This is a genomic window from Sporosarcina sp. SG10008 (assembly GCF_044569405.1).
Lineage (GTDB): Bacteria > Bacillota > Bacilli > Bacillales_A > Planococcaceae > Sporosarcina > Sporosarcina psychrophila.
In genome coordinates this window covers 2,753,136-2,810,806 of record NZ_CP172607.1, presented here as the reverse complement: position 1 = coordinate 2,810,806, position 57,671 = coordinate 2,753,136, and the positions used below count along the sequence as shown (strand labels likewise).

Annotated in this window: 49 protein-coding genes and 1 tRNA gene (2 of these 50 cut by a window edge); 37 read left to right on the top strand and 13 right to left on the bottom strand. The window is 41.3% G+C overall.

Features of this window, described 5'->3' with window-relative positions; genetic code table 11:
- From ACGLYD_RS13520 to ACGLYD_RS13505, 4 genes are all read left to right on the top strand, one after another.
- Positions 1–470 carry the 3' portion of a zf-HC2 domain-containing protein gene (locus tag ACGLYD_RS13520; protein ID WP_342538822.1) on the top strand. The gene continues 79 nt to the left of window position 1, outside the view, so the window shows 470 of its 549 coding nt (coding positions 80–549); its start codon lies off the left edge, out of view; the stop codon is at positions 468–470.
- A gap of 2 nt (positions 471–472) precedes the next feature.
- Entirely contained in the window at positions 473–1,156 is a 684-nt protein-coding gene (locus tag ACGLYD_RS13515; protein ID WP_342538821.1) for a hypothetical protein, read from the top strand.
- A gap of 239 nt (positions 1,157–1,395) precedes the next feature.
- Entirely contained in the window at positions 1,396–1,788 is a 393-nt protein-coding gene (locus ACGLYD_RS13510) for an RDD family protein (RefSeq protein ID WP_187045498.1), read from the top strand.
- 180 nt (positions 1,789–1,968) lie between these two features.
- On the top strand, positions 1,969–2,961 hold the full coding sequence (locus tag ACGLYD_RS13505; RefSeq protein ID WP_399628425.1) for an S-layer homology domain-containing protein: 993 nt from the start codon (positions 1,969–1,971) through the stop codon (positions 2,959–2,961).
- Between the two features lie 507 nt (positions 2,962–3,468).
- On the opposite strand, the gene ACGLYD_RS13500 is transcribed toward ACGLYD_RS13505, so the two are convergent.
- Positions 3,469–3,541 (bottom strand) — tRNA-Val (locus tag ACGLYD_RS13500).
- Positions 3,542–3,680: 139 nt separating this feature from the next.
- On the opposite strand from ACGLYD_RS13500, the gene ACGLYD_RS13495 reads away from it, so the two are divergent.
- On the top strand, positions 3,681–4,526 hold the full coding sequence (locus ACGLYD_RS13495; RefSeq protein ID WP_399633231.1) for a DNA-3-methyladenine glycosylase family protein: 846 nt from the start codon (positions 3,681–3,683) through the stop codon (positions 4,524–4,526).
- A gap of 193 nt (positions 4,527–4,719) precedes the next feature.
- Here ACGLYD_RS13495 and ACGLYD_RS13490 read toward each other — a convergent pair whose 3' ends face one another.
- Positions 4,720–4,863 carry a hypothetical protein gene (locus tag ACGLYD_RS13490; RefSeq protein ID WP_187045496.1) on the bottom strand — a complete coding sequence of 48 codons (144 nt, stop codon included), beginning with the start codon at positions 4,861–4,863 and terminating at the stop codon, positions 4,720–4,722.
- 144 nt (positions 4,864–5,007) lie between these two features.
- Here ACGLYD_RS13490 and ACGLYD_RS13485 point away from each other — a divergent pair, with 144 nt between their 5' ends.
- Both ACGLYD_RS13485 and ACGLYD_RS13480 read left to right on the top strand, forming a co-directional pair.
- Complete coding sequence (locus ACGLYD_RS13485) at positions 5,008–5,946, top strand: Gfo/Idh/MocA family protein (RefSeq protein ID WP_187045495.1); 939 nt, start codon at positions 5,008–5,010, stop codon at positions 5,944–5,946.
- 80 nt (positions 5,947–6,026) lie between these two features.
- Positions 6,027–7,415: an aldehyde dehydrogenase gene (locus tag ACGLYD_RS13480; RefSeq protein WP_340740475.1), complete on the top strand. Its 1,389-nt coding sequence runs from the start codon at positions 6,027–6,029 to the stop codon at positions 7,413–7,415.
- Positions 7,416–7,437: 22 nt separating this feature from the next.
- Here ACGLYD_RS13480 and ACGLYD_RS13475 read toward each other — a convergent pair whose 3' ends face one another.
- Positions 7,438–9,006: a nitrogen regulation protein NR(II) gene (locus tag ACGLYD_RS13475; protein WP_067211709.1), complete on the bottom strand. Its 1,569-nt coding sequence runs from the start codon at positions 9,004–9,006 to the stop codon at positions 7,438–7,440.
- 94 nt (positions 9,007–9,100) lie between these two features.
- On the opposite strand from ACGLYD_RS13475, the gene ACGLYD_RS13470 reads away from it, so the two are divergent.
- The 7 genes from ACGLYD_RS13470 to ACGLYD_RS13440 all read left to right on the top strand — a co-directional run bounded on the left by ACGLYD_RS13470 (position 9,101) and on the right by ACGLYD_RS13440 (position 21,219).
- Positions 9,101–10,153 (top strand): M42 family metallopeptidase, encoded by a 1,053-nt coding sequence (locus tag ACGLYD_RS13470; RefSeq protein WP_338655682.1) that lies wholly within the window; start codon positions 9,101–9,103, stop codon positions 10,151–10,153.
- 13 nt (positions 10,154–10,166) lie between these two features.
- Entirely contained in the window at positions 10,167–11,657 is a 1,491-nt protein-coding gene (locus tag ACGLYD_RS13465) for a UDP-N-acetylmuramoyl-L-alanyl-D-glutamate--2,6-diaminopimelate ligase (RefSeq protein ID WP_340740473.1), read from the top strand.
- 198 nt (positions 11,658–11,855) lie between these two features.
- Complete coding sequence (locus ACGLYD_RS13460) at positions 11,856–13,430, top strand: peptide chain release factor 3 (protein ID WP_067211702.1); 1,575 nt, start codon at positions 11,856–11,858, stop codon at positions 13,428–13,430.
- A 384-nt stretch (positions 13,431–13,814) separates the two neighbouring features.
- A complete protein-coding gene (locus ACGLYD_RS13455) occupies positions 13,815–16,880 on the top strand; it encodes an efflux RND transporter permease subunit (protein ID WP_338655690.1) in 3,066 nt (1,021 codons plus the stop codon).
- A gap of 772 nt (positions 16,881–17,652) precedes the next feature.
- Entirely contained in the window at positions 17,653–18,741 is a 1,089-nt protein-coding gene (locus ACGLYD_RS13450) for an SDR family oxidoreductase (protein ID WP_399628417.1), read from the top strand.
- Positions 18,742–18,985: 244 nt separating this feature from the next.
- The gene (locus tag ACGLYD_RS13445) at positions 18,986–19,741 is read left to right on the top strand and encodes a TerC family protein (protein WP_338655694.1); all 756 of its coding nucleotides are present in this window, start codon (positions 18,986–18,988) and stop codon (positions 19,739–19,741) included.
- Between the two features lie 128 nt (positions 19,742–19,869).
- Complete coding sequence (locus ACGLYD_RS13440) at positions 19,870–21,219, top strand: TrkH family potassium uptake protein (RefSeq protein WP_067214027.1); 1,350 nt, start codon at positions 19,870–19,872, stop codon at positions 21,217–21,219.
- A gap of 171 nt (positions 21,220–21,390) precedes the next feature.
- On the opposite strand, the gene ACGLYD_RS13435 is transcribed toward ACGLYD_RS13440, so the two are convergent.
- A complete protein-coding gene (locus ACGLYD_RS13435; protein ID WP_340740470.1) occupies positions 21,391–23,151 on the bottom strand; it encodes a B12-binding domain-containing radical SAM protein in 1,761 nt (586 codons plus the stop codon).
- A gap of 192 nt (positions 23,152–23,343) precedes the next feature.
- On the opposite strand from ACGLYD_RS13435, the gene ACGLYD_RS13430 reads away from it, so the two are divergent.
- Together ACGLYD_RS13430 and ACGLYD_RS13425 are read left to right on the top strand one after the other, a co-directional pair.
- Positions 23,344–24,777, top strand: a complete 1,434-nt coding sequence (locus ACGLYD_RS13430) for an ATP-binding protein (RefSeq protein ID WP_399628414.1) — start codon at positions 23,344–23,346, stop codon at positions 24,775–24,777.
- A 98-nt stretch (positions 24,778–24,875) separates the two neighbouring features.
- Positions 24,876–25,319, top strand: coding sequence for a MarR family winged helix-turn-helix transcriptional regulator (locus tag ACGLYD_RS13425; protein WP_067211682.1), 444 nt, complete (start codon positions 24,876–24,878; stop codon positions 25,317–25,319).
- A gap of 177 nt (positions 25,320–25,496) precedes the next feature.
- Here ACGLYD_RS13425 and ACGLYD_RS13420 read toward each other — a convergent pair whose 3' ends face one another.
- On the bottom strand, positions 25,497–26,132 hold the full coding sequence (locus ACGLYD_RS13420) for a hypothetical protein (protein ID WP_399628411.1): 636 nt from the start codon (positions 26,130–26,132) through the stop codon (positions 25,497–25,499).
- Positions 26,133–26,468: 336 nt separating this feature from the next.
- On the opposite strand from ACGLYD_RS13420, the gene ACGLYD_RS13415 reads away from it, so the two are divergent.
- From ACGLYD_RS13415 to ACGLYD_RS13405, 3 genes are all read left to right on the top strand, one after another.
- Entirely contained in the window at positions 26,469–26,621 is a 153-nt protein-coding gene (locus ACGLYD_RS13415; protein WP_082786654.1) for an aspartyl-phosphate phosphatase Spo0E family protein, read from the top strand.
- A 357-nt stretch (positions 26,622–26,978) separates the two neighbouring features.
- A complete protein-coding gene (locus ACGLYD_RS13410) occupies positions 26,979–27,842 on the top strand; it encodes an NAD(P)-dependent oxidoreductase (RefSeq protein WP_399628408.1) in 864 nt (287 codons plus the stop codon).
- A gap of 186 nt (positions 27,843–28,028) precedes the next feature.
- Complete coding sequence (locus ACGLYD_RS13405) at positions 28,029–28,487, top strand: chemotaxis protein CheW (protein WP_399628406.1); 459 nt, start codon at positions 28,029–28,031, stop codon at positions 28,485–28,487.
- A 159-nt stretch (positions 28,488–28,646) separates the two neighbouring features.
- On the opposite strand, the gene ACGLYD_RS13400 is transcribed toward ACGLYD_RS13405, so the two are convergent.
- Positions 28,647–29,111 carry a YkyB family protein gene (locus ACGLYD_RS13400; protein ID WP_399628403.1) on the bottom strand — a complete coding sequence of 155 codons (465 nt, stop codon included), beginning with the start codon at positions 29,109–29,111 and terminating at the stop codon, positions 28,647–28,649.
- A 284-nt stretch (positions 29,112–29,395) separates the two neighbouring features.
- Here ACGLYD_RS13400 and ACGLYD_RS13395 point away from each other — a divergent pair, with 284 nt between their 5' ends.
- The 14 genes from ACGLYD_RS13395 to ACGLYD_RS13330 all read left to right on the top strand — a co-directional run bounded on the left by ACGLYD_RS13395 (position 29,396) and on the right by ACGLYD_RS13330 (position 47,562).
- Positions 29,396–31,438, top strand: coding sequence for a putative bifunctional diguanylate cyclase/phosphodiesterase (locus ACGLYD_RS13395; protein WP_399628400.1), 2,043 nt, complete (start codon positions 29,396–29,398; stop codon positions 31,436–31,438).
- Positions 31,439–31,620: 182 nt separating this feature from the next.
- Positions 31,621–32,334 (top strand): 2,4-dienoyl-CoA reductase, encoded by a 714-nt coding sequence (gene fadH / locus ACGLYD_RS13390; RefSeq protein WP_370570008.1) that lies wholly within the window; start codon positions 31,621–31,623, stop codon positions 32,332–32,334.
- A 50-nt stretch (positions 32,335–32,384) separates the two neighbouring features.
- On the top strand, positions 32,385–32,615 hold the full coding sequence (locus ACGLYD_RS13385; RefSeq protein ID WP_067211663.1) for a hypothetical protein: 231 nt from the start codon (positions 32,385–32,387) through the stop codon (positions 32,613–32,615).
- A 107-nt stretch (positions 32,616–32,722) separates the two neighbouring features.
- The gene (gene cbpB, locus ACGLYD_RS13380) at positions 32,723–33,163 is read left to right on the top strand and encodes a cyclic-di-AMP-binding protein CbpB (protein ID WP_187045481.1); all 441 of its coding nucleotides are present in this window, start codon (positions 32,723–32,725) and stop codon (positions 33,161–33,163) included.
- A gap of 112 nt (positions 33,164–33,275) precedes the next feature.
- The gene (locus tag ACGLYD_RS13375) at positions 33,276–34,721 is read left to right on the top strand and encodes an MDR family MFS transporter (protein ID WP_082786834.1); all 1,446 of its coding nucleotides are present in this window, start codon (positions 33,276–33,278) and stop codon (positions 34,719–34,721) included.
- Positions 34,702–35,595, top strand: a complete 894-nt coding sequence (locus tag ACGLYD_RS13370; protein WP_067211655.1) for a LysR family transcriptional regulator — start codon at positions 34,702–34,704, stop codon at positions 35,593–35,595. The genes ACGLYD_RS13375 and ACGLYD_RS13370 overlap by 20 nt, the downstream gene beginning before the upstream one ends.
- A gap of 97 nt (positions 35,596–35,692) precedes the next feature.
- Positions 35,693–38,101 (top strand): hypothetical protein, encoded by a 2,409-nt coding sequence (locus ACGLYD_RS13365; protein WP_399628396.1) that lies wholly within the window; start codon positions 35,693–35,695, stop codon positions 38,099–38,101.
- The gene (locus tag ACGLYD_RS13360) at positions 38,098–39,027 is read left to right on the top strand and encodes an ABC transporter ATP-binding protein (RefSeq protein ID WP_067211650.1); all 930 of its coding nucleotides are present in this window, start codon (positions 38,098–38,100) and stop codon (positions 39,025–39,027) included. The genes ACGLYD_RS13365 and ACGLYD_RS13360 overlap by 4 nt, the downstream gene beginning before the upstream one ends.
- 1 nt (position 39,028) lies before the next feature.
- On the top strand, positions 39,029–39,880 hold the full coding sequence (locus ACGLYD_RS13355) for an ABC transporter permease (protein ID WP_067211648.1): 852 nt from the start codon (positions 39,029–39,031) through the stop codon (positions 39,878–39,880).
- 15 nt (positions 39,881–39,895) lie between these two features.
- Complete coding sequence (locus ACGLYD_RS13350; protein ID WP_399628393.1) at positions 39,896–41,317, top strand: hypothetical protein; 1,422 nt, start codon at positions 39,896–39,898, stop codon at positions 41,315–41,317.
- Positions 41,318–41,338: 21 nt separating this feature from the next.
- Complete coding sequence (locus ACGLYD_RS13345; protein ID WP_399628391.1) at positions 41,339–42,337, top strand: AAA family ATPase; 999 nt, start codon at positions 41,339–41,341, stop codon at positions 42,335–42,337.
- Positions 42,334–43,206, top strand: a complete 873-nt coding sequence (locus tag ACGLYD_RS13340) for a DUF58 domain-containing protein (protein WP_399628388.1) — start codon at positions 42,334–42,336, stop codon at positions 43,204–43,206. Before ACGLYD_RS13345 ends, ACGLYD_RS13340 begins: the two co-directional genes overlap by 4 nt.
- Before the next feature lie 14 nt (positions 43,207–43,220).
- Entirely contained in the window at positions 43,221–44,981 is a 1,761-nt protein-coding gene (locus ACGLYD_RS13335) for a BatA and WFA domain-containing protein (RefSeq protein WP_399628385.1), read from the top strand.
- Entirely contained in the window at positions 44,965–47,562 is a 2,598-nt protein-coding gene (locus tag ACGLYD_RS13330; RefSeq protein ID WP_399628382.1) for a VWA domain-containing protein, read from the top strand. The genes ACGLYD_RS13335 and ACGLYD_RS13330 overlap by 17 nt, the downstream gene beginning before the upstream one ends.
- A gap of 207 nt (positions 47,563–47,769) precedes the next feature.
- On the opposite strand, the gene ACGLYD_RS13325 is transcribed toward ACGLYD_RS13330, so the two are convergent.
- The 7 genes from ACGLYD_RS13325 to ACGLYD_RS13295 all read right to left on the bottom strand — a co-directional run bounded on the left by ACGLYD_RS13325 (position 47,770) and on the right by ACGLYD_RS13295 (position 55,617).
- Complete coding sequence (locus ACGLYD_RS13325; protein ID WP_187045474.1) at positions 47,770–48,963, bottom strand: MFS transporter; 1,194 nt, start codon at positions 48,961–48,963, stop codon at positions 47,770–47,772.
- A 524-nt stretch (positions 48,964–49,487) separates the two neighbouring features.
- Positions 49,488–50,561 carry an ABC transporter substrate-binding protein gene (locus ACGLYD_RS13320; RefSeq protein WP_338655728.1) on the bottom strand — a complete coding sequence of 358 codons (1,074 nt, stop codon included), beginning with the start codon at positions 50,559–50,561 and terminating at the stop codon, positions 49,488–49,490.
- Positions 50,558–51,358 carry an ABC transporter permease gene (locus tag ACGLYD_RS13315; RefSeq protein WP_067211630.1) on the bottom strand — a complete coding sequence of 267 codons (801 nt, stop codon included), beginning with the start codon at positions 51,356–51,358 and terminating at the stop codon, positions 50,558–50,560. Before ACGLYD_RS13315 ends, ACGLYD_RS13320 begins: the two co-directional genes overlap by 4 nt.
- Positions 51,342–52,166 carry an ABC transporter permease gene (locus ACGLYD_RS13310; RefSeq protein ID WP_067211627.1) on the bottom strand — a complete coding sequence of 275 codons (825 nt, stop codon included), beginning with the start codon at positions 52,164–52,166 and terminating at the stop codon, positions 51,342–51,344. Before ACGLYD_RS13310 ends, ACGLYD_RS13315 begins: the two co-directional genes overlap by 17 nt.
- Entirely contained in the window at positions 52,156–53,262 is a 1,107-nt protein-coding gene (locus ACGLYD_RS13305; RefSeq protein WP_067211626.1) for an ABC transporter ATP-binding protein, read from the bottom strand. Before ACGLYD_RS13305 ends, ACGLYD_RS13310 begins: the two co-directional genes overlap by 11 nt.
- Before the next feature lie 17 nt (positions 53,263–53,279).
- A complete protein-coding gene (locus ACGLYD_RS13300) occupies positions 53,280–53,822 on the bottom strand; it encodes a helix-turn-helix domain-containing protein (protein WP_067211624.1) in 543 nt (180 codons plus the stop codon).
- 337 nt (positions 53,823–54,159) lie between these two features.
- The gene (locus ACGLYD_RS13295; RefSeq protein ID WP_399628375.1) at positions 54,160–55,617 is read right to left on the bottom strand and encodes a hypothetical protein; all 1,458 of its coding nucleotides are present in this window, start codon (positions 55,615–55,617) and stop codon (positions 54,160–54,162) included.
- Positions 55,618–55,689: 72 nt separating this feature from the next.
- Here ACGLYD_RS13295 and ACGLYD_RS13290 point away from each other — a divergent pair, with 72 nt between their 5' ends.
- The 4 genes from ACGLYD_RS13290 to ACGLYD_RS13275 form a co-directional block, all read left to right on the top strand.
- A complete protein-coding gene (locus ACGLYD_RS13290; RefSeq protein ID WP_067211620.1) occupies positions 55,690–56,013 on the top strand; it encodes a hypothetical protein in 324 nt (107 codons plus the stop codon).
- A 198-nt stretch (positions 56,014–56,211) separates the two neighbouring features.
- Complete coding sequence (locus ACGLYD_RS13285) at positions 56,212–56,754, top strand: peroxiredoxin (RefSeq protein ID WP_067211617.1); 543 nt, start codon at positions 56,212–56,214, stop codon at positions 56,752–56,754.
- 84 nt (positions 56,755–56,838) lie between these two features.
- Positions 56,839–57,291, top strand: a complete 453-nt coding sequence (locus ACGLYD_RS13280) for a TlpA disulfide reductase family protein (RefSeq protein WP_187045470.1) — start codon at positions 56,839–56,841, stop codon at positions 57,289–57,291.
- A 305-nt stretch (positions 57,292–57,596) separates the two neighbouring features.
- Positions 57,597–57,671: the beginning of a TrkA family potassium uptake protein gene (locus ACGLYD_RS13275; RefSeq protein WP_067211613.1), read on the top strand. It continues 585 nt past the right edge of the window; 75 of the gene's 660 nt are visible here — the first part of the coding sequence; its start codon is at positions 57,597–57,599; the stop codon falls past the right edge of the window.

Sequence of the window (57,671 nt, the reverse complement as noted above, 5' to 3'; positions counted from 1 at the left end):
TTGTTGAAGAGCATCTGCAAAGCTGCCCAAAATGCCGCCATATCGCAGAACAGTCACAAATTCCGCTGCCTGTACAAGTAAAGCCGGGGAGTTCTTCTAAAAAAATGATCCGGAAAATAACCGTGCGTTTGACAACGATACAGATTTTCTTTGTGGCCATTGCCTTTATATTAGCAATGAGCACCACCATTATGAATGACAACAAGACCTTTATCCTGACCTATGCCATTTTAGGGGCCGTCACCTACCTGTTTTATCGTTCAGTCCTCGTTGCTGTATTGCTCGCTGGTGTACCGAACTTCATTTGGAATTGCCTGCTATATATGACAGATTGGTTCGGCGAATTTTATGCTGAAAGTTTTTCTGAAGCTCTTCAATTATCGTTGTTTTCCTTAATTGTCCACCTGCTGTTTACATTTATCGGAATCGTCATCGGCTTTTGCATTCTTAAAATAATGGAGGAAAATTAATCATGAAAAAGAAAATAATATACAGTGTAATTGCAATTTTATTAATTGCCGCCGTCGTGTTCGCTTACATACAAATGAGCGGAAATCCAATTGAGAAAAACAGGGCAAAAGAGAGCCTGGAAGCGTTTTTAGAACAAACTTATCCGGACATGGACTATGAGATCAAGCGGTCGGCAGAGTATGGATGGATCGATGGCACTTTTCGTTTTAAAGTAGTGGAAAAGGAACCGATAGGAGTTGAAACCACCTATATGTTCGATGTCTCCGCTTTTGAACCGTACGAAATTCTTGGCGATACAATCCACGTATCCAAAATCGACAAAGCGGCCTCAAAAAAATTAAATGCAGAGGCGGAGCAATATATTCTAGCGCTTCTACAGAAAAGAGTTCCAGAAATCAATGGAGTGTCCACAGATGTAGAAGTATACAGCAACGAAGTCGCGGAATGGACGCCCCAGCTGAAAACACCAAAGCCCATGCTCATTATGACGGAAATTGAAAAAGGCGACTTGACCAAAGAGCAAATGCTGCAGCAGAGCAAGGCGATCCAACAGCAGCTGAACGGCGAATCCATTGATTATTATATGGCTGAAGTCGGATACCACAGCATTGTAGACGGGGAAGAAATTTATGATTATGTGAGTTTTACGCCAAAACAAGAACTGACGATAGATGATGTGAATTAAAAATGAAGATACTTTATACAGTTTTATTTTGAATAGTTGAGAAAGAAAGATTTTCCGCTTCGGAGCAAAACCAATAAAAAAGAGCCTTTGAGGATCTTGAATAAAAATAAACCAGCAAGGTTGTATGCTACATCACTTTGGTAGACATAACACCCGATATTTCCCACTTATCTATGAAACTCTTCTCGTTTCCATTCGTATATGTATCATTAAGAAAAAATAGAAAAGAGGGAATATTAATGAAATCCATTACGAAAAAACGTACAAAAGCGATTCTGATTGACCTTGCAATTTCAAAGGCTGTAACAGCATGTGTTGAGTATTTCTTGCGGAAAAAGGTGAAAAATGAAGCTTTTCATGCTCTAGTGACACCAACTCTCGTCGTCATGTGGTCATTGGAATATGCACAGCTGCGTAAATATGGTCAGACAATCGGTTATAAAACAATGGGGCTAACCCTAGAAAATCAAGATGGCTCAGAACTAACATCTAATCAAATCATTAAACGGTTGGCTTATCGAGATACTTTGAGTACGCTTGATTACTTAAAAAATCGGCAAGCGTTTGAAGTACAAGATGGGGCAATTCTTCCTCATGACCAGGTTTCGGGTACGGTTGTTAGAGAGGTTTAACATGAAGTAAAAGGATGGTTTACAAGAGCAGGGCACCTAAGGAATTTCAATTCACATCGAAATCCCGATTGTTAAACTAAAGCACCCATTAGTTTAAGTGAGATTTTTCAGAACACTTTATGTTCATACCCAATTATTAATGTTACGATAAATTATGGAAATATATTTAGGAGGATTATCATGAGAAAAGTATTATCTATTTTGTTGACATTCGTATTATTGCTTTCACTAGCTCCGCAGACGAAGGCTAACAATGTTGGTTTTAAAGACGTGCCTAAAAGCCATCCGAATTACACAGAAATTATGTATCTACTGGAAAAGGGGGTTATTGAGCCTGCTGAAAAGTTTGGGGTTAATCAAAAAGTCACACGAGAAGAAGTTGCAATAACGGTTGCTAAGGCAATTGGACTTGATGGAAAGAAAACCAAAACGAAGTTTAAAGACGTACCGGAGAGTAGGCATTCTTCGGGTTATATTAATTCAGCAGTCAGGGCTGGAATTATTAATGGATATCCAGACGGTACATTTAAACCGACACAACAAGTAACAAGAGGTCATATGGCAGCCTTTATAGCAAATGCCTTTAAATTGACCAATCAAGCAGATATAAAATTTAAAGATGTTCCTAAAAGATCAACTTCATATGTTGCTGTCAGGAAGTTAGCAGCAGCCAATATAACCTCGGGCTATCCGGATGGTACATTTAAACCGAATGAGGGTCTATCTAGAGCACATATATCTGCATTTCTTGCGAGAGCGATGAATCCGGCTTTTCGCCGTGCTTCAGAGTCGTACTATGGTGAGTGGATTATTAATCAAGTTCAAGCTTATGGAGTAGGTACTTATAGTAGTGAGGATGCAGAAAGTTTATTAGGGAAAAGTTTAACTTTTACAGCTAATAAAGCAAGTTGTTTTGGAGATAAACCTTCAGATATAGTAAAGGTGGCTACCAATCCTATTTACACCGAAACGATTATTCCAGCAAGTGATTTCGTAGAAAAACATCGTATCCCTTTTGATCTTTTAGGTCTTAAAGCACCTATTACAGAAATTAATGTTTCAGATTCAAAAGGCCATGTTTCTACATTCTTCATAAAAGATGATAATACATTAATTATATCCGGTGGTGGCACATATTTTGAGCTTATTAGGAAAGTCTCAAAGAATAAGTAGGTAATGTGGTAGATTCTAAGACAAAACAATTACAATAGATTAGGTAGAACTGTTTTTCTCAACAGATGAAAAGAGACTCAATGAGATAGGCATGAAAAGTGAAGATTTAACAACAGGTTTTTATATTTATAACGAAGACGAAATTGTGAAATTCTAGCTTATGATGATGCTATGCCTATGACACACTGCGAAGCAGTCGGAATCATGGCAATTTGGAATGAAGAGTTATGTGCAGAGTGTATGTGGCAACACAAGAGTTGTTGGTGGGTTTAATTAAAAATAGCTCGGTTCCTATTTTAGTGGAACCGAGCCTATTTTACTCATTAATCTTTTACTGTTGCTTATTTACTAATGGAAAGGATTGAGAATCTTCCTGAAGCTGCGGACAAATGGCGGACATTAGGTGTAAAAATCCAAAGAAAAAAAGACCTCCAAGCACAAGGCCTGAACGTCTTTTTTATGGAAAAACCTTTGTTCCTAAAGGTTTTCTTCGGGTTTGGCACCCAATGGTCCCGACTGGGCTCGAACCAGCGACCCCTACCTTGTCGAGGTAGTGCTCTCCCAGCTGAGCTACGGAACCGGGAATTAAATTGTGTTTCTGCTTACTGCACATTTATTATTATAGCGGGTCTGTAATAGAAGTCAACACCTTTAGGAAAAGTTTTTTAAAAAAGAGTATAATAGACACTAGAATGCTGTGAAAAAAGGGGGTGTTTCTTATCGACGTTCAATTTTCATTGCCTTATGTCTATGATTTCGATCGGGCAATTATTCGGTTGGCAGGGGACCCGGTGAATTCTGTGGATTTGCAAAGCCGCATAGTGCGCATCCCTATGGAAGAGGGAAATAATATCACGTTGCAAAGTACAGGCACGAAACAACTACCTGCATTTATAGTGGGAAATGCAATTGATGATAGTCAAATTGAAACGGTTAAATCAATCTTTCATTTTGATAAACCGTTGGATGCAATCGGGTTACATTTTGCGGGAACAGATCTTGGGCCGCTATTTCTTGAGTATGAAGGAACCCCGCTTGTTAAAAGTTTTTCATTATATGGAACACTAATGAAAAGCATCATTCACCAGCAACTCAATTTGTCGTTCTCACATACGTTGACGCAACGTTTTGTAGAATCATTTGGGGAGATGGTCGATGACGTCTGGCGTTATCCATCCCCTGAGCGTATTGCGTCGCTTGACGTCTCAGTACTTCGAGACCTGCAGTTTAGCACGCGTAAGGCTGAATATGTCATTGGCTTGTCGCAATCGATTGCAGAGGGGACGCTTGACCTTGAGCAGTTCAGGAAAATGGATGACGATGAAGTAACTTCAAAACTTGTTGCTTACCGTGGTGTAGGACCTTGGACTGCACAAGGTTTCCTAATGTCTGGGCTCGGACGTCCAAATTTATTCCCACTGGCGGATATTGGTTTGCAAAACGCATTGAAGCAGGTGTGGAAGATGGATCGTAAGCCCACGCAAGATGAAATGCTTGCCCGTTTTTCAGAGTGGTCACCGTACTTAAGTTATGCAGCACATTATCTGTGGCACAGTATTGAGTGACGTATATAGGGAACTAAACAACGCTTGCCTAGAACTGCACAACATAAGCCTAAAACTAAACAACACACACTCGAAAGATCAACTCACCATTCGTACACATAAAAAAACAGCTTTCCCATTTTAAATACATGGAAAGGCTGTTTTTATGGTCCGTTGGAAATTGGTATCGTTGACAAGTTAGTTACAATAATTATCAGTGTGTAGGCACCTGTAGTTGCTTCTCTTCATCAAAATAAAGGAAATTTTCTTCTTCAAGTTCTACAAGACGTTCTTTATTAATCCCCAATGAAAGATTTCCTTCAAAGATCGTTTCCCACCAAGTATCAGTTGTTGTCATGTCCATTTCCTCCTTTAAATTCTTTGTTATTTGAACATTCTATTCCCTTCAATGCTATAATACAAAACGTCAAAGGGTGAAAAGGAATCGTTAGACCTATCCTTTTTCCTTTCATACAATTATTCGTGAAAAGGGGTTATTTCTATGAAGAAAACTACATTTGCCCTCGTTGGTACAGGTATTGTTGGCGAGCGAATCATCAATCAATTACGCAATAACGAATCTGCAACAATTATTGCCTTGTTTGATGAAAATGATGAACGACTTTCTGAAATGGCGGATACATACGGATTATTTGCGGCATCCTCTTATGAGGAGGTTTTGGCGATGAAACCTGACTGGATCTATATTGGAACTCCACCCGTATCGCATGCTGCGCTGAGTACGGCAGCGATTTCAAAAGGCTTGAATGTGCTTTGTGAAAAACCACTTGCACACGATGTGACAGATGGATTAGTTATGGCTTCGGCTGCAGAGAACAGTAAAATTCAAACGGCAATGCATTTTCCGCTCATGTATAGTTCGTCCGTTCGTCATATGATGAAACTTGTTAATGAAGGTGAAATTGGTCAAATCATTCGAATTGAACTACAAACTTATTTCCCGCATTGGCCACGTTTATGGCAACAAAATCCGTGGATCGCTTCGCGAAAACAAGGCGGCTTTACACGAGAAGTATTCCCGCATTACCTTCAACTTATGTACAGGATGTTTGGTCAACTTGCGATTACTTCCCACCAAACCGTTTATCCTGAAGATGAAACGCTTGCGGAAACGAGTGTCCTTACAATCGGAAAAACCGCGGATGACATTCCGGTCTTCTTGAATGGTGTTTCGGGAATCGGTCAACAAGAAGAACTGTCCTATACAGTATATGGAGATGAAGGTGTTCTGAAACTGCGCAATTGGTCGGAACTTAGCATGGCACAAAAAGACAGTCCTTTTGAGATATTGACTTCCTTCGATACAGTGAAAACGCTTACGGATGAGTGCATTGCGGCAGCTAACGGTGAAACTGCGCTACTTGTGTCGTTTGATGAAGGACTTGAAATACAAAAATTGATTGATCACCTTTTGACCTGATAAAGGAATAAAGTGCTAACTTTTGCATCCCGCAACAATTCTAACTATGATTGAAGGTATAAAGGGATGGAGGGAATAAGTTGAACTTTACTGCACAAGACGTGGAATCGATGATTGCTTCCCAACACGCATATTATTTTTCAGGCCAAACAAGGAGTTTTGCATTCCGTAAAGAAATGCTTTTGACATTGAAAGACGCAATTGTTGCGAATGAAGCTGAAATTACGGAAGCGTTACATAAAGATCTGCGTAAAAGTCCTTTCGAGTCTTATGTGACGGAAATCGGTTTCGTCCTTTCAAGCATTTCTTACATGATTAAGCATCTTGAAGGCTGGATGGAGGATGAGACGGTGAAGACACCTGTTCATCTACAACCTGCGAAAAGTTTCATTGTTCGTGAACCATACGGATCCGTATTAATCATTGGTCCATTTAACTATCCGTTTCAACTTGTGATGGAACCGCTTGTTGGAGCGATTGCAGGTGGAAATTGCGCAATTGTCAAACCGTCCGAGGTAGCTGCCCACACGGCACATATTATTAAAAAAATAGTGAAAGAAACATTCTCGCCAGACTATATCCGAGTCGTAGAAGGGGAGCGTGAAGAAACTTCCGCACTCATCCACGCTTCCTTCGATTATATATTTTTCACAGGCAGTGTAGCAGTTGGGAAAGTTATTATGAAGGCAGCAGCTGAACGGCTGACACCAATTACGCTTGAACTTGGCGGGAAAAGTCCTGCACTTGTAGACCAGTCTGCCAATATTAAAAAAGCAGCTGAACGCATTGTCTGGGGGAAATTTGTTAATACAGGACAGACATGTGTCGCGCCGGATTATATACTTGTTCATGATTCTGTCAAAGAGAAACTTGTCAAAGAAATGCTTACTGCAATCCGTAAATTTTACGGGAAAGATGTTTCAAAAAGTCCGGACTACGGTAGAATTATCAGTGACAAACATTTCAATCGTCTAGTTGACATCATCAATAAAGACTGTGCACATGTGATAAGTGGTGGTGGTTCTGACCGCTCAGATTTATTCATTGAACCGACAGTGCTTGATACTATTTCATGGAATAGTGCTTCAATGGAAGAGGAGATATTCGGTCCAATCCTACCGGTTATGACGTATGAGAATCTCGGTGAAGCGATTCAAAGTATTCGTAAATTGCCAAAACCGCTCGCGGCGTATATGTTTACTGAAAACGGGCAAGCCGCGGATTATTTCATTGAAAACGTGCAGTTTGGCGGGGGATGTATTAACGATACAATTGCGCATGTTGGTAACGTTAATTTACCGTTTGGCGGAGTCGGTTCATCAGGTATGAGTGCATACCATGGAAAAGCAAGTTTCGATACGTTCACACATGCAAAATCCATGATGAAAAAAAGTACGTCCATTCCAATGACACTTGCATTTCCGCCATACGGCAATAAATTAAAAATAGTAAAACCGCTCATCCGTTAATGGGTGGCGGTTTTCTTTTCGTTTAAACTAGTGGAAGTATAATCGTTGTTTCGGTTCCATGATTTATTTTGCTGGTCACGGTTATAGTTCCGCCTTGATCGACGATGATTTTTTTTGTAATTAGCATGCCAAGGCCGGTACCTTCTGCTTTAGTCGTGTAAAATGGTTCAAATAGATTATCAATTGTTTCGGTATTCATCCCGGGACCGTTATCGCGGATGAAGATAGTAACTCTTTCGTCTTGGAATTTGACAACGATAGTGATTATGCCGTTTTTTACAAGCGCTTCACACGAATTTTTAAATAAGTTAATGAAGACTTGTTTCATACCATCTTCATTACCTCTAATGATTGCATTATTTTTAGGAATCTGAACATCGCAAAAAATTGACCGATTACTAAATTCCGTTTCGAATATCGATACTACATCTAGAAGTGACTTTTCAATGTAGAAATCAGTGAATTTTTTTAAATTCGGTTTTGATAGGACGAGAAACTCGCTGACTATCAAATCAATACGGTTTATTTCTGTATACATAATTTCGGTGTATGCGCGATATGGATTAGCGGGATCGTTGTTCATCATCTGTACGAATCCTGAAATGGATGTCATAGGATTACGTACTTCGTGGGCGACGCTTGCTGCAATCTCACCGATTACTTTTAGTTTTTCTGTATCGATTTTTAGTTGTTCAGCTTGTAGCTTAAGTGTAATGTCGCGTGCAATGAATGACGTGGCGACTAACTTTTTTTCAGAATCGTAGATAGGGGCTAATGTCAGTTCAGCATCAAACACGGTACCATCTTTCCTCATCTCTTTGGTTAGCAGAAAATGATAACTTTCCCCGTTCAATAATTTTTTTGTCCTCTCTGCAATCGTTGCATCCTCGGACAAAGGGAAGAGTCGTGGCGAACGTCCCATGCATTCCTCGCGCTTCCAGCCGTATGTTTTTTCAAATGCGGGATTCATTGCGACAATGTTCTGATCTAAGTCGAACACAACAATTGCGTCTTCCGTATGTTCAAAAAAGAGATCGAGATAGCTTTCTCTGGATGTAAGTAAAACATCCAACTTCTTGTTTTCCTTGAAGATATTGTTCCATTCCGGTGTGATTCTGAAAGTGTACAGTACGCAAAGGAACACCGCCAAGCTGAAAATGAAAGCTATATTGGGGAGTAATTGAGTTTCATCCACTGATTTATAAATTGGACTGAATAAGTAAAATAAAACAAACACTTCTATACCCGTGATGGCCATAATCAGTATGTTTAACCAAGTGATATTGTAGATTGCCACTAAGGCGATAGGGAAGATAAGATAAAATAAGTGTACTAAATCAGGATTTACTAAGTTTGAAATAAGTATATATAAAAAGTACCCAATTATTAGGGGAATTCGAAAAGTAAGAGAATTCATCCCCGATTTATAAAGGACAAACAGTACAGTAACGATGAACAATCCGATAAGGCCTGAAATCATTGCGCTATGAAAATCTAAAAGAAGTGACGTGAAAATATGTACGGTGACGCTAGAGGCAAAAAAAAGTATAATAAACATATTGCGTGAATGGACGATTGTCGAATCTTTCATTGGGCACCTCACAACATTACTTTATACTTATCATACATGATTCGACATTGGGATTGAATTACATATTTCGACGCGAGAGAGAGGGGAAATAGAAATGACTACAACATTTGATGAAAAACGTATTGTTAAACTGCTAAAAAGGCTTGTAGAAACACCAAGTCCGTCAGGTTATACGGAAAAAGTGATGAAGTTAATAGCAAAGGAACTTGACGAAATTGGGGTAACACATAAGAAAACAAACAAAGGGGCAATCATTGCAACGATTGAAGGAGTGGATTCAACGCGACATCGTCTGCTTACAGCGCATACCGATACACTTGGGGCGATGGTGAAAGAAGTGAAAAGCAATGGTCGCCTGAAGTTGACAATGATTGGTGGTTTCAATTGGAACGCGGTTGAAGGAGAATACTGCCTCATTCATACGGCGTCAGGGAAAGAAGTCCGAGGAACAATTCTTATGCATCAGACTACAGTTCATGTTTATAAAAACGCAGGGACTGCAGAACGAAGCGTGGAAAATATCGAAGTGCGTATTGACGAGAAAGTAACTGATGCAGCTGGAACACGTGCACTAGGTATTGAAGTGGGCGATTTTGTATCATTTGATCCTCGTTTTGAAGCGACGGACAGCGGTTTCATTAAGTCACGTCATCTTGATGATAAAGCGAGTACTGCGCTGTTGCTTGAACTGATTCGTTCATTGAAAGAAGAAGGAGTCAAACTTCCGCATACGACGCATTTCTATATTTCAAACAATGAAGAAATCGGTTATGGTGGTAACTCTAATATTCCAGTTGAGACTGTTGAGTATATCGCAGTCGATATGGGAGCGATTGGTGACGGGCAAACTTCGGACGAATATACAGTGTCGATTTGTGCGAAAGATTCAAGCGGGCCATATCATTATGCGTTGACACAACATTTGACGGGCCTTTGCAAAGAAGGGTACATTCCGTTCAAACTTGATATTTACCCGTTTTACGGTTCAGACGCATCTGCTGCAATTCGAGCGGGCTTTGACGTGAAACATGCATTATTTGGTCCAGGCATCGAATCATCACATGCATTGGAACGGACACATATTGATTCGCTAAAAGCATCAGCACAACTGCTTCACGCATATGTAACTTCAGCAATGATGGACTGAACGGAGGGGTTTAATGGAAACGGAAAAGTTACTTTCAATGTTACCTGTCAAACGGGTAGCAGGAGTGGTTCCGCCGACTGTGACGGATATCGCGATTGATTCGCGCGCGGTCAATGCAGGAGGAATTTTCGTCTGTATCGAAGGATTTACGGTAGATGGCCATAATTACGTTGGGAAAGCCGTGGACAATGGAGCAAGGGTGATTGTTGCTTCGAAGCAAGTCGATGTCGATTTGGATAAAGTCGCGGTTGTTATGGTCGAAAATACGTCACGGGCTATCAGCTTGTTGGCATCCCGTTTTTACGATTATCCATCGAAGCGGATGACAATGATTGGGGTAACGGGTACGAACGGCAAGACGAGTGTCAGTGGCATCATCCAAGCGATTCTTCAGCGGGCGGGTGAGAAATCTGCCGTTACTGGAACAATCGGTTTCGATTTAGATGGAACCCTTTATGAGACTGAGAACACGACGGCTGATGTACTGACGACACAAGGGATGATTGCCCGTGCGGTGGAAGAAGGATGTACAACAATGACGATGGAAGTATCGTCACATGGTCTAGTGGAAGGTCGTTTGGCTGGTACGGAATTTGATATCGCTGTTTTTACAAATCTAACGCATGATCATCTCGATTATCATGGGACAATGGACAATTATGGTCAGGCGAAAGGATTGTTGTTTTCTCAGCTAGGACAAGACTTGGAAAAGCGTAAATTTGCCGTTGTCAATGCAGACGATGAATGGAGCAACAAGCTACTGGAAATGACTTCTTATCCAGTTTTGACATACGGTATCCAAAATGAAGCCGTTTTTCGTGGATCGGATATTGAGCTACGGGCAAATGGTACGACATTCAGGCTTACTGCGCCCGATGGTGAATTCCGAGTTGACATGAGCCTCATTGGTGAATTCAGTGTCTATAATGCGCTCGCGGTCATCGCTACTTTGTATGCCAAAGGAATGATGACTGAAGATGTTATTAACTATCTAGGGAAGATTTCTGCCGTCAAAGGGCGTATGGAACAAGTACCGACAGAATTGCCGATTACAATGTATGTCGATTATGCGCATTCACCTGATGCTATTGAAAAAGCGATTGATGCAGTTCTTCCTTATAAGAAGGAAGGAAGTCGTCTAATATTCGTCATTGGTACGGGTGGCAACCGTGATCGGATAAAACGTCCGATTATGGCAGATAAAGCATCCGTAGCAGATTATGTAATCTTAACGACGGACGATCCGCGGGACGAGCCGTATGAATCGATACTTGCAGAGTTGGAAGCGGGTATGAAGCATAATCAGTATGCATGTATTGGTGACCGACCGGAAGCAGTGCGCCATGCGATAGCGGTTGCAGAGCGTGATGACATTATCATTTTCGCTGGTAAAGGGCATGAGGATTATCAAATTATCGGCTCTACGAAATACCCACACTCAGACGCGGAGATTGCGCTGGTAGAGGCAGAGAAGAAATTTGGTACAGGATTAGTTGGAAAATGAGTAGAGAGAGTTGTCCTGATTTTGGGATAGCTCTTTTTTTGTGGAATGGATGACATCGTGGTTTTGCTGTTGTTGAAGAGTTTTGGGAATCTGACGTTCAGTTTTACCTGTGCTTCACTAATTCCGATAAAAAATTGTTGAAATCATCCTCCAATGTGTCTATGCTAAGGAAAGCAGAGCAGAAGGAGACAATATACAATGGACAAACCAATACATGAAGAAATTGCATCCCGCCGGACGTTTGCAATTATTTCTCACCCGGATGCCGGGAAAACGACAATCACAGAAAAACTACTCTATTTCGGTGGTGCAATCCGCGATGCCGGAACAGTAAAAGGTAAGAAATCAGGGAAATTCGCAACTTCTGACTGGATGGAAATTGAGAAGCAACGTGGAATTTCGGTAACATCATCCGTCATGCAATTCGATTACGATGGTAAGCGCGTTAACATCTTGGATACACCGGGACACGAAGATTTCAGTGAAGACACATATCGTACACTTATGGCCGTCGATGCGGCTGTCATGATGGTCGATTCAGCAAAAGGAATCGAGCCACAGACGATTAAATTATTCAAAGTATGCCGTATGCGTGGGATCCCAATCTTCACGTTCATTAATAAAATGGACCGTCAAGGGAAAGAACCGCTTGAACTGATGGAAGAATTGGAAGAAGTGCTTGGTATCCAGTCTTACGCGATGAACTGGCCAATTGGAATGGGTAAAGAGTTCCTTGGTATTTACGATCGTTTTAACAACCGTGTTGAACAGGTACGGGTCGACGATGACAAACGTTTTCTTGCGATCAATGAAGACGGAGGGCTTGCAGAACCACATCCAATGATGGAAACATCATATTATAAGCAAGCACTTGAAGACGTTCTACTTCTTAACGAAGCAGGCAATGATTTTGATGAAGAGAAAATAGCAATAGGTGAACTGACACCTGTATTTTTCGGCAGTGCATTGACAAACTTTGGTGTGCAGACATTTTTGGAAACGTTTTTACAGTTTTCACCACCACCACAACCACGAATAACAAAAGATAAAACAGAAATCGATCCGTATTCGGAAGAGTTTTCAGGTTTTATCTTCAAAATTCAAGCGAATATGAATCCGATGCACCGTGATAGAATCGCATTCGTTCGTATTGTTTCAGGTGCATTCGAACGTGGAATGACTGTAACGGTTCCGCGTATTTCCAGGACATTCAAACTGACACAGACAACGCAGTTCCTTGCGGATGATCGTGAAATAGTGGAGGAAGCGGTAGCTGGTGATATTATTGGACTTCACGATACAGGTAACTACCAAATCGGGGATACAGTAATCGGTGGTAAATCAAACTTCCTATTCGATGCGTTACCACAGTTTACACCGGAACTCTTTGTTCGGGTAACAGCGAAAAACGTTATGAAGTCTAAACATTTCCATAAAGGAATTCTTCAGCTTGTGCAAGAGGGAGCAATTCAATATTACCGGACGCTCCATACTGAGGAAGTACTTTTAGGTGCAGTTGGTCAACTTCAATTTGAAGTGTTCGAGCACCGAATGAAGAATGAGTATAACGTCGAAGTGCGCATGGAGCACGTCGGTTCGAAAGTTGCGCGCTGGATTGTCAACGAAGGTGACGTCAAAGAATCGATGGCAGGGCAACGAGCAATGCTTGTAAAAGATCGCCACGACAAACGTGTATTCTTATTTGAAAACGATTTTGCAATGCGTTGGTTCCATGATAAGTATCCGGAAATCGAATTATATAGCCAATTATAATTTAAAAACCCGGCAAGACGGTCTATCCGTCCTGTCGGGTTTTCTTATCATTTACGAACAGTTGAAGGATATTAATTAAGTCCGTTACCAAAGCTTTAGGCGCTCCCGTTTGAAGTCGACACCATGTTTCATTATGATTAATGGAGTGAAGCTTTTTTAAAAGATAAGAAAATACCGATTTTTTCTACTTTGGTCGTTGTCTAGACTCCAGGCGCCAACCACTCTTAGGCTTACAGGATGTGAGTTACGCAGCGGGGAGGGATTGAACTACATACCCCTTGTTGCGACAGGACGTCGCGTTCTTAGACTGACTTCCTTTATCACTTATGCCTGTCGGGGCTAGGCGGCGCCTTCCGCTTTTCCAATAAAGAAAGGAACGTGTCCATGAAAATTAGTGATTTTTCTATAAAAAGGCCCGTATTTACGATTGTTATTATGTTTCTTATCATCATTTTAGGGGCGGTATCATTCTTTCGTATTCCAGTGACGCTAATACCAGAATTGAACCCGCCGATTGCTGTCGTTGTGACAAGTTATCCAGGTGCATCTCCGGCAGAAGTGAGCGAGAAAATAACAAAACCACTCGAAGCGAGTCTTTCGACTGCGCCTGGATTGAAATCAATGCAATCCACCTCGCAGGAGGGCGCCAATTTCATCTTACTTATGTTTGACTGGTCAACGAAAATCGATGATGTCCAGCTCGATATTATGCAAAGGGTAGATCAAATTCCAGTCCCAGAAGGTGCCACAAAACCACGTTTTATGAAATTTGATCCGTCCCAGTTCCCGGTTATTCAATTGTCACTGCGTGCAACTGCGGATGATACAGATATCCGGAAAATTGCGGATCAGCTAGAAACTGAATTACGTCGGACGAAAGGCGTAGCAAGTGTTTCCGTTTCGGGTCAATTGATAGAAGAAGTACAAATCATTATGGATCAGAACAAACTCGTAGCGAATGGCCTTGAACAAGCCGATATCGTCAAGATGATTCAAGCAAACAATGTGTCTATGCCTGGTGAACCAATTAAAACGGTGGATGGCAAGCAACTCACAACCCGTATTGTCAGTACATTAACGACCATATCCGACATTCGGAGTATCGCGATTGGTGCGAATCCGTTAAATGGCGCTACAGTAACAATTGCAGATGTGGCGGATGTTGCACTTGTCGAAGCAGAGTCTGCCACAGAAACGCGTGCAAATGACCAGCAGGCTGTTCTGATGTCCGTGTTGCAAGAATCTGGTGCAAATACAGCGGATGTGTCGACCGCCTTCAAAGAGGCTCTTGACAATCTGTTGGAAAAAGAAGAATTCAAAGGTGTCGAGTCAGATATTTTATTTGACCAAGGGGATTATGTAAAACTCGCCATAGGAAATATTGGACAGTCGCTTATTTTAGGCGGTATTTTCGCAATGCTTGTATTGTTCTTCTTCCTGCGTGGCATAAAAAGTCCAATTATTATTGGTATTGCCATTCCATATTCGGTCATTGTGACATTTGTTCTCATGTATTTTGCTGATTTCTCGCTTAATATTATGACTCTTGGTGCGCTTGCGCTTGGTATAGGGATGCTAGTTGATAACTCGATTGTCGTCATTGAAAATATTGAACGACATCTTGCTATGGGGAAGGATCCGCAAATTGCAGCCTCTGAAGGTTCGAAGGAAATTGGCGGTGCCATTATTGCGTCAACGTTAACAACGCTTGCCGTTTTTGTCCCAGTTATTTTCATCAGCGGATTAATCGGGCAGATTTTCACGGAATTTGCCTTGACAATTTCCTTTAGTTTATTCGCATCACTCGTTGTTGCATTGACGGTTGTACCCATGATGGCGAGCCGTATGCTAAAGAAACCGACGAAAAATATAGCAGCTAGGAGACGCCGCTCAAAAGGATTGAATAACTTTGAAAGATCGGTGAAGTGGGCACTGAAACATCGTTCTGTTGTCCTGTTAACTACACTAATTGTGCTGGTGTTAAGTAGTTTTGCTTTAACTAAGGTCGGAACCGAATTCTTGCCAGCGACTGATGAGGGATTTGTCAGCATTACAGTGAAGTTACCAAACGGTTCATCTTCAGATGCGACAGATGAAGTAGTAAAACGAATTGAAGCGCAATTGAAAGATGAGCATGATGTGGAAGTATACGTTAGTCTTGTTGGTGGAACGCAACAGGATATCGCGCAAGGTACATCTAAAGCTAATATTGCAGAAATATCCGTCAAACTTGTACCGCTTGCGGAAAGGGAACGCTCGATCTTTAAATTCGTAGATGATGTGCAACCCAAAGTATTGAAAACTGTAGGTGACGCTGCCAAAATAGGCTTCGTGATGCAGACAGCAGCGGGTTCAAGTCCGAATACGTTGACATTCTCATTGAAGGATACAGACGAAGAACGTCTGAACGAAGCAGTTACAAACTTGAACAATGAACTGGTCGAACTTGATTCCGTAACGGAAGTGACAAATAATCTTCAAAATACTGTTCAAGAAATCCAAATTGAAGTGGACCGCCAAAAAGCATCTAACAATGGACTGGCGCCTTATCAAATTGCACAAACAGTAAACAGTGTGACTCGTGGTTCATTAGCCACGCAGATTATCGGAAAAAACGACGAAGTGTTCGGTGTCTATGTGAAATACGATAAGAAGTTCCGTAACAGTATGGACCAGTTGAAAAAATTGGAACTCCGTACTCCAACAGGTACATTTGTGAGACTTGGGGAAGTTGCTAAAATCGAAATTGCGGAAGGACCCGTTTCTATCCAACGAGTCGATCAAGCACACTCGGTAACATTTACTATGAAGTATGAATCGTCTCAATCACTTGGTGATATGACGGCTAAAGTGAATGATACAATTGACAGGCTTAAGTTGCCGGAAGAAATTGACCTAACATTTGGCGGTGACAGAGAGTTATTCGAAAGTGCGATTGATGATATGGTCATGGCGATACTACTAGCCGTTGTACTTGTCTACATTGTCATGGCGGCACAGTTCGAATCATTTAAATACCCATTTGTCATTATGTTCTCTGTGCCACTTATGATCATTGGAGTAGGGCTAGGCCTCTTCCTGACAAGTACGCCAATCAGTGTCACAGCAATAATCGGGATTCTCGTCCTCGTTGGTATCGTGGTCAACAACGGGATTGTCCTGGTTGATTATATTAATCAACGAAAAGAAGCGGGACTCAGCTCATATGATGCTATTATTGCCTCGGCCAGGGATCGTTTACGTCCGATCCTAATGACTGCACTGACGACTATTCTTGGCTTATTACCTCTTGCGCTGGGTATTGGTGAAGGAACCGAGATGAATCAGCCGATGGGAATTGCAGTTATCGGTGGATTACTTAGTTCGACCTTGTTCACGTTGTATATTGTACCAATCATTTATAGCTTATTTGATCGACAAACGAGAAAACGTGCAGTCGAAAGTAAATAACCGTAGAGCCTCCCTTTATTGGGAGGTTCTTTTTTCTACTGTTGATAATAAAAGTTGTTAATATGTTGAGATAAAGAATCCCGTTGAATTCGCTAGGACCCCCTTCGATGAGTCTATTCAGATGTGTATTTGTCCAATATATGGTGAGCAGTCCAGCCACATCCTTTTCGGTTGTCTTGTTGTGACTATCTGTCCGCCGCGTACCTACAATGTTCAAGTGAAAAACACAATTGCTTTGGAAAATGAAAGAATAACTACCTTTCTAGAGAGGTTGCAAGTGCCCGAAGATGAAATTTCGGGCACTTCACCGCTTTTAATAAAGCAAAGATCATACAAGTAACAGAGTGAAACTATATAGAAAGTGACACTGACTTACATTTGAAAAGGAAATGCTATAAAGAAGGAGTAAGCAGCCAAAATTGCATCTTTGGCTGCCCCTTGATGGATAGGAAAGTGATTATTTACTCGTTTCCAAAGGCTTCAGCACTTAGTGCACCTGTATCTTTGGAGAGTGGCGGACGAACGGCCACCATACGATTAACGAAAAAGCTGCGTAGGGGCGCGACAAAGTCGAACCTCTACGCAGCAAGCAATCTCGCTAATTGTATAGTAGTCGCTCAGTCCAAAGCGTTCCAAAAGTACATAGGGCATCTAATGTCTTATCACAAAGTAAGTAGTCATAACTATTGCCGTGAAATTAGTTTGGTACTATACAGAATATTCTACTAATAGGATAATTCAAATGTTATACTACAATATAAGGGGGTATTATATGAGAACTCATTTTTTTACCGGCTTTCCTGGATTTATAGCTACGCAATTGATAAAAGAATTGGTACGTGTTGGAGAAGTGAGGAAGGTTTACGTAGTCGTTCAATCTAGCCAAGCTGGTCTCGCAAAGGAAAAAGCTACATCTATTATGAGAGAAATGAATGTTACTTTTCCGTTTGAAATTCTGGTCGGGGATATTACGCAACCAGGACTTGGGATGGCGCAGCAGACGATTAAAGATTTGCACGAGGAAAAGTTAACTGTGTGGCATCTCGCCGCCATATATGATCTCGCGGTAAAAGCTGAAATTGCTCGGGAGGTAAATGTTGAGGGGACGAGACAAGTGATTGAATTTGTCCGGACTCATTCTTCTATTGAGCGGTTCGTGTATTTTAGTACAGCGTATGTTGCAGGAAAACGAGAGGGTAAGTTGCTTGAAACTGAGCTGATTCGTCCGACTTCTTTTAAAAATCATTATGAAGAAACCAAATTTGAAGCGGAACTACTTGTGGAAGAACTGAAGAAGGATGCAGCCGTGACTATTATCCGACCTGGAATTGTACGAGGCCACTCGAAAACTGGGGAGACAATTAAGTTTGACGGGCCATATTTCTTTATGAATATGATCGATAAATTGCGATGGATGCCAATTATTCCTTACGTGGGGAAAACGCAGGCATGCATAAATGTTGTGCCGATTGATTATATAATCGAGGCTTCAGTGTATTTATCTAATCACATAGGAGCTACTGGTAAAACGGTTCATTTAACGGATCCTACACCGCACCCGATTGAAGAGATTTACTGCGCAATGGTCGTTGAATTGACAGGCAAAAAGCCTAAGGGAAGATTGCCGCGGCTTCTTGCAGAAAGAGGCCTTGCCTCAATCCGCTTACAGCGTAGACTAGGCGTTGAGGCGGAAACACTGGGTTATATGATGTGGGATGCCATATTCGATACGACAGTTGCAGAGGAGCTACTGCAAGGAAGCGGCATACACTGTGCTGATTTCCTAGCCTCGATTCCATCCATGACAGCATTTTATGAAAAGAATAAGAAAAATAGCGATTATCATATAAAAATCGGGTAATAATATTTACTTTTTGACCAACTATGGTATAATCAAACAAAAGAACCCGAACTTAATAACTTTTGACTTTATGTCAAGGGGGAGTAGCTATAGGGAAACCTATTTCATAGTCGTCAATACATGGCTTTTGCCATCGGTTATGATAGCTGGATTTTTGCAAAACTAAAATTCCGACTTAGCGAGACCTTTGCCTTTTATTAGGTGAGGGTCTCTTTTATTTTGCAAAAAAATAGGGGGAATCGATTTGGAAGCAATATTATTGGAATACGCATGGGTACTCGTTGTACTTATCGTGCTAGAAGGATTACTGGCAGCAGATAATGCCGTTGTTATGGCGGTCATGGTCAAGCATTTACCGCGTGAACAGCAAAGGAAAGCACTTTTTTACGGTTTATTAGGAGCGTTTGTCTTCCGCTTTGCAGCTTTGTTCATGATCACGTTCCTAGTGAATATTTGGCAAATTCAAGCGCTCGGAGCAATCTACTTATTGTTCATTTCCATTAAGAATATTATGGATCAGCGAAAAGGTGAGGATACACATCCTGATGCTAAAAAACGTAAGCAGTCTGGTTTTTGGATGACTGTTGTGAAAGTCGAACTTGCGGATATCGCATTTGCGCTCGATTCGATGTTGGCGGCGGTTGCACTTGCTGTAACGTTGCCTAAGCTTGGTAACTTCGATATAGGTGGCATTAACGGTGGACAATTCATCGTCATGTTATTGGGTGGTATTATTGGCTTAGTGATCATGCGATTTGCTGCACGTCAATTCGTTGTTCTTTTGCAAAAGTTTCCTACCTTGGAAACAGCAGCATTTCTTATTGTTGGATGGGTCGGTGTCAAATTGGCTGTGCTTACACTGTCACATCCAGGCTTGGGAATCCTCGATGAAAGCTTCCCACATTCAACTTTATGGCAAGTGACATTCTGGATTGTTCTTGTTGGAATAGCGCTAAGTGGCTACTTGGCTGGGGTTAGAAATAACAAAAAGAAAGCATAATATGAAAAGCAGCCATGTGATTGCATGGCTGCTTTTCTATTTTTATCAAATTCGTCCTTTCCTTTTTCATGCGACTTCTCTAAAATAGGTACGACACCATATTATTGGTGAAAGGAACGGTGAACTGGTTGAAATTCAATCGTGAGAATTTACGCAGGTTCACACCTGCACAAGTTATAGTGTTTTATTATTTTCTGGCCATCGCCTTTTCATTACTACTGATGAATTTGCCTGGAGTATACTTGCCTGGAGTAAAGATAAGTTTCATTGACAGCTTGTTTACAGCCGTAAGTGCCGTAAGTGTTACTGGACTGGCGCCCATCAGCATCGGAAGTACTTATTCGGTTTTTGGTATTTGTATGCTTATGCTTGTTTTGCAAATTGGTGGAATTGGAATTATGTCGATAGGGACATTTTTTTGGCTCCTCGTTAAGAAGCGAATTGGTTTGCGAGAAAGGCAACTAATCATGGTCGAACATAATCAATATAACCTTGCAGGGCTTGTTCATCTAATCAAGGAAATCATTAAAATAATATTATTAATTGAAATTATCGGTGGGCTTATATTTACAGCTTATATTATGCGGTTTTATGATACATTTAGCGAAGCACTTCTTAACGGGATGTTCATGTCTGTATCTGCGACAACGAACGCGGGCTTTACTATTGCAGAAACTTCACTCGCGCAGTATTTCAATGATTACTTCGTTCAGACATTAACGATGATTCTAATTATTCTCGGTGCCATCGGTTTTCCGGTTCTTATCGAAGTGAAAAGTTATTTTTCAAAAAAAGTGCCTCATTTTCGTTTTTCTTTATTCACAAAAATAACGACAGCGACATTTGGATTTTTACTTGTTTTCGGGGCAGTTATGATTTTCATTTTGGAATCTATGCATTCGTTCAAAGGGATGGCATGGCATGAGAAACTATTTACGGCGTTATTCCATTCAGTGTCATCCAGATCAGGAGGACTAACAACGTATGATGTGACGAAATTTAGCGAAGCGACGGACATTTTCATCAGTTCGCTGATGTTTATAGGTGCATCGCCAAGTTCGGTAGGCGGCGGAATTCGGACGACGACATTCGCGATTGCAGTGCTGTTTCTTATAAACTTTGCTCGCGGTAATCAAGTCATTAATGTCTTTAAAAGGCAAATAAAACTGATAGATGTGTTCCGTTCTTATGCTGTCATTATTTTGGCGTTGGTGATGGTTATGACCGCACTCCTTATTCTACTTATTACAGAACCTGGTGTGCCGGTCATTGCACTGCTGTTTGAAATAACATCAGCTTTCGGGACATGTGGTATGTCACTTGGTATCACATCGGATCTTTCTGTAACTGGGAAAGTGATTATTATGTTACTAATGTTCATTGGACGGGTCGGGCTTATTTCGTTCCTCTTTACATTAGGAGGAAAAACAAAGAAATTGAAATATCATTACCCGAAAGAAAGGGTTATTATTGGTTAATAAAAAGGCTGTCCCAAGTTTAAATTGGGACAGCCTTTTATAAAAGATAAGAAAGTATATTTTTTTGACTTAGAATAGTATCTAGCTCCAGGCGCAAGCCGCTCGGGTCATAAGCAATCCAGCTATGTGGCAAAGAGCGCCACGTCGCTGGCTCGCTTATGCCTGTTGCGTCTAGAAGGCGCCTTGCGCTTTTCCTGATTGTTCTAGGAACATAAAGAACGGGGTATCATCATGTCTGAAGACGGTGATAAGATAGCCAGCAGCCTTTTGTACAATACCGATTTCTACATCTTCAGGTTGAACAGCAATCGGTGTGATGAACGTTTGCTTACGGATATTTCGGTTATTCAAACGTAAAGAACTGAAACGTTCTCCTAATAAAGTTGGGTTTTCGAGCAATGCCTGTTCGATAGTAGAGCGTTCTTCAACTGGCATATCCTCAATCCACCAAACTTTGCGCGGTTGGAACTTATGGTGTGCAAGGTAATCAATTTTTAGTAGACTGCGTGTGATATCCATATCGGCACGTCCATCTTTCATTAGGAAGTCATTCAAGCGTATGAATAAGTCTTCCAACTGATGTCCGATTCTGGACCAACCTTGATTCTCCCAGTAGGAGCCGAATTGTTGGAAGAAATCGAATGGCGTTTCAAAGACTTCTGATACAAGATATTCCACCGTTCGCGGTAATCGGTTGTCGTTCCAATACTTTTCTAGAACATCCTCGGTCTGTTTGATTCGCAGGATATCATCAAACGTCAATACGTTATTTGAAAATATTTCATAAGGTGCTTCGTCGATAAACTGATAGCCATATTGTTCGGCTTGTATACGTAAGCCAGTTCCACGGAGTAACTTAAGGAAGCCTAGCTGCATCTCTTCTGGCCTCATTGCAAAAACCTCATTGAATGTTTTTCGGAAAGAATTATAATCTTCTTCGGGTAGGCCAGCAATCAAGTCCAAATGTTGGTCAATCTTCCCACCTTCTTTCACCATCATTACGGTACGGGAAAGTTTTTCGAAATTTTGGCGGCGCTGGACTAATTCATTTGTTAAATCGTTTGTTGATTGAACTCCAATTTCAAATCTGAATAGTCCTGCTGGCGCATTATCATTTAGAAATTGGATGACTTCAGGACGCATAATATCTCCCGTTATTTCAAACTGGAACACAGTGCCTGATACATGTTCATCAATCAAGAATTGGAACATTTCCATCGCATAGCTTCTGCTAATATTGAATGTGCGATCGACAAACTTGATTGTTTTTGCACCGTTGGCCATCAAATACCGGATATCCTCCTTAATGGCATCCCGGTTGAAATAGCGGACGCCTACTTCGATAGAGGATAGACAGAATTGACAGGAAAAAGGACAGCCGCGGCTTGTTTCAATATACGTCACTCTTTTGCCCAGCTCGGGTATGTCCTCTGCAAATTGGAAAGGGGAGGGAAGTTCCCGTAAATCTAGTTTGGGCCCAGGCGCCGTAATCTTCAGTTGTTCCCTTTCTCTATAGGCAATCCCTTGGACAGCCGCTATGTCTTCTTTCCCCGCATAGACGTCAAGTAGATGTTTAAATGTTCGTTCTCCTTCTCCGATCACAATGACATCAATTTCGGGTACACGTTCTAACCAATAATCGTAATCGTATGTTACTTCGGGCCCACCGGCGATAATTTTCACGTCAGGTTTTACTTTTTTTAGCATACGCATCACTTTTATTGTTTCTTCAATGTTCCAAATATATAAACTAAAACCGACAACATTCGGCATTTTTTGATATAAATCTGATACAATATTCATGGTCGGATCTTTAATTGTGTACTCTGCAATGACTGGACTGTACTCTGGCATTGCATAAGTTTTTAAGCAGCGAATGGCTAAATTTGTATGGATATATTTTGCGTTTAATGTTGATAGTACAATGTTCATAGCTTTACCCCTTTTCTCTTTAACGTTATTATCAAGTCAAGCATTCCTTTTATTTAGGTAAAAAGGACCATTCCTATCACACCTTAAATATGGAATAATTTGAATAAGCTTATTATTGTATGAATTTAATCTTTCTGCATGAATCAGTGTTATTTTTCATATTGTTTAAAAATGGGATGTGGAGGAATACACTTGAAATATAAAAATATAAAGGTAATGAAGCATATCACTTTTCTATTGGATGATACAATCAGGCCCGGTGCCGTTTTTGATCTTGACGGCAGGCTTTTACATGTAAATAATTCCTTTTGCGAAGAATTCGTCAATGATGGAGAAGAAAATATCAAAGAATTTTTCATTAATCCGACTGTTAATCATTGGGACAATATCTTTAGTAATCTTGGGGAAACTGAGAATAAAACGTTCGAAGTGCATATTCGACTGGTCGGAAATAGAGTAGAGATTGTTAAGATGCATCTTGAGTATTTTGATGATGTTCAACAGGTGATTGCATTATTTGATGTTCCACAAAGTATTGTGGATAAGGCTGATAAAGCCTATATACACGCTTTTCGTAATTCAGATAGCTTCATGGTTGTTATTGATCGTGATGGGATAATCTACGAAGTCAATGATTTGCATACTTCATTTTTTAACTTGCCGAAAGACTATTTTATCGGCAAAACAGTGGGAGCAATCGTTAAATTGTTTCCGGACAACTCTGAGTTAATTTTTAATTATTTTAAAGACGTAAATCTGTATGGATTTGCTGAAATAACAACCAAGTATATAAGAAATGTGAATGATGTCAATTATTATCAGATAACAACATTATACGATAGCGAGTCACAAACGTACTTGGTAAGAATGAATGATCGAACAGAAGAAATGGCCATGGAAAAGCGTTTGGCCCATTCAAACTCATTATCGACGATTGGTGAACTGGCAGCAAGTATAGCGCATGAAATTAGAAATCCCATGACGACTTTGAAAGGGTTTGTCCAGTTACTTAAGATTTCTGCAACTGCGGATACGATGAAATACCTTTCCGTTATCGATGAAGAAATCGATAGGATGGAGTCTATATTGAGCGAAATGCTTATCCTATCAAAGCCTGGATTGAATGAAAAAACGACATTCTCCTTGGGCGTGCTGGTCGCAGATATGATTGAGGTTGTCTATCCAAAAGCCTTGATGGATGGAATTACAATAACACAAAAAGAAAATATACTTAAAGATTCATTGATTGTCGGTGATTCTGATAAAATTAAACAAGTTCTTCTTAATCTGTTCAAAAATGCAATGGAAGCAATGACTCCTGGAGGGAATCTTTCAATTTTTGTAAACCTGGACAGCCCTGGAAAAGTTGTTTTGGGGGTTTCAGATACCGGTAAAGGAATGGATAAACGTCAATTAAAGCAAGTCTTTTTGCCATTCTTCACCACTAAGTCAGATGGGTCGGGACTCGGATTACCATTTGTTTTGAAAAACATCGAAGAACATGGTGGAACGGTTATAGTTGAGAGTGAAGTAGACATTGGAACGACCTTCATCGTAACATTCCCATCGGCAATCGGACATGCCTCGGTGACAGATACAGCTAAAAAAAGAGTGCTCTCTCTGTAAGTAAAGGTACGAAACGTCTTCTTGGTTTTTTGACATGAAGACGTGTTTGCCGTTATAATGAGGGCGACTATTGAGCGTAATTATAGAAGGGGCACTGCATTATGACAAAAGATACAGAACGGGCACTGAAATTATTTATTGTTCTTTCAAGGGCGAGTAAGGTGATTTTGGAAGAAGCGCATAAAACGAGTGAAAAGCATGGGCTTAATCCAACTGAATTCGCCGTTCTTGAATTGCTTCACCACAGGGGGAGACAGCCCATCCAGAAGATTGGGCAGAAAATCTTACTTCGAAGTGGTTCGATGACTTACGTTGTCGATAAGCTTGAAAAAAGAGGGTTATTGGAACGCGTCTTTTGTGAAGAAGATAAGCGGGTGACATATATGTCGATTACTCAGGACGGCGTCAATTTAATGACATCTATCTTCCCGGAGCATGCGAATAATATCGAATCTATCATGTCCTCCCTTTCCACTGAAGAACAAGACCAGGCAATTGAATTAGTGCGGAAATTAGGTCTTTCGGTAAAGAACTTATCGTGAAACGCAGTAACTCGTCTAACGGGTGCTGCGTTTTTTTAGTGCATAGGAATATATATAATTCTTTACCTATGAATTGCCTTTGAAAGGCGATTCCCCCCCGCTGAGACTCGAACGCTTTTGTTACAATTAAAAAGAGCCAAATGGATGGTTATCCATTTGACTCTTGATAGTCGTCCATTATTTAGGAACGATTGTTTCAGCCATACGAAGGAATTGCTCGAAATATTCTTCTTTTGGAGAATCGTAGATTGTAAGTTTAACCACCATATTGTCACGTTCGAAAATAATTCCCGTAATAGATGCAGTTTCAGCTTTTATGGCCAGAACTTTTGCATTTTCAATGCCTTCAGCTATAGGGATTGACTTCTCATCTAGTACTTCAATTGGAGCGCTACCATCCCCTGATGCTTCAAGTACAGAAATCATGTTTTCGGCTAAGTAGTCATATGTGCCGTCTTCCTTAGCTACCGTCTCGATGCGCATAAACACTGCTTCATTGTCTGCTGAAATTAGGCTGTCCTTACCAGGTTCTTCGCTTAATAATGAATAGTCAGGCAGTACAGAAATAGCGTAACTTTGTTCATCGCTTTCCATTAGGTCTGCATTTTTCATTATGTCCTCTTGAACTTCATCAACCTCATCAACTTCTGTATCCGGTTCCTTGCCTTCAGTGACTGTTTCTTTGTCTACGTTTTCAACCACATCCGCTGATCCATTTGTACTTTCTGGTTCCTTGTCGGTACTTGTACCACAAGCGGTAAGTAATAAAGTGGTCGCGATTGCTGCGTATAAAAGACTCCATCTGCTTTTCATCGTAAACCCCTCCTTGGTTAAATTTGACGTCTGAGACGCCGTAATGTTTCATTATATATAAGTTGAATAAATGAATGCCTATATAAACTGAGTGAAGGCGCCTTACAAGAGATAGCCTCCCGCCGTAGCCAATTCAATGGGATTCTTTATTACAACAGATATAGAACTTAGTTTATTGAATCTTTTATAGTGTGCCTTAAAATTAGTATAACGTAAAGTCTTTTCTATTGCTGACCATTTGAAGTTGTCGGAATATGTCGTAAGTTAAACCACTTATTATGAGAGTATTCCTGTATAATAAAAGTTAGCTATGTGTTAATCCATGGAGGGATTATTTTGGAGTGGACTTTAGAAGAAGAAATTGAATTATTACGCGAAGAGATGATGAAAGCAGCGACTGAAAAAGGACTGACTGCTGCTGAAACGATAGAATTCAGCAGAAGGCTTGATAATCTCATGGATCAATACGCAGGGCTAAAAAAAGGCTGATAACGAAGTAATAGGGTATTGCTCCTATTACTATCTTTGAAGAAGGAAGCCACTTATAGAATTGCTCAAAAAAACAAGGAAAATATTTTGCGAACAATGTTTAATAATCAAGAAAAGAGGGGAAATTAAGATAGAACACAGCAACATTCTCATTTCCCCCTTTTGAGGGCGGATCCCTATTACAGGGTTCCGTCCTCCTTTTTTTGATCAAAAATAGAAATGAATGATGGAAAAATACAAATACTTTGGTAGGATAAAAGATAATACGATTTTCAACCTCATTCAGCTGGGGCTAAGCCCTGCCGGATGAAGGCAATTTAAGTACGCCGATGTGCATTTGATAAAGGGGGAATTGAAATGGAAGTCAAAAAGATCGCATTTCTTGGGACAGGTGTTATGGGTGTAAGCGTCGTTAACCACCTTTTAGACAGTAATTATGAAGTGGCCATATATACACGCACAAAAGAAAAGGCAAGGACTCTAATAGATGCAGGTGCTGTTTGGATGGATACAGTTGCTGCAGCGGTGAAGGATGCGGAATTAGTTTTCACGATGCTAGGTTATCCGGGGGATGTTGAAGAAGTTTACTTTGGAGAGGGTGGTATTTTCTCAACTGGTAAGGCAGGTCAGATTCTCATTGATATGACGACTTCTAGCCCAGCACTGGCGATACGTATTGCGAATGCTGGTGCTAAGTTGCAGATGGCGACAATTGACGCACCCGTTTCTGGGGGAGACATTGGCGCGAAGAATGGGACGTTGTCAATTATGTGTGGCGGCGAAGAAGAAGTATTCAATGCCATTACACCGGTTTTAGCGGTTTTTGGAAAACAAATTGTTTATCAGGGTCTGGCAGGCTCCGGGCAGCATGCAAAAATGTGCAATCAAATTGCCATCGCGACGAATATGATTGGGGTTTGCGAAGCGCTGGTCTATGCTGAAAAAGCAGGGTTGGATCCTGAAACTGTGCTGAAGTCTATATCGACAGGTGCGGCAGGCTCATGGTCATTGTCGAATTTGGCACCGCGAATGTTAGATGGGGATTTTGAACCTGGATTTTATGTTAAGCATTTCATGAAAGATATAAACATCGCGCTAGCAGAAGCTGAAGCGATGAACCTATCACTTCCAGGTCTACAACTTGCAAGTGAAATGTATAAGAAACTTGTTGAAAAAGGATTTGGCGACCAAGGGACACAAGTCCTGTATAAAAGTTATTAATAAAGCTAAATAATTATAGAAATAAGCCGAAAATAGAAGTAAGTGTTCAATTAAATTAATTAAGTGCTATATATGTTGACCAGATGAATACCTAAATAAACCGAGCGAAGGAGCCTTACAAAGGGTAGCCGAAGTGGATTCAATGGGATATTTATATACTATTATTAAAATGTAGGAGCTGAGTAGGTGAATACAATCAAATCGGATGTAGTAACATATGAAGTCTTTGAATTTGTAGAGTTTCAAGTAGGAAATAGTAATTTTGGACTTGGCATTCAGCATGTACGTGAAATTATTCAACCCGTTCCGGTTACTGTATTACCGCATTCACACCCGTATATTGAAGGAATCATACAATTACGAGGAGAAGTACTTCCTGTCATCGATTTGAAGAAAGTAACAGGAAATGCAACTATCAATAATAGTGATGAATCCAAATATATCGTCGCTGAATTCGACGGGACAACAGTGGTCTTAGATGTGACGGCTGTTACCCAAATCCAGCGTATCAATTTTACGGATATTGAACCTGCTTCCGATATGTATACGGGAAATAAAGTACCTGTTTCCGGAGTTATCAAGCGTGATAACGGAATGATTCTTCTCGTTGATTTTGAAAAAGTAATCGCGGAGCAAATTAAGTAATATAAGAAAAAACGGGCTATTCCCGCTGGTAGCCAGCAGGAATAGCCCGTTTTTTTAAAATAAGAAAGTATAAGTTTATCACCAAGAGCGGTACTCGAGCGACTTTCTTATTGTCTAGACTCCAGCGCTTGTCGGGGCTACCAAGGCGCTTGCGCTTTTCTATTTACCATCCAAATAAGATGAACGGAAATTTTGTGAATCCTGAATGCTATGAATAGACTTTTTTTGTAGTGTTTTTTTCTTCTCGGGTATTATCGGGTGTGTGGGCCCCACATATTTGGAAAGAAGCTCGCGCGCTGTTTTCAAGCTCATCCGTTCTTGAGGGTTGCGAGAAGTTGGATCTTGTTGTCCGAGGTGTGGAAGAGTATTAAAGTCTTCTTTTTCTGGGATTGTATGAAAGAGGAATTCGTCACATCGGACGAGGACCGTGGAGTGTTGCTTGCTGAATTTTGGATTGTCGACAAAATGCAATCCGATTTTTTCGGCAATGCCCGAACTAAGCAGCTTGTCTATCGCCATCTTTTTTAAGGCGTAAAGTTGTCTATTGTCAGGTGCTGTTTTGGCATGTCGATTTACCGTGTAGATGGCAATTGCCAATTGACGGATGGAATGCTTGTTTTTCAAAATTGGCCTCCTTCATTGGCAGATTGAATGGTTACATATATTTCATATAATACCAAGAATGAAAGAATTGTACAACTTCAGATCTAAAAGGTAGTGAAAACACTGATTCTTCCGAAATATGCATTATGCTAATATAATAATTATATTTATTTATTCGATACATACTTTTTCGATATAAGTACAATCTATTTGTGATCAACTATAAAATACTTGGGCGATTGATGCATATTTACCTGGATTAATCGATAAAAGTTTGGATAAATGCATAACAAACGGAGGCACACATGAGAAACGTTAAGATTGAAGACCGTTTAGAAAAAGTTGTAGAATCATATATTTTGAACCACTCCTTTAAGATGACCATATTTGTCGAGAAAAATGAGCAAGGTAAATTTGATGTGCTTTACGCTAACTCATTGGCGATACAATACTTTTCGACTGAAATCGAACAATCGGCTGCTAGTTTTTTTGGTGATTTATGGATTCCCATTAAACGCAGGATGCGGAAATTACAAAATCATTCTGATTTTACGACTGAAATCCAATCGATACGAGGTGGGGTGGGCGTATTATTTGAATTGGATTTTCAACGTCATACCGAAGAGTTTGAACGAGAAATTATCATCATTGAATTGCGTGAACGGCTAGATACCGTAACTGTAAGGAAGTCGCAGTCGGAGTTACAACATAAATATAATTCCGTCATTGAACATAATCTTGACCCAATCATAACCATCGATCAAAACTTTAAAATTATTTACGCGAATCGAGCCGTTCATTTAGGTTTCGGCTATCGATTCAAGGAACTCTCTGGCCGTTCAATTTTGAATCTTTCCGGGGAGGATAACATAAAAGCATTTAAGCTCTTCTTGTCCCGCGCACTTGCGGGGGAATCAATTGAGATGGAAGATTCAACTATTTTTCATAAAAAAGGATATTTATTACCCGCGTATTTGAAGGCAATTCCCGTCTTGATTAATGGAGAGGTAGAAGAAGTTCAACTAATTGTACGGGATACATCTATTCATCAGAAAAATAATGAAAAACTTCTATTCCTGTCTTATCATGATCATTTGACGGGTTTGTGGAATCGTCAGGCGATGAAAGAACACTTTACGGAGGATTCTCTAAACGCCTTGCAAAGAGAAACAAGACTGTCTTTCGTCCATTTAGGTCTTGATCGATTCAAATTAATAAATGAATCACTTGGCCATAATGGTGCGGACGAAATATTAAAAATGGTTGCGGAACGATTAAAAATAATCTGTCCTGCATCCGCCAGGTTGTATCGCAATGGCAGCGATGAATTTATCGTCTCATTGCAAAATCATTCTGTGCTGAAGACAGAGAAGTTTGCACAACAGTTATTGAATGATTTTGGAAAACCATTTTATCATAATCATCAGGAGTATTTCATTTCTGCATCCATCGGAATTGCTGTTTATCCTGAAGATGGAAAAACACTTGAGAATCTACTAAGGAAGTCGGAACAAGCGCTAACCTTTGTGAAAGATCGTGGCCGCTCGCATTATCGTTTCTATCAAGAAGCGATGAATTCTACCTTCCCGGATGAAGCACTGATGGAATCGCATTTACGCAGGGCGATTGAGTTAAATGAATTGACGATTCACTATCAACCACAAGTCGATTTGAAAACGGGGCATATTAGTAGTTTCGAAGCGCTTCTTAGATGGAATAATGGCAAATTTGGGTTTGTATCACCGGCGCAATTCATCCCCATTGCTGAAGATTCAGGGCTTATACATGGAATTGGTGATTGGGTATTAAACCAAGTATGTAAACAGTTGAAAGAGTGGCAGGATAAGCAGTTCAAAGCTGTTAGGATAGCTGTGAATATATCGCCAAAGCAATTTAGAATGGAAAACTTTGTCGATAAATTGAAAGAGAAGATTTCTTACTACGACATCTTACCGTCATCCCTTGAAGTGGAAATTACGGAGGGAGCATTGACGATAATAGATGAGACTTTAGCAACATTAAATGAACTAAAGAAAATCGGGATTTTCATCTCCGTCGATGATTTTGGAACGGGTTATTCATCACTTAGTTATTTGAAGCAATATCCAATCGATATCATTAAAATCGATCGTTCATTTATAAAAGATATTGAATTTGATGTGAAAAACAAAGCAATAGCGAAGACAATTATTAATCTAGCCCACAGTCTTGGGATGGAAGTAATTGCTGAAGGCGTAGAGAAGGATTTACAAGCGATGATTCTACTTGAAGCTAAATGCCAGAAGGCGCAAGGCTTTTTGTACAGTAAGGCAGTTCCTGTAGAGGAAATTGTAGAAAAGTATTTATGAAGTAATCGTATAAACGGACAACTGAAAAAATTCGGTGTCCGTTTTTCGTTGTGAGGTTACTTTTGTTCTCGTAACGAACTTGATAACATGTTACAATTATGAGTGAGTATTCATTCATTATAAGAGGGGGAATTGTTGTGTTTGAGGGAAAAGTCATAATTGTAACAGGTGGATCGAATGGGATGGGGAAATACATGGCGAAGAAATTTGCCGATGAAGGTGCACAAGTCGTAATTACGGGTAGAGATATAGATAGGTTAAATGTGGCTCAGGAAGAAATTGGGGATCATGCACATCCATTCCAGATGGATGTAAGGAATGTTGAATCAGTTGCAGCGTTAGTCGCTTTCACGGATGAAAAGTTTGGCCGAATTGATGGATTAGTAAATAATGCGGCTGGAAATTTCATCGTTAAAGCAGAAGATTTATCACCAAACGGCTGGAAGTCTGTTATCGATATTGTACTAAATGGCACATTTTATTGCTCCAGCGCAGTTGGAAAGTACTGGATTGAGAAAGGTCAAAAAGGATCGATATTGAATATGCTTGCAACGTATGCATGGGATGCAGGCGCGGGTGTCATTCATTCCGCGGCAGCTAAAGCAGGTGTTATGTCGTTAACTCGAACTTTAGCAGTTGAATGGGGAAGTCAATATGGAATCCGTGTGAATGGTATTGCGCCGGGTCCGATTGAACGTACAGGCGGCGCAGAAAAGTTATGGGAGTCTAATGAAGCAGCTAAGCGCACACTTGAATCGATTCCTTTGGGTCGTCTTGGGAAGCCGGAAGAGATTGCAGAACTGGCGGCATTCATTATGTCAGATAAGGCGTCCTACATGAATGGAGAAATTGTGACGCTCGACGGCGGACAATGGCTTAATAAATCCCCGTTTTAAGGATAAATGTTGTCGTTTTGCACATCCTACTCTCAAAAGGAGAGATAAGTTTGGATGTATGGACAGTTCCATTTATTATCGTTGTTTTGGTCATTTGTATAATCAGCTTTATCGCCGTAAAGAAATGGAACAAGGTGACCGTTGTTGTTGATGGACAGGATGATCAGATTTCGGGTCCGATTGAAGAGCACCCATTTACATTGAATCCGATTATTTGGATTGTCCTTGTAGCTGTATTTTTCATTGGAATTGTCATTTTTTATTACGCTGCCTCTTCTTAACAGAAGGGGTTTTCTTTTTCATTTTCAAGGATAGAAAGTCCTTCTTATGATATGATAGATATGTAGTTTTAAGGTGAAAAGCATAGCTACAGAAGGAGTAGATTTACATGATTTCTATAAACAATAGGGATTTTCTTTTCACACCGATAGCGGATTTTATCATTTCGTCTGAAAAAGTTGCGCATGTTCAGGTTGGAAATAATGCAGAGCACGCCCTCCTTGTACTAACAAAAACAGGTTATTCAGCTATACCGGTCCTTGATGCGAAATATCGTTTAAAAGGGTTGCTCAGTATGGGGATGATTACTGATTCTATTTTGGGACTTGAACGTATTGAATATGAACGTCTTGACGATTTAAAAGTTGATGAAATTATGCAAACTGATTTGCCATCCATAAAAACGACGGATCGATTCCAAAAAGGGCTCGATTTATTAATTGACCATACATTTCTTTGTGTGACGGAAGAAGACGGCACATTTGCAGGCATATTAACACGAAGAGTAATAATGAAACAATTTAAAAGGTATATTTACTCGGTTGAATAATTGTTTTGGTTAAATTGTGGGCTCCTAAATGGGGCCCTTTTCTGTTTAAAGGAGAATCTAGACTGTGAAAAATAATAAAATTACGAATCGCCCACTTGTGCTCATTTCTGTCATGTTGGCAATGTTTGTTGGTGCGGTGGAAGCGACGATTGTGACTACAGCAATGCCCTCAATTGCTTCGGACCTTGGTGGTTTTTCAAGATATAGTTGGATTTTTTCTTCTTATTTACTGATGAGTACAGTTACTGTACTCATTTATGGGAAATTGGCGGACTTATTTGGCCGAAAACCAATTTTGTTTATTGGATTGACGATATTTCTTATTGGGTCTATATTATGTGGTTTTGCAGTTTCGATGGAGCAGTTAATTGTATTTAGGTTACTTCAAGGCCTCGGTGCGGGTGCCGTAATGCCGATTGCTACTACGATTGTAGGCGATATATATACGACGGAAGAACGGGCGAAAGTCCAAGGGTATTTATCTAGTGTATGGGGAATTTCAGCTGTATCAGGTCCCGTTATTGGTGGGCTGATTGTTCACTATATGAATTGGAAGTTTGTTTTCTGGGTGAATGTGCCGCTTGGAATACTTGCAATGGTCGGTATCTATCTGTTTCTACATGAACCAAAGCGGGAGAAAAAGGTTTCGATTGATTATAAAGGTGCCTTCCTCCTTACGTTATCGTTATCCACTATTTTATACTGGCTTGTTGAAGGTGGTCAGGCATTCGGTCGCTTGTCGTTTTACAGTATCACCCTCGTTATTGTAGGACTCGGGTCGTTAGCGTTATTTGTTAGGGTCGAACGACAAGCAATAGATCCAGTAATGCCATTTGCATTGTGGAAAACCCCCGTTATATTGTATGCGAATCTTGTTTCGTTAACGACAGGGGTCATATTGATTGGAGTTTCCTCTTATTTGCCGACATTCGTTACAGGTGTTATGGAACAGCCGGCGATAATTGCTGGATTCACCCTGACAGCAATGTCTATCGGATGGCCGATTGCATCCTCTGTTGCAGGTCATTTGTTAATCCGCTACGGTACGTTTCATGTATCTTTTGCAGGTGGGTTATCACTCATATTTGGAACAACCTTATTTGTCATGATGGACGCTGGGTCAGGACCTTGGTGGGCTGCGATTGCAAGCTTTTTTGTGGGCGTTGGCATGGGACTGACAAGTACATCGTTCACCGTCACAATCCAAGGGGCGGTTCCAAGAGAGAAGCGAGGATCAGCGACGGCTGCCAATATGTTCATGCGGAATTTCGGGAATACGGTAGGGGCGGCATTATTTGGCGCGATTTTAAATGGCATGTTAATGGCCCGGTTCAAAAAGGATGATTTGAATTATAGTTTAGATGATGTCAATTTACTTCTGACGGATGAAATGAGAAAAACGATACCTGCAACAAAAGTACAGCTGTTACAAAATGCGCTCGATGGCTCGTTGCAATGGGTGTATATTACTGTAGCCATTTTTGCTGTTATCAGCTTGCTCTTTATATTAAAAATTCCACGTGGAAAGGGGTATTTGAATGACAACGACAGAACTTGAAATCATTAAAGCATTAGCAGAAGAAGGGAATATGCGAAAAGCTGCAGAGCGACTTTTTTTATCGCAACCGGCACTTTCTCAGCGGCTACAATCAATTGAAAAGGAATGGGGAACGTTATTGTTCATCCGCTCGCAGAAAGGTCTTGAGCCGACGCCAGCGGGAGAATTGATCATCGGCTATGCACGTGAAGCGATTATAAAACGTGAAGAAACGTTTGAAATGATTGCATCGATGGCGGACAAAGTGCACGGCACATTGAAAATTGCATGTGCATCCATCGTAGGGCAGACGTGGTTGCCTCAAGTATTGAAAGAGTATGTTGAAATGTATCCAGATGCCAAAATATCGCTGATAACGGGATGGAGTTCAGAAATTGTCAAAGCACTATATGAAGGAGAAGCTCATGTTGGAATTGTTCGGGGCCAGGTAGATTGGAAGAGTAAAAAAACGTATTTATTCCGAGACCATCTCTATTTAGTAGACCGTGAAATTACGTCAATCGAAGAATTGAAAGATACGACTCGTCCATTTATTCAATTCAAGAGTGACTCGAATTACCATATGGAAATTCAGCGTTGGTGGCAGCGTCATTTCGACCAAAATCCGGGGCGTCAAATTACAGTCGATCAGATTGAGACTTGTAAGCAACTGGCGTTAAATGGGATTGGTTATGCGATATTACCGTCAATTACGCTGACCGGTGATGAAGATGTCAATAAAATGCCGCTTTTGAACAATGAAGAGGAATTTGAGTTAACCCGAGATACATGGTTAATCGGCTATGAATCTTCGTTTGCACTAAAACAAGTGGATGCATTTACACAAATTGTCCAAAGTCATGCTGAAAGATTACAAAAAGATTACAATTATTGAGAAATAAAGGAACTTTAGGTTGTCTCGTTCGTACTAATAGATGAGAACAATTAGTCTACTGATAGATTTCTATTCAGCATGACAGGAGGAAATTAGTATGTGGAAAAAGTTCGCGGTAATGTTGGTTTTGTTTGTTGGAATGATTGTCTTCATTCCAGCTGTCAATGCTCTTGCAGCTCCGGATCTGAAAGTGAGTGTTACGGCAGGCATTGACGGTAAAGCAAAGGAAGGAAAAGGTGCTCCAGTAGTAATTGTGATTGAGAACAGTGGAACTGCATTTAGCGGGGATCTTGTAATCGACGTTCCGAGTTACTTTACGACAGGAAGTGGGGAAGCAATCCCTGTTGATATCGGTGCAGGGGAGACCAAAACGATTTCGCTTGTCATCCCGAATATGACTGATATGAACAATATGTATGGGGGAATGTCGAACACGAAAACTATTTACCTATACGAGGGCGGATGGGAAAAAGGGAAAGAAGTTGTACATAAAGGAGCACAAACATTAACGACGACCATGTTTTACGATGATTCGAAATTCATCGTAACGTTTACGGATAATCCGGATCGTCTTGGGGCTTTGAAAACTAGCCGAATTTTGAATGCTTCTACTAGTCAAATTATTAGTGCGTCGAAAATGGGTGAACCAAATTTCCCGGAAGAAGCGGCAGGATGGGGAGCGGCTGATTTTATCATCATCGATGAGTATCCGCTTGCCGATTTATCTGAAAAGAAACAGAATGCGTTGATAGGATGGGTTCGTTCAGGAGGCATCTTAGTAATCGGAGGTTCTGATAACGTGAAAGCGGAGACGGGTGTCTTTTCAGATCATTTGCCTTTGACGTTGAAAGCAAGTTCTGAAGCGAATCCTGAAGTTTTGAATAAGTGGGCGGGAACAAAAGGATTTGAAGGCACAATCCCTTCCTATTTAACAGCATTAAATCCGGGTGCATCGTCTCTACTTGAAGATGAAGGAAATGTCCTCGTTGCCTATTCCAAGTTGGGCCAGGGGCAAATCGTCCAAACGGCTTTTTCAGTCGGCGATGACCCAATTGCTAAAATGGTTGGAATGCCGGCGTTCTGGGGGACATTATTCGATGCGACGGGACATTCAAATCAATGGGGACAGAATCCTTATGACAGTCCGAATAATGCAATTGTCCATACGGTAGCTAGCACCAATGAATTGTTTCCTTCATTCAAAGTATCTACGCCATTAATTTTCGGAATAATTATATTTTATATTATTCTTATTATACCAGTGCTTTACTTTATCCTTAAACGGAAAGACAAACGAGAATATGCGTGGTGGATTATTCCATCCATTGCGATACTGGCGTCCATTGCCATATTTGCATACGGAGCGAAAGATCGAATTGGAAGAGCACAAATTCAACATTCCGCAATTTTAAATGTTGAACAGGATGGTAGTTTGACAGGGTATTATGTGGAGTCAATCCTAACCAATAAAGCTGGGAACTTTACATTTACTGCACCTGTTGAAACAACGCTTGGTGCTTCGTTGCCAAATAATGATCCTTTCAGGTCTTCTCAAGCGACTATCCATAAACAAGCAATTGTTGAAAAGGACGCAGCAGGTACGACAATGCATCTTCGAAATATTGGCTATTGGAATGTAGGGACAGTGTACGGAGAAACCAGGATCGAAAAGCAAGGGAATTACGAAATCCAATTAAATGTAACGGATAAAAAATTGACGGGTTCAGTGACAAATGGATTTCCGTTTGCATTGAAGGATGTATCGATTTGGTCGGGAACAAAACTGATTCCAATCGGTGATCTTGGACCGGGGGAAACTGCCCAAGTGGATGAAACGCTAAAAACCTCTACGTTGCTTCCGAGAAAATCGATGTTCAATTCGTATATGAATCCTGCACCAGTCAATATGGATGATTTAACGAAGATGAGGAAAGATAGCGTTCTCTCATTTGCCGGTGATTATATGAACAAGACTTCGAGTCCAGCCGTAATTGGTTATACAGATACACAGATTGTTCCTATTGAACTTCTTAAAGTAAAACCTTCAGTGTCAGCATTGACGATGCTCGTTCAAACAGCAATGGTAGACGTGACGTTGACTGATGTGTTTACAGTTGAACCAGAGATGATGGAGATGTCGATGCTGTCAGAGGATGGACAGTTTCAGCCTGATTCACAGGGATATGGTACGGATGAATATTACTTTAATGAGGCCGTGTACAATCAAACATGGCAATTACCAGCAGGGTTAATCGGAAAGAACATGAAATGGACATCGCTGGAACTATCGAAAATACAAAAAAAACTATATGATGTCAGCATATTAAATGTGCGATCGGGTCAATACGAGCAGTCAGAGTCTGGGAAATTGGTGAAGACGGAAAATGTAAACGACTATATAACGCCTGATGGAAAAGTTGTTGTCCGAATCATTTTTCATGATGAAAAGAATGGTAATCAAGGCCGTGCTCCTATGCTGAAGCTGAATGGGGAGGTGTCGCAATGATAGAGATAAAAGGACTTACAAAGAAGTACGGCCAATTCAAAGCGCTTGATAATTTGAATTTGACGTTGAGTGAAGGAACAGTTTTTGGGTTTGTTGGTGCGAACGGCGCTGGGAAATCGACGACATTCCTCATTCTTGCGACCTTATTACAACCGACTGCGGGGGACGTTTTCATCGACGGAGTGAATATCCGGAAGAATCCGGAGGCAGTTCGTAAAATGATTGGCTATATGCCTGACTTTTTTGGTGTCTACGATCAGCTAAAGGCGGACGAGTACCTGGACTTTTACGGTGCGAGCTATGGCATTCCTGAAGCGGAGCGGCAAAAGCTTATTCCGCAATTGTTGGAACTCGTCAACCTGTCACATAAGCGTCATGCGTACGTAGATCTTTTGTCGCGGGGGATGAAGCAGCGGCTTTGCTTGGCGCGCAGTCTTATCCATGATCCTAAAGTGCTTATTCTTGACGAACCTGCATCTGGACTGGATCCGCGTGCACGTGTTGAGATGAGAGACATTCTAAAAACATTGAAAAAGATGGGCAAGACGATTTTAATTTCATCACATATTTTGCCTGAACTGGCGGAAATGTGTGATGAAATTGGGGTAATTGATAATGGTCGTCTCATCGCACACGGCTCTGTTGCCGAAATTCAAGATAAGCTGCGCGGAGAAAGAGTTATTACAGTCCGTTTGGCTGGATCGCTCGATAGCACAATCGCATTTTTCGAAGAAGATCCGTACGTGTCAAATATCGAACAGTTGGATGCTAATGATGGCGTCAGATTTTCATATAAAGGGACGGAAGAAGACCAGGTCCAATTGTTGAAGCAAGCGATCACGAATAATGTTCCAATCCTTTCATTCATGGAGCACGTGACCAATCTGGAGGATGTGTTCATGGAAATTACGAAAGGAGCCGATTAATATGAAGATGAATTTCAATAATCCGGTTCTCTTTAAAGAATTGAAACTAAGGTTCCGCTCACCAAAAAGTTTCGTTGGTATCCTATTCTACTTGATAGCAATGTGTATTTTTGTTTTTGGTTTCATCTTTGCGACAATGACGATGTCAGGGACGTCTTATTTCAGACCTAGTGAAAGTTTCATCTTGTTTGGGTTGTTAGCATTTATCCAACTAGGACTTGTGTTATTCATCACTCCGGGTTTGACGGCTGGAGCAATTAGTTCGGAAAGGGAAAAACAAACGCTGTCAATTTTATTGACGACATCACAAAGTTCATTTCAAATTATTTCAGGAAAGTTGTCGTCATCAATCGCATTCCTGTTGCTGCTCATTGTGGCGGGATTACCGGTCTATAGTTTAGTATTCCTATTCGGCGGTATCTCTCCATTGGACTTTGTTAAAGTGTTCTTTTTCTTATTTGTAACGCTTCTTGCAATCGGCAGTGTAGGTGTTATGTTCTCCACGCTTATTCGCCGGACGATTGTTTCGATGATTGCAACGTATGGAACAATGCTGTTTCTATCGGTCGTCACTGGGTTCATATTCTTGATTGTTATGCAAATGATAGAGTTCAATCACATGGGAACAGGTACGCCGCCAACTTCAATGCTTGGGCATATTCTGGCGTCAATTAATCCTGCAATCCTCTTCGCATCATTCCTTTCGACAGGAATGGGGGATAGCATTTCGGAAATGACGCAAGTGAAATTTCCGATTTGGATAGGCTATCTTATTTTCTATTTGTCACTAACGGTTATTTCACTATTTATTTCAGTAAAGAAATTGCGTGTTAATATGAAACGTTCAAAATAATAGGGAGGTGGGCGAATGGAAAAGAAATCAGTATTAAAGAAATATGTGCTGGCTACTCTGTACCGGCTACGTTTTGAAAAAGCCATCTATACGGTGCAGACTGGAATGTTTGCTGCCGCCCTTTTCGCGGTCCTTTTAGTTGTCGCTTCTCGACTATTTGTCCTTCCTTATTATGGACGTATCGCGCTTATCGGTGCAGTATTGCTACTCATTGCGACAATCGTTTTCATTATCTACAAAAGATATAACAACGCTGAAGCGGTAAGGCAGCTTGATGAATTTATGCCAGATAATCTTCTTATAACAGCGATGGATATCAAGGTCAATGAAACTCATCTTGCTCCTGCTATTATCATTGCAGCCGAGTCGAAAGTGGCGGTTGCTTTTGAGCAATTTAAAAAAAGGGAGAAACGGTATGTAAATCCAAAGATGCTAGGTGGATTCATTATTATATCTGCTTGTCTTGCCCTATTAATCACGTTTCCCTCTGAAGCGCAGTTAGAAGCGGGAGCGATTGAACAGGAAAAAAAGATTATTGAAGAGATGCAAAAAGATGTGCAGGAATTGATTAAAAAAGAAGAATTACCCGAAGTGAAAAAGGAATTGCAGGAACTCGCTGAAAAGCTTTTGGAAGCGGAAACGTCGGAAGAAGCGTTGAAAGAACTTGTTAAGAAACAGAAGGAATTACGATTAAAAGAACAGCGTCTAGCAGACAAAAAAGAGTTAGCTAAGACATCTGGTGATCCAACCAAATCGTTAAGCGAGGCGGAAGAAAAAGAACTTAGTGAGCTTATGGAACTTACGGATAAACTTGCGCAAAATGCAGGTGAAGCACATAGTGCGTTGAATGAAATCGGTAAAGCACCTGCATTACCCGCCCTTGCAAGCTCAGGGAGTAGCTCTTCAGCAACAGAGGGTGATACTAAAACTGGGACATCAGAAGGTGAAGGCCAAGGGGAAGGTCAAGGCGAAAGTGAAAGTGAAGGCGAAGGGGAAGGCGAAGGGGAAGGCGAAGGGGAAGGCGAAGGGGAAGGTCAAGGTCAAGGTCAAGGTCAAGGTCAAGGTCAAGGTCAAGGTCAAGGTCAAGGTCAAGGCCAAGGTCAAGGTCAAGGCCAAGGCCAAGGACAAGGACAAGGCCAAGGACAAGGCCAAGGAGGAACCGGTGCTGGCAAAGGTTCGGGAGGAAGGAGTCTTCTTTCAATCCCGAATGACCGTGTAGGGGAAAAAGGGAATTCGTCCGTTGTTGGAGGGGACCTTGGTGAAGGGAGTTTCATCGAGGAACGAGAAACAGAAGGTCCAGTTGAAAAAGGAACAATTCGACCTTATAAAGAAGTTGTTGGAGATTATAAAGATTCTTACCTGAAGAGTACGGATAAGATGAAGTTGCCGCCAGATTTGCAGCACATCCTCTCTGATTACTTTTCCTCAATCGAATGAAGACAGAATGGGAGTGTACGTATGCCATTTACACCAGAGCAGTTTGAAGAAATGAGTGGGAAACTAGGATTAGTTAAAGAGGAAATCGGTAAATTCATCGTCGGACAACAGGAAGCGGTCGAGTTTTCTATCTATTCGATTTTGGCAGATGGGCACGCACTATTGGAAGGGTTGCCCGGACTTGGGAAGACAATGCTAATTAGAACGATTTCAGAAGTGCTCGATTTGTCATTTTCACGGATTCAATTTACGCCTGATTTAATGCCGGCCGATATAACGGGGACAAGCATTTTGGAACGAAATGAAGAAGGAATGCAGCGCTTCGCTTTTAAAGAAGGTCCGATTTTTAGCCAGATGGTATTGGCGGATGAAATTAACCGAGCTACTCCGAAAACACAAAGTGCCTTGCTTGAAGCGATGGGCGAAAAAACGGTGACGGTACTTGGAGAGACGAGACAAATGGCACGTCCGTTTTTCGTTCTTGCAACGCAGAATCCGATTGAGATGGAAGGAACTTATCCATTGCCGGAAGCACAGATGGACCGTTTTCTTTGTAAAATAATTTTACCGTATCCAGCGAAATCAGAACTGAAGGAAATTATTCTGCGTACAACGGGACCGCGACTTATCGAAATTCAAAAAGTAATGGATGCGGAAGAAATCGTAATGGCGCAAGAAATGGTCAAAGAAGTTGTTATTGCGGATGAAATGATTAATTACGCGGTCGATTTGGTTTCAGCAACCCACAACAACAACAACGGTTCAACCGATGACTGGGCAAAATATGTTCAGTACGGAAGCGGACCAAGGGGACTTCAGTCAATTATTAGACTCGCCAAAGCGCGTGCGCTTGTGTCAGGTCGTTATCATGTATCCATTGCGGATATTAAAACAGTTGCTAAACCTGCGTTACGTCATCGTATTCTCATCAATTATGAAGGGGAAGCAGAGGGCGTTGACGTTGACGATCTGATCGTTAAATTGCTTGAAGAAGTACGTCAAGGAGCATCGGTGCAATGAACGGTGAACTGTTTCCTAATGGGTTAGCGAAAAGGCTTGGTGCATTATCAATTGTTTCTCGGTCGGGCCGTCTGGGACATCATAAAGGGACGCATCGTTCAAGGAAGACCGGTTCTTCCCTTGATTTCTCTGATTTCAGGGAATACCATCCGGGTGATGATTTGCGCCATATCGACTGGAATGTCTATGCACGAACGGACAAGCCTTACATTAAGCAGTTTCTTGATGAACAAGAGATGCGTATCCATATTTTACTCGATCCGACGAAGTCAATGGGGGCAGAGGGAAAGTGGAATTATGCCCGTCAACTGGCAATTGCGCTCGGGCAATTAGCGCTTAAAAGTGGAGATACACTATCGTTTTCCACGTGGACTGATGGGCAGGATACCTTTTTTAGAAAGAAAGGTGCTGCGCATCGTGCTTCAGTGACGAAATTCATTTCGGCGATTGAAGATCCGGGATCAACAGAAAATTTCACGGACCGAGCACTTGCATCTATTCCAAAAGCAGTAACGGTGTTGTTCATCCTGACAGATGGACTTGAAGAAGTAGGAAAGTGGGAACATCTTTTCCGCCGTCTGCCAGGAATTTGCGGTGACGTACGTGTTGTAACGATTCATTCGAAAGTGGAAGAAGCTCCAAATTACGAGGGGGATATTCGATTTGTCGACATCGAGAGCGGTGACGGCATCGAAGTGACTATGACGAGGCGTACGGTTCAAGATTACCTGGAAAAGAAATCGGTACATGAAGCACAAATGATAGCGCTTGCCCGCAAATTCGGTATTCAACTTATTCGTGCAGAAGTTGCTGAAGGGGTCATGGAAACCGTAACGAAAAAAATGCGCCATGCAGGGTGGGTGCGATAGATGGAGGCGGCTAAGTGGGATTTGATAAGTTAGTGAATGGTTGGACGGTGGTTTTTCCTTTGGCCGTCCTTCTCTATTACTTTTTCCGAAAACGCTACGAAACGACAACGATATCATCGACATTGTTCTGGGACCAATCGATGCGGGAAACAAGGGTGTCTCCTTACTTGAAAAACTTGCAGCGGAATGCCTTGTTTTATCTGCAAATGGCGGCACTTCTGCTAATAGTATTTATTTTACTAGGGCCTTATCTTACTAAAGAAGAGGCAGTCGGTGGTCATACTATTCTTATTGTGGACACGTCTGCGACTATGCTAGCTAGCAATGAAGGAACTTTACTATTTGCGCGAAATCAGGAAGCAATGAAGGAACTAGTCGCGAGTCGCCCGGGAGAACCGATCACAATTATGACGACTGGGAAAGAGCCCATTGTCGTCATACGGGAGGAAACAGACGGCGAAGCAATCATGACCGCTATCGATAAATTAACCGTTACATATGAACATGAATATATGGAACGGGCCATTGAGTTTGCAAAGTCAATCACTACAACAGGTGCTGCAATTCATATTTATACGGATTCGCTAGATCAAGCAACTTTTTCTGAAGGAGAAAGTGCCATCGCGTGGACGATTCATGGGGATGAAAATCCTAAAATCAATGTCTCCATCGATAAATTCGGAGCGGTCAAGACACCTGAAGGAACGGAAGCTATTATAAGAATTACCAATGATTCAGATGATACTCAAATCGGAGCCGTACATATTAAAGATCTACTAACCGGTAACTTATTGATAGCTGAAACTTTTTCTATTGAAGGCGAGGAAGAAGTACTTTTATCGTTCAAGGAATTACCCGAAAGTAAATTATTACGTGCCGAAATCGTTGTAGAGGACGATTATGAAGTCGATAATACGGCCTACGTATTGTTAGGTAATGAGACGGGGGAGGCTGTTGTCGACGGGCACTTGCATGAGTTGGTCAAGAGAGCATTTGAAGCTGTCGGATTAACCGTTACGACCGGTTCCACGACTGAAATGCTTGCTGCGCAGGAAGAGTCCATTATCGTGACAAATGATGTTTCATTCCTTAAAAAAGGAACGAAGCCGGTGATAATTGTCGGAAGGAACGATAAATCCACTGAACCAGTTGCAGGCGCTGTACAAAACACCTCAGATCCACTGTTTACGATTGCAAATATTAGTGACGTATACGTAAGTGCCTTGTATCCGCCGTTTAAATCGTATACGACAATCGCGACTGTGGGCGATAAGCCGTTCATCCAAAAATCGAAGCGCGGCGACATTGTCATACTTGCCGATATTGAGCTGACTGATTGGCCACTTCATCCGTCCTTCCCACTATTTGTTTGGAGTTCCGCTGAATTGTTGCGTTCTGAAACAGATTCGTTAGGGCTATTTGTACCGAATGAGCGCAAAGCGGTTCTTTCGGGTAGAACAGAGAATGGACTAGAAATCTATACGATAGATGATGAATATGTCACAACAATTACGGATGGTTCGAGTTTCATCGCGCCAACAAGTCCAGGTATTTATAAAGCATTGGACGGAGGAGTAGAAAAGATGTTTGCTGTTCAGCTTGAGAAATCTGAAAAAGAGCTTGTACAGGGTTCATCGTACCAAATCGGGCACGCTGAAAATGTGAAAGGGAATGAAGAAGGGAAAAATAGGATTGGCTGGCTATTCCTCGTGCCGCTTTTGCTTCTTCTACTTATTGAATGGGAGGTGCAAAGAAGACGTGGATATCCGAATTGATCAGCCTGTATGGCTTTTATTGTTCATTCCAATTGCGCTTTATATGGGGTATACATGGAAATCATCGGGCATGCGGCTTATTGGAAAAGGAACCATTCTCTTTGTTCTAAGATGTACTGCGATCGCTGCTCTCATCTTTGCACTGGCAACTCCTTTTATAACGCTGCGAGCTGATAAAGAACAAATATTGTTTGTTGTAGACCGCTCTGTTTCAATTGAAAGTGCCGGAAATTCAGCAGATAAATGGATTGCAGAAAGTCTGAAAGGCCGTCAAGTGAATCAGTCAGTGGGGATGTATTCATTCGCAGAGACGTTCCGAACAGATTCACAGTTGACAGATGCAGACGTAGAGCTTCCGGTAATTGGGCAGATGGAATCAAAAGATGCAACCGATATTGCGAAAGCGATTGACCTTGCTGCTGCAGTGGCTAAAAATGATAGTGCGACACGGATCGTATTACTTTCTGATGGTTTGGAAACAGTGGGCAAGGTTGAAGAATTATTGCCTAAATATAGTGAAGGCCGTGTGATCATTGACACTGTTTTACTTGAACGACCAGGAAGTGCGGACGCTTCAATCTCGATTTTTGATACGCCTCTGACTGCTTACGAAGGCGAGAAGCAGTTGCTACAAGTTGAAGTGGAATCATCTACTCGAACTACTGGTGAACTGCTCATTTATCAAAATGATAAGGAAATCATCAAAGAGCAGGTGACACTTGAGCCAGGTAAGAACACTTTTTCATTCCGGACATCGGCAACTGGAAGCGGGTTGCTGAAATACGAAGCCAAACTCCTTGTACCGGATGACAGCTTTTTAGAAAACAACCGAATGCTGTCCGTCACAATGATGGAACGTTCCCCGAGTGTGCTCGTTGTTCAGACGAGCCGTAATCCATCAGCAATCCCAACACTGCTGGATAAAAACGTAATGAGCGTAGATGTTGTTGATGCGGAACAATTACCGGAAACGCTGTCGGGTTATTTAGGCTACGGTGCAATCATTTTTGATAATGTGCCAGGGCACGTCGTTGGTGAGGATAAGATGACGGTCATTGAACAGGCTGTGAAAAACTTTGGTACAGGTTTCATGATGGTCGGAGGGGACGAAAGTTTCGGGCTTGGCGGTTATTTCAAGTCTCCGATTGAACGGCTTCTTCCAGTTGAGATGGAAGTGAAAGGAAAAGAATCGCTTCCTTCGCTCGGCCTAATGATTGTTATGGACAGATCGGGAAGTATGTCCGGTTCGAAAATCATCTTGGCAAGAGAAGCAGCTGCGCGATCGGTAGAGCTTCTCCGTGATGATGACACATTTGGTTTCACTGCATTTGATGATCAAGTATGGGAAGTCATTCCAATCGGTAAGCTTGAAGATAAGAAGGACGCAGTCGAACAAATCCTTTCCGTTCCGGCAGGCGGGGGGACGGATATTTTTCCGGGCATGCAAAAAGCCTATGATGATCTTGCGGATTTGAAGCTACAAAGGAAACATATTATTTTGATGACAGATGGCCAATCACCGATGCCTTCGGATTACGAAGAAGTGATTGCGGAAGGTAGAAAAAATAATATTACGATGTCGACGGTTGCTATCGGTTCAGATGCAGACTGGTCGCTTTTAGAAGATCTTGCGGAGAATGGTGGCGGACGGTTTTACGATGTCGTCGATGAGTCGACAGTACCGGCAATACTGGCCCGAGAAACGTCGATGATGACGCGAACATATATCGAGGATAATCCATTTTATATGACGCTAGGCGGTGTTCCTGAATGGTCATCACTATTTAGCGAAGGGGTTCCGCAAATGAATGCCTATATTGCAACGACAGCGAAAACGACAGCGACGATTGCGGGGATTAGCCATAAAGAAGACCCAGTCATTGCTGAATGGATGTATGGACTCGGAAGGACTGTTGCATTCACATCTGACTCAACAGGGAAGTGGACGGGTGATTTAGCAAGATGGGACGGTTACCCAGAGTTTTGGAATACTGCAGTGGCACGATTGCTGCCCTCATATGAAGAAGTCCCTTACATCATCACCCATGAACGAGGTGGTACCTATACGGTAACAGACAGTTCTCGTAAGGCGGCATTCCTCGACATAGCCGTCGTGGATGAAGCAGGACAAGAAGTACCATTCACCTCAGAGCCACTTGCTCCCGGTAAAGTACGGGTAACTGTAGATGCCAAACCGGGTCTTGTATTTTTCGGTGTATCGGATGATAAAGGTGGATTGTTCGAAGCTGGCCTTTCAGTACCGTATAGCGATGAATATAAACCGGCAGTACCGAACGCAGCACTGATGACTAAAATTGCCGAACGGACAGGCGGAAAAGTGTTAGAAGAACCGACAGAGGCATTCCGTGATCACCCCTTTAAAAGTGGTGAAAAGATACGGATTGCAGAATGGCTAATCTTAGTAGCGATGATTTTGTTCTTTATCGATATTACGTTGCGTCGTTTCGGTATGTTCAAAGGGCTTACGAAGAAACGTCTAGTACGCGAACCAGTTGTCAAGGAGACATCGACAGCAGGGGAGAGTATTGCTGAATTATTGAAGGCGAAGAAGAAACGATGATTTGAAAGATTCCAAACCTGTAGAGGCTGTTATCTGCAAAGATTTTTACCGGTGGCGGTCATAATCTAAGTCATGCCGGTCATAACAAGTCTCATGGCGGTCATAACTGCATCCATGGCGGTTATAACGTAAAGGACGGTTATTGTTACATGAAGAAGCCCCATCACACTGGAATCTTTCAAGTGTGATGGGGCTTCTTTCATATGTTTATAGACCTGTAAGTAAATCTCCGTTTCGTTTTGCCCAATAGGATGCAATGACAAAACAGACCAGTAGGATGACTGTACCGATAATATATGGGTAAATAATATTGATATCAAACAGGATACCCGCAAGTGCAGGTCCAACCATGTTACCTAGAGACATGTATGCAGTCATCATACCAGCTGCAAAACCTTGTTCTTCGCCCGCCAGCTTCGAAATAAGTGTGTTAACGGCAGGTCGAAGGAGAGATGTAGCAGTGAAGAAAATCGTTGCTACGAAAAGAATCATAAAGAAAGAATTGACGAATACAATGCCAATCATTGCAAAAGCCGCGATGATAAGATTGACTTGAATGACGCGCATTTCCCCAAATCGATTGAACAGTTTGTTGATGACAAATGTCTGAGCGATGACTCCGACAAATCCTCCAACTGTAATGATGACGGCGATTTGGGCAGGTGTATAGCCGTATTTATGGTCTACATAAAGTGAAATTGTAGATTGGAAATTAGCCAAACCGAATGAAAAGACAAACATGACAATTAGCATGACGAAGTAAGGGGTTGTAGTTGAGCGCTTCATCTGCATGACAAGATTTTCCCTCTTTTTTTCAATTCCAGGATTGTCTGCACTACGAGGCGCCGGATTTGGTAAAGCAAAAATGGAAATAACCGCTGCCGTTAAGGCTGCTGCTGTCGCGATGTAAAAAGGGAATTGTAAGCTAACTTTTGCAAGGAATCCGCCGATTGCAGGTCCAATCATGAATCCTAGCGACATGGAAGCACCGAGAAGGCCCATTCCTCTGCCTCGCTGTTCGTATGTTGTGATATCAGCAACAAATGCCATCATAGGCGGTATGAGGAATGCAGAGCCAAGGCCAGAAAAGAATCGTGAGGCATACAGCATCCATAATTGGGTTGAGGTTCCGAATGCAAGTTGCGATAGACCAAAAATAATCAATCCTATAATAATCAGCTTTTTCCGTCCGTGCTTATCAGATAGATCGCCGGCAATCGGAGAAAAGATAAATTGTGAAAATGAGAACATGGCAACTAGAAAACCAAGAGCTTGACCAGCAACGCCAAACGTGCCCAGGTATTCAGGCATAATTGGGATTATAAGACCGATGCCTGCCATGGCGATGAACATATTGAACATTAAAACGTATAAGGCAAAATTATTAGATTTGACTGCCATAATTATCCCAACTTTCCAAACTGTTTCGTGTCACTAAAGTATAATACCATAAATCGCATGGGAATAGCTTTTAATGAGACTTCTGTACAGAAAGTAAAGACGCCCTTCGTGTGTATGAAGGGCGTCTTTATCATATCTATATAGGTTGAAATAAAGAAACCCATTGAATTAGCTACGGCGCTAGGGGATGCCTTCCGCCATAAGCTAGCCTAGTTATGCGGAAAAGAACGCCGCTGGGCCTGCAGGGTGTAGGTCATGCAACTAGGAGGGATTGTGAACTACATCCCTCCTAGTTGCGACAGGGCGTCGCGAACTTAGACTGCCTTCCTCATTTCGTTACATTGTCTAGTCTCAGGCGGCCAGATGCTCGGGTCATAAGCCAGCCTGGCTATGCGGCAAAGAACGCCGCTCCGCCATTCTGTCTTATGCCTGTCGCATCTAAACGGCCGCATCGACTTGGGCCTGCAGGATGCAGGTCATGCAGTCGTTGCGACAGGACGTCGCGAACTTAGACTGCCTTCCTCTTACTTCATATCCATTTTGAATTCCAGGAAAAATTCATTATAATGGCCCAGCATTTCAAGGCCAAGATTTCTATATACTTCAAGATGATCACGTGTTTCTTCATCGGGATAGAAACGTTCATCTTCTGTCACTTCAGCATCCATCAGGTCGAGAGCTGCCAAATTTGGTGTGGAATAGCCGACGTAATCGGCATTTTGTGCGGCAACTTCGGCATCGAGCATGAAGTTGATAAACGCATGTGCACCATCGATATTACGTGAAGTTCGGGGAATAACCATATTATCGAACCAAAGATTGGAGCCTTCTTCAGGGACGATATAATCGATATCCTCGTTCTCATACATCATATCGGCGGCTTGGCCGGACCAAGTAAGTGAGATAGCAGCTTCTCCATTAATCATCAGTTGAGTCACTTCATCCCCGATGACGGCTTTGATATTAGGGCTAAGTGTTTTTAACTTATCTGTCGCTTCACGCAATTCGTCCATATCGGTAGAGTTCAATGAATAGCCTAATGAGTTTAGCCCCATTCCGATTGTTTCACGCGCGCTATCGACAAGAATAACTTGCTGTGTAAGAGTGGGGTTCCATAAATCATCCCATTCTTCAAATGTCTGTCCCTCTAAAAGTGAAGAATTGTATGCAATGCCGACCGTCCCCCAAAAGTAGGGTAGCGAATATTTATTGTCAGGATCGAAAGGTAAATCGAGAAAATAGGAATCGATATTTTTGATGTTTGGAATCTTACTGTAGTCGAGTGGCAACAGTAAATCTTTTTCCTTCATCATTTCAATCATATATTCAGAAGGCATTGTAATGTCGTAGGATGTTCCACCCTGTTCAATTTTCCCCATCATTCCTTCATTTGAATCAAACGTTTCGTACGTAACCTTAATGCCTGTTTCTTTCTCGAACTGTTTAAGTAAATCGGGGTCGATGTATTCACCCCAGTTATACACAGTAATGGAATCCTTGCTGGCACTTCCTCCGCTTTCATTTAACTTGCTATTGATGAGTAGTAAAATAGCGGAAATAATAATAATCACTACCGCACCACGTAAAATATCTTTCATTTTTTCACCCCCGAAAGCGGTGTTTTGGTTTTGCGGCTAACAGCGTAATAGCCTAAAACAAGTACAACCGTCACTAAGAAAATAAGTCCCGATAATGCATTGATTGTCAACGTAATACCAGCGCGTGCCATTGAATAGATTTCAACAGACAGCGTGGAGAACCCGTTTCCGGTGACGAAGAATGTTACGGCAAAATCATCGAGAGAATACGTCAATGCGAGGAAGAATCCTGCAAGTATTCCCGGTTTAATAAATGGAATAATAACGCGTGTCAAGACATCGCGTTTTGAAGCCCCAAGATCGAGTGCGGCATCGATTAGCGTTGGACTCATTTCCTGTAGCTTAGGCAGTACCATAATGACAACGATCGGAATACTGAAGGCGATATGTGAAATAAGTACGGAAGCAAATCCAAGCTTGACGCCAATCATTGTGAATAAAATAAGGAAAGATGCACCGATGATAACGTCCGGGCTGACAATCAAGATGTTATTGAGTGACAACACGGCATTGCGCATCGCTTTATTGCGCATGAAAACAATAGACAATGCACCGAGCACACCGATTGCAGTAGAAACGAGTGCAGACAATAACGCGACGACAATTGTATTGATTAAAATGACAATCAACCGAGTATCTTCAAAAACTGCAGAGTAGTGTTCAAGCGTAAACGACTCAAAATTAGACATGTTGCCGCCTGAATTGAACGAGTAAAAAATCAAGTAGAAAATCGGAGCATATAAAATAATGAATACGACTACCAAATAGATTTTAGGAAGCTTACTTAACTTTTCCATTGATTGTCGTCCCCCTATCGCTACTGCTCGTAATCAACATGATGATAAACATAAATAAAATTAGGAATACGGCGATGGTTGAACCCATTCCCCAGTTTTGCGTGACAAGAAACTGTTGTTCAATTGCGGTTCCAAGTGTAATGACTTTGTTACCTGCAATCAGTCGAGTAATCATGAACAGCGATAGGGCAGGGATGAAAACAACTTGAATTCCCGATTTAACACCGTTTAATGTTAAAGGCCATATGACACGCCTGAATGTCGTCCATGAATTAGCACCTAGATCACGTGACGCGTCGATAAGCGCCGGATTTAGTTTATCAAGTGAATTGAAAATCGGTAAGATCATGAACGGGATGAAAATATAAACGGATACGAAAACGAAACTAAAATCAGTGAATAGAATTTGCTGACTGCCAATACCAACCGTTTCTAACAATGCATTTATTGGACCATAAAGTCCGAAAAGGCCAATGAAAGCATATGTTTTTAGAAGAAGATTAATCCAAGATGGAATAATAATGAGCAAAAGCCAAAGTTGCTTATGCTTCGTTTTCGTCAGGAAATAAGCAGTTGGATAGGCAAACAGTAACGTGAACAATGTAATAAGAAACGCATACCAGAATGAACTGATAGTCAGTTTCAAATAGACAGAAGAGAAAAAGTTTATATAGTTGTCAAAAGTGAAATGGCCTGCTAAGTCAAAAAATGAATAGTAAATGATAAGTGCAATCGGCGCTATTACAAAAAGCAGGATCCAAGCTGTATACGGAATCGTGTACAGCGGGCGTAGTGGTTTATTGTTCATTATCCGCTACCCCGTATGCCTCAAGTCTTGCGTCGAACTCCTCTTCAGATTCGTTTAAGCGCATGACATGAATGTCTTCCGGATCAAAATCGAGTCCGACCGTTACGCCGACTTCCGCTTTTTTAGTTGAATGCACAAGCCATTCATTGCCATCAGCATCGTAAGTAGAGAGTTCATAGTGAACGCCGCGGAATAATTGTGTATCTACTGTCACGTTCAATTTCCCTTTATCGACAGTTGTGAGTTCCAAATCTTCCGGACGAATGACGATATCGACTTTCTCATTTGGATTTAACCCTTTGTCTACACATTCAAATGTTTTGCCGGTAAATTGGACTACAAAATCTTCAATCATTTTTCCTGGTACGATATTGGATTCGCCAATGAAATCTGCGACAAACCGGTTGATAGGTTCATCATAAATATCAAGTGGAGTTCCTGATTGTTGAATTTCTCCTGCATCCAAGACGAAAATTTCATCAGACATCGCGAGTGCCTCTTCTTGGTCATGTGTAACGAATACGAACGTTTTACCTAATCGTTGCTGTAATTCCCGGAGTTCGTATTGCATTTCAGAACGCAGTTTCAAATCGAGTGCTGATAGCGGTTCGTCGAGTAATATAACTTCTGGGTCATTGATGATTGCACGTGCGATGGCGACACGTTGACGTTGCCCACCGGACATTTCTGCGATTTCCCGATTTTCATAGCCTTCCAAGTTGACGAATTTCAGTGCTTCAATAACGCGACGTTTGACTTCGACTTGTTTCACTTTCTTAATACGTAGCCCAAATGCAACATTTTCAAAAACATTCAAATGCGGAAACAACGCATAATCTTGAAAAACCGTGTTTACTTGTCGTTCATTGGCAGGTACGTTGTTGATCTTTTTCCCATTGAAGAAAATTGTCCCATCCGTTGGTTCGATAAAACCTGCGATGAGACGAAGAATTGTCGTTTTGCCGCAACCTGATGGACCAAGTAATGTGTAAAACTTTCCACGTTCCATTTCAAAGGAAACACTGTTCAATACAGTTGTATCATGGTTATATTTTTTTGTAACATTTTCGAATCGAATAATTGGCTGAGTCGTCATGCTGACACTCCTTTTCTTTATAAGTAAGATTCTGTCGCGACGAGCAGTATTTCGCTCGTTCCGTTAGATGCATTTGATAAACAGTGATGCTCGGATGCATCATAGTAGACTGCATCTCCTTTTGAAGCGATGTGTTGTGTATTCCCAATGATCACGGCGACTTTTCCTTTCAAAACATATATAAATGTTTCTGCAAGAGATGGCTCGAATTTTTTAAATTCGCCCTGTGCGTGAAATGTGATGTGGACAGGTTCCATATCATTCTCATTTGATCTGGGCACTAACCACCGAATACTATATTTCATCTCATCATCGCTGTAGATCGTCTGATTATCAGTCGAGTAGACAACTTGTACATTTTTCTTGGGTTCGTCAAAAAAGTCTTTAGGTGTCGTTCCTAACACTTCTAATAATGCAAAAAGCGTTTCAATCGAAGGGGAATTCAAATTTCGTTCCAACTGTGAAATATGCCCTTTCGTTAAATCAGTCCGTTCTCCAAGTTCTTCCTGAGTGAGCCCCTTTTTTAAGCGTAGGCTTTTAATCCTGCTTCCAATCTCCATGGACATCCCCCTAATCGTAATGGAGTTTAGTAATACTATACTTGAAGTTTACTGAAAACCCTTCTAATTATACAAAATATCAAGCAAAAATCAAGCGTTACTTTAATATAACTCAGCAGAAGTATCTCGCTTCTATAAATGACATGATTGATATATAAGTTGGAATAAAGATTTCCTTCAAATCCGCTAGGCGCTAGGGGATGCCTCCCGCCCTAAGCCAAGCAGCTTCGCCGCTAGTCTTAGGGCTTCCGCTCAGTTACTATAGGGATTCATTTGATCAACATATATAATAAATAAAACCGGATTAGCCTCCTGTTAAGAAAAGAGGGTCCGGTCATTATTTCATACGGGAATTTGATTTCTTTCGGCGCAGTTTACTCATCATCATTTTGCCAAATGTAGTAACAACTAAATAAGCAGAAAGACCAATGCCACTCAGTGCAGTGACAAGTGAGATCCATTCAAAAAACGTGTAGCTGGAAAATTGCCTCCAGCCAAAAGGGGATTCCCAGTCTTCAATTACGAGATTCATACCATAAATTCCTGAAATGACGGTGAAAATAGTGAGAATGAAAAGAAGCATGTTCATCTTGTCGGAAGCTTGATTTTCTTGGCTTTTGTACAGTTCGTGCAAAGTTGTATTCACTTCTTTGTAAAGACAATCAATATTGAATGCTTGTCGGAACATAAGCGAGAGCTCTTTTCCTTCCGAACGTGTACTTACTTCCTGAGAATAATAGCCGGCTGAAAATAGCGTGATGAACTTAATCAGTGATTTTACATACTCCTCATCTTTTTCCCATTCGATTTGACTATATTCGAAAGACATTCGAAGTAACATTATCTTATAAAAGTAATGGAGAAGAAAGTTATAATAATGAGTACCCATGTATTGTGAAAGTTCCCTGCTCATATCCTTAGGAAGGCAGTTTGTAACAGTTACAAATGCATGCTCAGTTGTAACTGTATACGTGTTTGGGGCCCATCTATCATGAAGTGACTGATTCAGAGAACGCTGGATATAGTTTGGATTATTAGCGGATATGAATAGCTGGCCATTAGGTAATCTACCGTCCAAAGCACCCATTCGATACAATTGATCATCTGTGATGAGAGAATCTTGCTGGCAGAAAAGGAAAGCGGTTGTATACATCCTCTCATCTTCAAAGTAAGGCAGAGAGCTGGAATAGCCGTTCGACTTATCATCATGCAATATGAATTTTTCCAAAAAAGGACATAGATATTCAAAAAGTAGATGTCGAATAGATAAGTGATTTCCATTTTCGGGGCAGATAATTAACATCCCTTGTTCCTCTACTAACTGAGGTTCGACTGCTCTGAAATGATGCATGAAATCAAGAACGTCTGCTAGTTCATGGTCCTGTTTATCTAATTGAACTTTGACAGTTAAAAAAGCAATGTCGAAAGGGCCGAGTATTATATCGACGCTTTGGATAACGAAAGACATATTTATAGTTCTAAGTTTGTATTCAAAGCGTTTCATGATAGACTTTGTAAATCTGTGAAATCCATTTTCGTCTAACGAAGTGGGAAAGAGTTTGTCTTCGATATAGGGTAGAAAATACTGTTTAAGTTCTTTGCCAGTAACAGAGATTTCATCTTCGTTAACGCTACCTTCACTTAAAGACTTGTCTATCTGAAAAAAAGCGTAGTCATTTGCCTTAAGTGTTAGCGCAAGGTCATCCTTTCCCATACTGTCATATCTTATAGGAAGAGTAAATGACATATGCGAATGATGAATATCCAGTTTATTAATTGGAATTGTTAACTGCATTTTCACTCATCCTTCATCAATTGAAATTTTGGCTTTTCATGGTACAATATAGCGAATAAAGGAGGGCTTTGATTGGGAAAAAAGAAAGTAATTTATTTGGACCCGGATGACCGTAAATGGACAATGGAAGACCTCGGACTTAGTTGGGAATCGATTGGTAATCTGTTGGAAGATAAAAAAGAAATCGAAGGCATCTTTCTTATGAAAAATGGAAAGATCCGCAATATAGTAGAACTGCCCAATCACTGCAAAATCTGCCTTGATCCATTAGATTATAATGACGAACACGATTCCATATTTTGCCCATCGTGCGACGAATGGCGTGAGAGCTCTTGTAGTGATCCAACTTGTGAATATTGCCTAGCACGGCCTGCGAAACCGTCTAATTGTAAATAACACTTACAACTCTTTTCCCTCAATTGGGAGAAGAGTAAACATAATGACTGTATATACGTCATGGAATTGCCACATATTGAATAGGGCGCTGTTTGGACAAGGCGCTCCGTTTGAAATAGGGCGATTTTTTTGTTAGTCTTGATAAGGATTGTGCAGGCGGTTGTCCTGGCACAAAAGAATTAGTGGAGGGGTTATTTAATGATTAACCGTATGGTAGGTAAGCAAGCACCAGATTTCGCATTGGATGCGGTACTAGCAGATAAGTCTTTTGGAAAAGTAAGCCTTCAAGAAAATATGAAAAACGATAAATGGACAGTATTATTCTTTTATCCAATGGACTTCACATTCGTGTGTCCAACGGAAATTACAGCAATGTCTGATCGTTATGATGAATTCGAAGATTTGGATACAGAAATTATCGGTCTATCTACGGATACAATCCACACGCACCTTGCGTGGATCAACACAGACCGTAAAGATAATGGCTTAGAGCAGTTGAAATATCCACTAGCAGCAGATACTAACCACCAAGTTTCACGCGACTATGGTGTGTTGATTGAAGAAGAAGGTATCGCACTACGCGGCCTGTTCATCATCAACCCTGAAGGTGAACTTCAATACCAAACAGTATTCCACAACAATATTGGCCGTGATGTTGACGAAACATTGCGTGTGCTTCAAGCTCTTCAAACTGGCGGACTTTGCCCGGCTAACTGGAGACCTGGTCAGAAGACACTATAAGTAACAGTTGAATTTTTACCAAATGAAGTCCCCGTGCATATATTAGCAGTGGGGATTTTTTTGAAAAACGAAGGAGGAAAAAGCATGAAACTACGTGATCAATTACCTGAACTTACAGGTGCAACAGCATGGTTGAATGGAGAAAGAACAAAAGAGGAATTGGTCGGTGAAAAACCAACTCTAATCCATTTCTGGTCTGTTAGCTGTCACTTATGTAAGGAAGCAATGCCTGAAGTCAATGAATTTAGAGACAAATACAAAGAAGATTTAAACGTCATCGCAGTTCATATGCCACGTTCTGAAGACGATTTAGATCTAGTTGAAATCAAATCAGTAGCAGCTGAACACGACATTACTCAACCGATTTTTGTCGATAGTGAAGCGACACTAACGGATAAATTCGATAACCAATATGTTCCGGCTTATTATGTGTTTGATAAAGACGGCCAGTTACGTCACTTCCAAGCAGGCGGCGGGGGCATGAAAATGCTTGAAAAGCGCGTTAACCGCGTACTAGATGAAATGAAAAAAGAGTAAAGAATCAGCCCGATTGCGCATTCGCGACATCGGGCATTTTTAATTGTTTAGGAAATAGTAAAACCACGTACTGTTGTAGATAAGTTGTATTATAGAGATTTTACATCTAGGCCAAAGACCCACACGATGTTGGTCATGCAGTGGGGAGGGATTGAATAGCCATCTCTTCCTTATTGCGACAGGATGTACTAGTGAGGACGTCGCCACATGACGTGGCGCCTTTAGACGATAGATGGATATTTGAGCGTGCTAATTCAGTGTGATACACTAATCGAATCCAGTAAGTGGATAGGGGAGGGTGCTCTATGAAAAAGGAATTTGCGGTAATTGGCTTGGGTCGTTTTGGTGGGAGTATTGTAAGAGAACTAATTGAGCTCGAT

What these genes read in the sequence shown, in the direction of transcription:
- ACGLYD_RS13515 (WP_342538821.1), top strand. Translation starts at nt 473, where the DNA reads ATGAAAAAGAAAATAATATACAGTGTAATTGCAATTTTATTAATTGCC.
- ACGLYD_RS13510 (WP_187045498.1), top strand. Translation starts at nt 1,396, where the DNA reads ATGAAATCCATTACGAAAAAACGTACAAAAGCGATTCTGATTGACCTT.
- ACGLYD_RS13505 (WP_399628425.1), top strand. Translation starts at nt 1,969, where the DNA reads ATGAGAAAAGTATTATCTATTTTGTTGACATTCGTATTATTGCTTTCA.
- ACGLYD_RS13490 (WP_187045496.1), bottom strand. Translation starts at nt 4,863, where the DNA reads ATGACAACAACTGATACTTGGTGGGAAACGATCTTTGAAGGAAATCTT.
- ACGLYD_RS13485 (WP_187045495.1), top strand. Translation starts at nt 5,008, where the DNA reads ATGAAGAAAACTACATTTGCCCTCGTTGGTACAGGTATTGTTGGCGAG.
- ACGLYD_RS13475 (WP_067211709.1), bottom strand. Translation starts at nt 9,006, where the DNA reads ATGAAAGATTCGACAATCGTCCATTCACGCAATATGTTTATTATACTT.
- ACGLYD_RS13470 (WP_338655682.1), top strand. Translation starts at nt 9,101, where the DNA reads ATGACTACAACATTTGATGAAAAACGTATTGTTAAACTGCTAAAAAGG.
- ACGLYD_RS13465 (WP_340740473.1), top strand. Translation starts at nt 10,167, where the DNA reads ATGGAAACGGAAAAGTTACTTTCAATGTTACCTGTCAAACGGGTAGCA.
- ACGLYD_RS13460 (WP_067211702.1), top strand. Translation starts at nt 11,856, where the DNA reads ATGGACAAACCAATACATGAAGAAATTGCATCCCGCCGGACGTTTGCA.
- ACGLYD_RS13455 (WP_338655690.1), top strand. Translation starts at nt 13,815, where the DNA reads ATGAAAATTAGTGATTTTTCTATAAAAAGGCCCGTATTTACGATTGTT.
- ACGLYD_RS13450 (WP_399628417.1), top strand. Translation starts at nt 17,653, where the DNA reads ATGAGAACTCATTTTTTTACCGGCTTTCCTGGATTTATAGCTACGCAA.
- ACGLYD_RS13435 (WP_340740470.1), bottom strand. Translation starts at nt 23,151, where the DNA reads ATGAACATTGTACTATCAACATTAAACGCAAAATATATCCATACAAAT.
- ACGLYD_RS13420 (WP_399628411.1), bottom strand. Translation starts at nt 26,132, where the DNA reads ATGAAAAGCAGATGGAGTCTTTTATACGCAGCAATCGCGACCACTTTA.
- ACGLYD_RS13410 (WP_399628408.1), top strand. Translation starts at nt 26,979, where the DNA reads ATGGAAGTCAAAAAGATCGCATTTCTTGGGACAGGTGTTATGGGTGTA.
- ACGLYD_RS13395 (WP_399628400.1), top strand. Translation starts at nt 29,396, where the DNA reads ATGAGAAACGTTAAGATTGAAGACCGTTTAGAAAAAGTTGTAGAATCA.
- fadH (WP_370570008.1), top strand. Translation starts at nt 31,621, where the DNA reads ATGGGGAAATACATGGCGAAGAAATTTGCCGATGAAGGTGCACAAGTC.
- cbpB (WP_187045481.1), top strand. Translation starts at nt 32,723, where the DNA reads ATGATTTCTATAAACAATAGGGATTTTCTTTTCACACCGATAGCGGAT.
- ACGLYD_RS13375 (WP_082786834.1), top strand. Translation starts at nt 33,276, where the DNA reads ATGTTGGCAATGTTTGTTGGTGCGGTGGAAGCGACGATTGTGACTACA.
- ACGLYD_RS13370 (WP_067211655.1), top strand. Translation starts at nt 34,702, where the DNA reads ATGACAACGACAGAACTTGAAATCATTAAAGCATTAGCAGAAGAAGGG.
- ACGLYD_RS13365 (WP_399628396.1), top strand. Translation starts at nt 35,693, where the DNA reads ATGTGGAAAAAGTTCGCGGTAATGTTGGTTTTGTTTGTTGGAATGATT.
- ACGLYD_RS13360 (WP_067211650.1), top strand. Translation starts at nt 38,098, where the DNA reads ATGATAGAGATAAAAGGACTTACAAAGAAGTACGGCCAATTCAAAGCG.
- ACGLYD_RS13355 (WP_067211648.1), top strand. Translation starts at nt 39,029, where the DNA reads ATGAAGATGAATTTCAATAATCCGGTTCTCTTTAAAGAATTGAAACTA.
- ACGLYD_RS13350 (WP_399628393.1), top strand. Translation starts at nt 39,896, where the DNA reads ATGGAAAAGAAATCAGTATTAAAGAAATATGTGCTGGCTACTCTGTAC.
- ACGLYD_RS13345 (WP_399628391.1), top strand. Translation starts at nt 41,339, where the DNA reads ATGCCATTTACACCAGAGCAGTTTGAAGAAATGAGTGGGAAACTAGGA.
- ACGLYD_RS13340 (WP_399628388.1), top strand. Translation starts at nt 42,334, where the DNA reads ATGAACGGTGAACTGTTTCCTAATGGGTTAGCGAAAAGGCTTGGTGCA.
- ACGLYD_RS13325 (WP_187045474.1), bottom strand. Translation starts at nt 48,963, where the DNA reads ATGGCAGTCAAATCTAATAATTTTGCCTTATACGTTTTAATGTTCAAT.
- ACGLYD_RS13320 (WP_338655728.1), bottom strand. Translation starts at nt 50,561, where the DNA reads ATGAAAGATATTTTACGTGGTGCGGTAGTGATTATTATTATTTCCGCT.
- ACGLYD_RS13315 (WP_067211630.1), bottom strand. Translation starts at nt 51,358, where the DNA reads ATGGAAAAGTTAAGTAAGCTTCCTAAAATCTATTTGGTAGTCGTATTC.
- ACGLYD_RS13310 (WP_067211627.1), bottom strand. Translation starts at nt 52,166, where the DNA reads ATGAACAATAAACCACTACGCCCGCTGTACACGATTCCGTATACAGCT.
- ACGLYD_RS13305 (WP_067211626.1), bottom strand. Translation starts at nt 53,262, where the DNA reads ATGACGACTCAGCCAATTATTCGATTCGAAAATGTTACAAAAAAATAT.
- ACGLYD_RS13300 (WP_067211624.1), bottom strand. Translation starts at nt 53,822, where the DNA reads ATGGAGATTGGAAGCAGGATTAAAAGCCTACGCTTAAAAAAGGGGCTC.
- ACGLYD_RS13295 (WP_399628375.1), bottom strand. Translation starts at nt 55,617, where the DNA reads ATGCAGTTAACAATTCCAATTAATAAACTGGATATTCATCATTCGCAT.
- ACGLYD_RS13285 (WP_067211617.1), top strand. Translation starts at nt 56,212, where the DNA reads ATGATTAACCGTATGGTAGGTAAGCAAGCACCAGATTTCGCATTGGAT.
- ACGLYD_RS13280 (WP_187045470.1), top strand. Translation starts at nt 56,839, where the DNA reads ATGAAACTACGTGATCAATTACCTGAACTTACAGGTGCAACAGCATGG.